The 55,481-nt window shown below is 66.9% G+C and carries 56 protein-coding genes and 3 pseudogenes (1 of these 59 running past the window's edge); 30 read left to right on the top strand and 29 right to left on the bottom strand.

The genetic code is table 11. The annotated features are described in order from the left end of the window. Together LDL49_RS41140 and LDL49_RS41135 are read right to left on the bottom strand one after the other, a co-directional pair. Nucleotides 1-97: the 5' portion of a hypothetical protein gene (locus LDL49_RS41140; RefSeq protein WP_225299974.1), read on the bottom strand. 512 nt of this gene lie to the left of the window's left edge; the window shows 97 of its 609 coding nt (coding positions 1-97); the start codon lies at nt 95-97; its stop codon lies beyond the left edge, outside the window. 185 nt (nt 98-282) lie between these two features. After that, nucleotides 283-837: a TetR/AcrR family transcriptional regulator gene (locus tag LDL49_RS41135; protein ID WP_225299973.1), complete on the bottom strand. Its 555-nt coding sequence runs from the start codon at nt 835-837 to the stop codon at nt 283-285. Nucleotides 838-941: 104 nt separating this feature from the next. On the opposite strand from LDL49_RS41135, the gene LDL49_RS41130 reads away from it, so the two are divergent. After that, nucleotides 942-1,589 (top strand): VC0807 family protein, encoded by a 648-nt coding sequence (locus tag LDL49_RS41130; protein ID WP_225299972.1) that lies wholly within the window; start codon nt 942-944, stop codon nt 1,587-1,589. 285 nt (nt 1,590-1,874) lie between these two features. On the opposite strand, the gene LDL49_RS41125 is transcribed toward LDL49_RS41130, so the two are convergent. Together LDL49_RS41125 and LDL49_RS41120 are read right to left on the bottom strand one after the other, a co-directional pair. Then, complete coding sequence (locus tag LDL49_RS41125; protein ID WP_225299971.1) at nt 1,875-2,849, bottom strand: CPBP family intramembrane glutamic endopeptidase; 975 nt, start codon at nt 2,847-2,849, stop codon at nt 1,875-1,877. 409 nt (nt 2,850-3,258) lie between these two features. Further along, a complete protein-coding gene (locus LDL49_RS41120) occupies nt 3,259-3,513 on the bottom strand; it encodes a GntR family transcriptional regulator (RefSeq protein WP_225299969.1) in 255 nt (84 codons plus the stop codon). 95 nt (nt 3,514-3,608) lie between these two features. Between LDL49_RS41120 and LDL49_RS41115 the strand changes: the two genes are divergently transcribed. The 6 genes from LDL49_RS41115 (at nt 3,609) to LDL49_RS41090 (ending at nt 8,916) form a co-directional block, all read left to right on the top strand. Next, nucleotides 3,609-3,818, top strand: coding sequence for a hypothetical protein (locus LDL49_RS41115; protein WP_225299967.1), 210 nt, complete (start codon nt 3,609-3,611; stop codon nt 3,816-3,818). 421 nt (nt 3,819-4,239) lie between these two features. After that, complete coding sequence (locus tag LDL49_RS41110) at nt 4,240-4,695, top strand: hypothetical protein (protein ID WP_225299966.1); 456 nt, start codon at nt 4,240-4,242, stop codon at nt 4,693-4,695. Nucleotides 4,696-5,787: 1,092 nt separating this feature from the next. Then, entirely contained in the window at nt 5,788-6,201 is a 414-nt protein-coding gene (locus LDL49_RS41105; RefSeq protein ID WP_225299964.1) for a TOBE domain-containing protein, read from the top strand. A 13-nt stretch (nt 6,202-6,214) separates the two neighbouring features. Beyond that, the gene (gene modA, locus LDL49_RS41100) at nt 6,215-7,018 is read left to right on the top strand and encodes a molybdate ABC transporter substrate-binding protein (RefSeq protein ID WP_225299961.1); all 804 of its coding nucleotides are present in this window, start codon (nt 6,215-6,217) and stop codon (nt 7,016-7,018) included. A gap of 6 nt (nt 7,019-7,024) precedes the next feature. Continuing rightward, nucleotides 7,025-7,888: an ABC transporter permease gene (locus tag LDL49_RS41095; protein WP_372470559.1), complete on the top strand. Its 864-nt coding sequence runs from the start codon at nt 7,025-7,027 to the stop codon at nt 7,886-7,888. Continuing rightward, on the top strand, nt 7,885-8,916 hold the full coding sequence (locus LDL49_RS41090; RefSeq protein WP_225299959.1) for an ABC transporter ATP-binding protein: 1,032 nt from the start codon (nt 7,885-7,887) through the stop codon (nt 8,914-8,916). Before LDL49_RS41095 ends, LDL49_RS41090 begins: the two co-directional genes overlap by 4 nt. Nucleotides 8,917-9,210: 294 nt before the next feature. Here the strand turns inward: LDL49_RS41090 and LDL49_RS41085 are convergent, their stop codons facing one another. From LDL49_RS41085 to LDL49_RS41055, 7 genes are all read right to left on the bottom strand, one after another. Continuing rightward, nucleotides 9,211-11,211, bottom strand: coding sequence for a diflavin oxidoreductase (locus LDL49_RS41085; protein ID WP_225299957.1), 2,001 nt, complete (start codon nt 11,209-11,211; stop codon nt 9,211-9,213). 132 nt (nt 11,212-11,343) lie between these two features. Beyond that, nucleotides 11,344-12,624, bottom strand: coding sequence for a Gfo/Idh/MocA family protein (locus LDL49_RS41080; protein WP_225299955.1), 1,281 nt, complete (start codon nt 12,622-12,624; stop codon nt 11,344-11,346). A 68-nt stretch (nt 12,625-12,692) separates the two neighbouring features. After that, a complete protein-coding gene (locus LDL49_RS41075; protein WP_225299953.1) occupies nt 12,693-13,970 on the bottom strand; it encodes an ABC transporter substrate-binding protein in 1,278 nt (425 codons plus the stop codon). 35 nt (nt 13,971-14,005) lie between these two features. Further along, nucleotides 14,006-14,875: a carbohydrate ABC transporter permease gene (locus LDL49_RS41070; protein WP_225299952.1), complete on the bottom strand. Its 870-nt coding sequence runs from the start codon at nt 14,873-14,875 to the stop codon at nt 14,006-14,008. Continuing rightward, on the bottom strand, nt 14,859-15,830 hold the full coding sequence (locus tag LDL49_RS41065; RefSeq protein WP_225299950.1) for a carbohydrate ABC transporter permease: 972 nt from the start codon (nt 15,828-15,830) through the stop codon (nt 14,859-14,861). The genes LDL49_RS41070 and LDL49_RS41065 overlap by 17 nt, the downstream gene beginning before the upstream one ends. Before the next feature lie 355 nt (nt 15,831-16,185). Beyond that, nucleotides 16,186-16,761: a YdeI/OmpD-associated family protein gene (locus tag LDL49_RS58720; protein WP_225299948.1), complete on the bottom strand. Its 576-nt coding sequence runs from the start codon at nt 16,759-16,761 to the stop codon at nt 16,186-16,188. 128 nt (nt 16,762-16,889) lie between these two features. Beyond that, a complete protein-coding gene (locus LDL49_RS41055) occupies nt 16,890-17,516 on the bottom strand; it encodes a TetR/AcrR family transcriptional regulator (protein WP_225299946.1) in 627 nt (208 codons plus the stop codon). A gap of 113 nt (nt 17,517-17,629) precedes the next feature. Between LDL49_RS41055 and LDL49_RS41050 the strand changes: the two genes are divergently transcribed. Both LDL49_RS41050 and LDL49_RS41045 read left to right on the top strand, forming a co-directional pair. Then, a complete protein-coding gene (locus LDL49_RS41050; protein WP_225299944.1) occupies nt 17,630-18,628 on the top strand; it encodes an NADPH:quinone oxidoreductase family protein in 999 nt (332 codons plus the stop codon). 130 nt (nt 18,629-18,758) lie between these two features. Next, nucleotides 18,759-19,451 carry an SDR family NAD(P)-dependent oxidoreductase gene (locus LDL49_RS41045; RefSeq protein WP_308016257.1) on the top strand — a complete coding sequence of 231 codons (693 nt, stop codon included), beginning with the start codon at nt 18,759-18,761 and terminating at the stop codon, nt 19,449-19,451. 27 nt (nt 19,452-19,478) lie between these two features. Here LDL49_RS41045 and LDL49_RS41040 read toward each other — a convergent pair whose 3' ends face one another. Together LDL49_RS41040 and LDL49_RS41035 are read right to left on the bottom strand one after the other, a co-directional pair. Next, on the bottom strand, nt 19,479-19,850 hold the full coding sequence (locus tag LDL49_RS41040) for an MmcQ/YjbR family DNA-binding protein (protein ID WP_225299939.1): 372 nt from the start codon (nt 19,848-19,850) through the stop codon (nt 19,479-19,481). Nucleotides 19,851-20,185: 335 nt separating this feature from the next. Further along, nucleotides 20,186-20,488: a hypothetical protein gene (locus LDL49_RS41035; RefSeq protein ID WP_225299937.1), complete on the bottom strand. Its 303-nt coding sequence runs from the start codon at nt 20,486-20,488 to the stop codon at nt 20,186-20,188. A 223-nt stretch (nt 20,489-20,711) separates the two neighbouring features. On the opposite strand from LDL49_RS41035, the pseudogene LDL49_RS41030 reads away from it, so the two are divergent. Continuing rightward, nucleotides 20,712-21,362: pseudogene (locus LDL49_RS41030) on the top strand (RNA polymerase subunit sigma-70); the annotation flags it as partial. 14 nt (nt 21,363-21,376) lie between these two features. Continuing rightward, complete coding sequence (locus tag LDL49_RS41025; protein WP_225299933.1) at nt 21,377-21,514, top strand: dihydrofolate reductase family protein; 138 nt, start codon at nt 21,377-21,379, stop codon at nt 21,512-21,514. 52 nt (nt 21,515-21,566) lie between these two features. On the opposite strand, the gene LDL49_RS41020 is transcribed toward LDL49_RS41025, so the two are convergent. Further along, entirely contained in the window at nt 21,567-22,250 is a 684-nt protein-coding gene (locus tag LDL49_RS41020) for a carboxymuconolactone decarboxylase family protein (RefSeq protein ID WP_225299930.1), read from the bottom strand. 74 nt (nt 22,251-22,324) lie between these two features. Here LDL49_RS41020 and LDL49_RS41015 point away from each other — a divergent pair, with 74 nt between their 5' ends. After that, nucleotides 22,325-22,966, top strand: coding sequence for a TetR/AcrR family transcriptional regulator (locus LDL49_RS41015; RefSeq protein ID WP_225299929.1), 642 nt, complete (start codon nt 22,325-22,327; stop codon nt 22,964-22,966). 235 nt (nt 22,967-23,201) lie between these two features. Beyond that, nucleotides 23,202-23,609 (top strand): GNAT family N-acetyltransferase, encoded by a 408-nt coding sequence (locus LDL49_RS41010; protein ID WP_225299927.1) that lies wholly within the window; start codon nt 23,202-23,204, stop codon nt 23,607-23,609. A gap of 82 nt (nt 23,610-23,691) precedes the next feature. Here LDL49_RS41010 and LDL49_RS41005 read toward each other — a convergent pair whose 3' ends face one another. Together LDL49_RS41005 and LDL49_RS58715 are read right to left on the bottom strand one after the other, a co-directional pair. Then, nucleotides 23,692-23,916 carry a helix-turn-helix transcriptional regulator gene (locus LDL49_RS41005; protein ID WP_225299925.1) on the bottom strand — a complete coding sequence of 75 codons (225 nt, stop codon included), beginning with the start codon at nt 23,914-23,916 and terminating at the stop codon, nt 23,692-23,694. Between the two features lie 109 nt (nt 23,917-24,025). Next, the gene (locus LDL49_RS58715) at nt 24,026-25,147 is read right to left on the bottom strand and encodes a helix-turn-helix transcriptional regulator (protein WP_225299923.1); all 1,122 of its coding nucleotides are present in this window, start codon (nt 25,145-25,147) and stop codon (nt 24,026-24,028) included. A gap of 135 nt (nt 25,148-25,282) precedes the next feature. Between LDL49_RS58715 and LDL49_RS40995 the strand changes: the two genes are divergently transcribed. From LDL49_RS40995 to LDL49_RS40975, 5 genes are all read left to right on the top strand, one after another. After that, complete coding sequence (locus LDL49_RS40995; RefSeq protein ID WP_225299921.1) at nt 25,283-25,840, top strand: YceI family protein; 558 nt, start codon at nt 25,283-25,285, stop codon at nt 25,838-25,840. A 42-nt stretch (nt 25,841-25,882) separates the two neighbouring features. Beyond that, entirely contained in the window at nt 25,883-26,485 is a 603-nt protein-coding gene (locus tag LDL49_RS40990) for a dihydrofolate reductase family protein (protein ID WP_225299919.1), read from the top strand. A 4-nt stretch (nt 26,486-26,489) separates the two neighbouring features. Continuing rightward, entirely contained in the window at nt 26,490-27,077 is a 588-nt protein-coding gene (locus LDL49_RS40985) for a dihydrofolate reductase family protein (protein ID WP_225299917.1), read from the top strand. 451 nt (nt 27,078-27,528) lie between these two features. After that, nucleotides 27,529-27,705 (top strand): hypothetical protein, encoded by a 177-nt coding sequence (locus tag LDL49_RS40980; RefSeq protein ID WP_225299916.1) that lies wholly within the window; start codon nt 27,529-27,531, stop codon nt 27,703-27,705. 219 nt (nt 27,706-27,924) lie between these two features. Beyond that, on the top strand, nt 27,925-28,365 hold the full coding sequence (locus tag LDL49_RS40975; RefSeq protein ID WP_225299914.1) for a YbaB/EbfC family nucleoid-associated protein: 441 nt from the start codon (nt 27,925-27,927) through the stop codon (nt 28,363-28,365). 16 nt (nt 28,366-28,381) lie between these two features. Here the strand turns inward: LDL49_RS40975 and LDL49_RS40970 are convergent, their stop codons facing one another. From LDL49_RS40970 to LDL49_RS40960, 3 genes are all read right to left on the bottom strand, one after another. Continuing rightward, nucleotides 28,382-29,083 carry a hypothetical protein gene (locus tag LDL49_RS40970; RefSeq protein ID WP_225299913.1) on the bottom strand — a complete coding sequence of 234 codons (702 nt, stop codon included), beginning with the start codon at nt 29,081-29,083 and terminating at the stop codon, nt 28,382-28,384. Continuing rightward, nucleotides 29,067-29,393: a hypothetical protein gene (locus LDL49_RS40965; protein WP_225299911.1), complete on the bottom strand. Its 327-nt coding sequence runs from the start codon at nt 29,391-29,393 to the stop codon at nt 29,067-29,069. The genes LDL49_RS40970 and LDL49_RS40965 overlap by 17 nt, the downstream gene beginning before the upstream one ends. 199 nt (nt 29,394-29,592) lie before the next feature. Next, a complete protein-coding gene (locus tag LDL49_RS40960; RefSeq protein WP_225299909.1) occupies nt 29,593-30,402 on the bottom strand; it encodes a response regulator transcription factor in 810 nt (269 codons plus the stop codon). Between the two features lie 75 nt (nt 30,403-30,477). On the opposite strand from LDL49_RS40960, the gene LDL49_RS40955 reads away from it, so the two are divergent. Then, nucleotides 30,478-32,625: an MMPL family transporter gene (locus LDL49_RS40955; RefSeq protein ID WP_225299907.1), complete on the top strand. Its 2,148-nt coding sequence runs from the start codon at nt 30,478-30,480 to the stop codon at nt 32,623-32,625. A gap of 126 nt (nt 32,626-32,751) precedes the next feature. Here the strand turns inward: LDL49_RS40955 and LDL49_RS40950 are convergent, their stop codons facing one another. Continuing rightward, nucleotides 32,752-33,609 carry an NAD(P)H-binding protein gene (locus tag LDL49_RS40950; RefSeq protein WP_225299905.1) on the bottom strand — a complete coding sequence of 286 codons (858 nt, stop codon included), beginning with the start codon at nt 33,607-33,609 and terminating at the stop codon, nt 32,752-32,754. A gap of 277 nt (nt 33,610-33,886) precedes the next feature. Here LDL49_RS40950 and LDL49_RS40945 point away from each other — a divergent pair, with 277 nt between their 5' ends. The 5 genes and pseudogenes from LDL49_RS40945 (at nt 33,887) to LDL49_RS40925 (ending at nt 39,612) form a co-directional block, all read left to right on the top strand. Beyond that, entirely contained in the window at nt 33,887-34,852 is a 966-nt protein-coding gene (locus LDL49_RS40945; RefSeq protein ID WP_225299903.1) for a VWA domain-containing protein, read from the top strand. Between the two features lie 82 nt (nt 34,853-34,934). After that, nucleotides 34,935-35,345, top strand: a pseudogene (locus tag LDL49_RS40940) (alpha-L-rhamnosidase C-terminal domain-containing protein); the annotation flags it as partial. 152 nt (nt 35,346-35,497) lie between these two features. Beyond that, nucleotides 35,498-36,433, top strand: a complete 936-nt coding sequence (locus tag LDL49_RS40935; protein WP_225299901.1) for a threonine ammonia-lyase — start codon at nt 35,498-35,500, stop codon at nt 36,431-36,433. 75 nt (nt 36,434-36,508) lie between these two features. Then, nucleotides 36,509-36,802: a CU044_2847 family protein gene (locus tag LDL49_RS40930; RefSeq protein ID WP_225299899.1), complete on the top strand. Its 294-nt coding sequence runs from the start codon at nt 36,509-36,511 to the stop codon at nt 36,800-36,802. Beyond that, a complete protein-coding gene (locus LDL49_RS40925) occupies nt 36,799-39,612 on the top strand; it encodes a trypsin-like peptidase domain-containing protein (protein ID WP_225299897.1) in 2,814 nt (937 codons plus the stop codon). Before LDL49_RS40930 ends, LDL49_RS40925 begins: the two co-directional genes overlap by 4 nt. Here LDL49_RS40925 and LDL49_RS40920 read toward each other — a convergent pair. The 3 genes from LDL49_RS40920 to LDL49_RS40910 are packed head-to-tail and all read right to left on the bottom strand — an operon-like array spanning nt 39,566 to nt 41,932. Further along, complete coding sequence (locus tag LDL49_RS40920; RefSeq protein WP_225299895.1) at nt 39,566-40,771, bottom strand: fructose-bisphosphate aldolase; 1,206 nt, start codon at nt 40,769-40,771, stop codon at nt 39,566-39,568. The two genes, LDL49_RS40925 and LDL49_RS40920, sit on opposite strands and share 47 nt — an antisense overlap. Continuing rightward, nucleotides 40,764-41,561 (bottom strand): phytanoyl-CoA dioxygenase family protein, encoded by a 798-nt coding sequence (locus tag LDL49_RS40915; RefSeq protein WP_225299894.1) that lies wholly within the window; start codon nt 41,559-41,561, stop codon nt 40,764-40,766. The genes LDL49_RS40920 and LDL49_RS40915 overlap by 8 nt, the downstream gene beginning before the upstream one ends. 17 nt (nt 41,562-41,578) lie before the next feature. Further along, entirely contained in the window at nt 41,579-41,932 is a 354-nt protein-coding gene (locus LDL49_RS40910) for a TetR-like C-terminal domain-containing protein (RefSeq protein WP_225299891.1), read from the bottom strand. A 475-nt stretch (nt 41,933-42,407) separates the two neighbouring features. Here LDL49_RS40910 and LDL49_RS59420 point away from each other — a divergent pair. The 3 genes and pseudogenes from LDL49_RS59420 to LDL49_RS59415 form a co-directional block, all read left to right on the top strand. Further along, nucleotides 42,408-42,815: pseudogene (locus tag LDL49_RS59420) on the top strand (ATP-binding protein); the annotation flags it as partial. Further along, nucleotides 42,805-43,560: a DinB family protein gene (locus LDL49_RS40900; RefSeq protein WP_225299889.1), complete on the top strand. Its 756-nt coding sequence runs from the start codon at nt 42,805-42,807 to the stop codon at nt 43,558-43,560. The pseudogene LDL49_RS59420 and the gene LDL49_RS40900, both read left to right, overlap by 11 nt. 412 nt (nt 43,561-43,972) lie before the next feature. Then, a complete protein-coding gene (locus LDL49_RS59415; RefSeq protein ID WP_225299888.1) occupies nt 43,973-44,209 on the top strand; it encodes a zinc-ribbon domain-containing protein in 237 nt (78 codons plus the stop codon). Between the two features lie 205 nt (nt 44,210-44,414). Here LDL49_RS59415 and LDL49_RS40890 read toward each other — a convergent pair whose 3' ends face one another. The 6 genes from LDL49_RS40890 to LDL49_RS40865 all read right to left on the bottom strand — a co-directional run bounded on the left by LDL49_RS40890 (nt 44,415) and on the right by LDL49_RS40865 (nt 48,575). After that, the gene (locus tag LDL49_RS40890; protein WP_225299886.1) at nt 44,415-45,257 is read right to left on the bottom strand and encodes a nucleotide exchange factor GrpE; all 843 of its coding nucleotides are present in this window, start codon (nt 45,255-45,257) and stop codon (nt 44,415-44,417) included. A gap of 20 nt (nt 45,258-45,277) precedes the next feature. After that, nucleotides 45,278-45,481 carry a hypothetical protein gene (locus LDL49_RS40885; RefSeq protein WP_225299885.1) on the bottom strand — a complete coding sequence of 68 codons (204 nt, stop codon included), beginning with the start codon at nt 45,479-45,481 and terminating at the stop codon, nt 45,278-45,280. A 38-nt stretch (nt 45,482-45,519) separates the two neighbouring features. Continuing rightward, a complete protein-coding gene (locus LDL49_RS40880) occupies nt 45,520-45,825 on the bottom strand; it encodes a DUF6247 family protein (protein ID WP_225299882.1) in 306 nt (101 codons plus the stop codon). Nucleotides 45,826-46,771: 946 nt separating this feature from the next. Further along, entirely contained in the window at nt 46,772-47,179 is a 408-nt protein-coding gene (locus tag LDL49_RS40875) for a hypothetical protein (protein WP_225299880.1), read from the bottom strand. A gap of 2 nt (nt 47,180-47,181) precedes the next feature. Next, on the bottom strand, nt 47,182-48,315 hold the full coding sequence (locus LDL49_RS40870) for a scabin-related ADP-ribosyltransferase (RefSeq protein WP_372470597.1): 1,134 nt from the start codon (nt 48,313-48,315) through the stop codon (nt 47,182-47,184). A gap of 20 nt (nt 48,316-48,335) precedes the next feature. Further along, nucleotides 48,336-48,575, bottom strand: a complete 240-nt coding sequence (locus LDL49_RS40865; RefSeq protein ID WP_225299877.1) for a hypothetical protein — start codon at nt 48,573-48,575, stop codon at nt 48,336-48,338. Between the two features lie 417 nt (nt 48,576-48,992). On the opposite strand from LDL49_RS40865, the gene LDL49_RS40860 reads away from it, so the two are divergent. From LDL49_RS40860 to LDL49_RS40850, 3 genes are read left to right on the top strand one after another with little or no spacing between them, the layout of a single operon-like run. After that, a complete protein-coding gene (locus LDL49_RS40860) occupies nt 48,993-50,510 on the top strand; it encodes a type I restriction-modification system subunit M (protein WP_225299875.1) in 1,518 nt (505 codons plus the stop codon). 2 nt (nt 50,511-50,512) lie between these two features. After that, a complete protein-coding gene (locus tag LDL49_RS40855) occupies nt 50,513-51,745 on the top strand; it encodes a restriction endonuclease subunit S (RefSeq protein WP_225300207.1) in 1,233 nt (410 codons plus the stop codon). Nucleotides 51,746-51,769: 24 nt separating this feature from the next. Then, nucleotides 51,770-55,213, top strand: coding sequence for a DEAD/DEAH box helicase family protein (locus tag LDL49_RS40850; protein ID WP_225299873.1), 3,444 nt, complete (start codon nt 51,770-51,772; stop codon nt 55,211-55,213). Nucleotides 55,214-55,481 lie beyond the last annotated feature (268 nt).

Here is a 55,481-nt window from a genome sequence, read left to right as displayed (position 1 = left end):
CGGGGCCACGGCTGCCGTCGAGCCCGTCAAGAATGCGGATCACACCGTAGGCGAAGGTGAGCAGTGGGGCGGCGACGAAGGCGATGCGGGGGTTCATCTGGAGGCTCCTTGGCGAGGGGTGCTTACGCCCTTAATCCTGGATTTTCGCTCGCCGAAAGTAATCGCCGAGCGGAGCGATCTCCGCCATCCCCCGCACGAGGGACAGGTATCGCCCCTGTCGGCGAGGTAATGCCGTCCTGGGAGTGCCGGGGCCGCCGCCCCGGTCATCCGCCGAGCGGCAGGTCACTTCCTGAGGCGCAGCAGGCGGTCCACGAGGGTGCGGGCGTGGTCGGGGCCGATGGGGCGGTTGAAGAACATCGCGTGGTAGTAGACCGGCGCGATGATCACTTCCATGAACTCCAGCAGGTCGGGAGAGCCCTCCCCGCGCTTGGCCGCCCGCTCCAGCATGTCCTGCAGTTGGACGGCCCGGTCGACCAGGTAGGTCTGGTGCTCTTGGGTTCGGGTGCTGATCTGCGCGGCGCGTACGTACAGGGGGCCGAGCGGCCCGGCCACGTCCGCCGCCAGCTGGACCGCGTAGGCCTCCAGGTCGCCGCGCAGCGACCCCGTGTCGGGCACCGGCGACTCCTGCGACAGCCGTTCCATCACCACGTCGTCGACCAGTGCCTCCAGCGTCCCCCAGCGGCGGTAGACGGTGGCCTGGTGGACGCCCGAACGCTCGGCGATCTGGGGGATCGACAGGCTGTGCCAGTCCTGTTCTGACAGGAGGTCGAGGACCGCTTCGTGGACCTGCTGGCGGACGCGCGCGCTTCGGCCTCCCGGCCTTCGTGCCTGTTGCATGCCTTCACTTTAACGCGAAGTTCCTTGCGTTAGCCCTCCCCGAGGGCTTATCTTGAAGCGAAATTCTTCGCGATAAGGAGCACCGCTATGGAGAGGACCTGGTCATGAAGGGCGGCTTCGTCAAGACGATCCTGGCCGATGTGGCACCGCCCATCGCCGCGTACTACCTGCTGCGCGCGTTCCACGTGAGCGAGTACACCGCGCTGCTGACCGCCACCGCGGTCGGCCTAGCCCGCACCGCCTACATCGCCCTCCGCGAGCGCAGGCTGGACGGCTTCGCCGCCTTCACCGGCCTGGTCTTCGGCATCGGCCTGGTGCTGGCCTTCTTCACCGGCGACGAGCGGTTCATGCTGGCCATCAAGTCCGTCAGCACGTTCGCGATCGCCGCCGTCCTGATGGCCACCTGCCTGATCGGCAGGCCGGCCGCGTTCGCGCTGGCCATCCGCTTCGGCGCCGAGGACGAGAAGACGGCGGCCCGCTGGCGGGTGCTGTACCAGGCGGACCCGGCCTTCCGGCGCGTCTATCTCGTGATGACCGTGACCTGGGCGCTGGCCCTGCTCGCCGAGTCACTGATCCGCATCCCGCTCATCTACCTGCTCCCCGTAGACGTGATGACCGGACTGTCGACCGTCCTGCTGGTCGGCACGCTCTGCCTGATCGCCGCCTGGAGCGCCTGGTACGGCAAGCGCGGCGAACTCGCCACCCTCGCCGGGACCGCTACGGACTCACCGGACAGCTCTGCCCGCCCTTGATCCCAGGGGTCGGCGCGACATTCCCGACCAACGCCGCCATCATCGACAGCTACCAAGGAGAGAGCGCATGAGCGATTCTGCGTCTACATCGGCGGAGCGGATGCGCGGTCCCCGTACAGCAAGCTGCCCAAGGGCGAGGTGGTCCTCTCAGTGGCTCAGGTGGCCGTCGGCATCGTGGACCACCGGGGGGACGTTCCGTAACCGAAGCGGTGGCCAGGCCAAGACGCACAGCGGGCGCGGGACGGCTTTCCGGTCCCACGCCCGCGCTCTCGCTCTTCTGGTCGTTCAGTTCTGATGAGCGACCTCCGGCGTGGATTCCTCGGCCTTGCGGTAACCGAGGCGGCCGCGGGTCGCGACGAGAATGATGATCGCTACCGTGCTGCTGGCGATCAGGGTGACATGGGACGTCTGCTCCGCGGTGGCGATCGACGGGAACATGTCCGAGTAGGCGAGCGACATGAAGTTGTTGACGCTGACGTGCAGCAGCATGACCAGGGGCAGGCTCTGACCGGTCCGGTTGAACACCCAGGTGACGATCACGCTGAAGACACTGGCGAAGGCGACGAACTCGCCGACCGTCAGCCAGGTGACGTTCGGCCACCCGCCCCACTCACTCAGGAACAGCGGCACGTGCCAGAAGCCCCACAGCGGGCCGAGAATGAGAGTGCCGCCCAGCGGGCCGAACTTGCGCTGCAGGCGGGGCAGGGCGAAGTCCCGCCAACCGGGCTCTTCCGCCAGACCAGTGGTGACCATCTGGAGCAGCAGGCTCGGCAGGTAGGCCACCAGCACGGCGACGGGCGGCATGTGGATGTCTTCGTTGGACACCGCGAGACCGGCGACGATGATGGCGGCGGGAACGCCGACGGCGGTCCCGAGGTACCAGACCCAGCTGACCCGCCACTTCAGCATCCGCCCGACCCACCGACGAAGACCTGCCCGGCCGTCCGCGATCGCGGTCACGATGAACGCGGCGAAGATCGGCCCGAGATAGGCGCCCGGGAGAACACCGGCGAACTGCGTGGTCCCGAGCAGCGAGGGGAATGTGAAATCTAAAACCCCTAGGCCGGTCGCCGAGAGAATGTAGGGCGCCCAGGCGAGCCAGCTCATCAGATTCGCCAGTACGAAGAAACTGAGCAGCGGACGGCGACGGATGAAACCCCTTAGCCCGGTCTGACTCGGATGACGCTCGATGCCCCGCTGGCTGTCGACTGACATTTCATTTTCTCCCGAGAGATGCGCTTGACTGACAGTGATCAGCACATCAGTCAGGGGCTCTCTCGGTCGCTCCCATGTACGCCCCAATGGGGGTATAGCTAGGGGTACCTACGCCGTTCCACGTGGGCATACAGGCGTCCCGGTATAAGCCGTCGCGAGCCCGGCCCAGCGGTTCAGGTCCCTGGATCACCTTCCAGGTCTACGCCCACGTGATCCGCTCGGCGGAAGCTCTTGGAGAGGGCGGGAATGCTCTCGCCTAAACCCGCCTGTTCTTGGACGGTCGATTAGGACCAGGTCGATGCTGAGCACCGCGCGTTGGCGTCCGTCCGAGAAAGTGAATCACTTCTGTCGACGCCTGGGCCTTCTTCGCAGAATGTCTATCGCTGGAGTCGCGGTGATGTTCGGCCTCCTGCGTCGCTGTCGCCACGCTGGGCTGTCGGCTTGGCGCCATGGCCTACGCCTTGGAGGGGCTACTGGTGTCGGGTGGGCTGACGAAGCTACCCATGCCGCGGACGGTATAGATGGCCCCCTCTTCGCGGAGGGCTCTCATCGCCTTGTGGGCGGTCATCCGAGCGATGCCGAACTCCTGCATGAGATCGTTCTCGCTCGGCACGCGTGAGCCGGGGCGGTAGACACCTGCTGCAATGCGTTCGCGGATCACCTGTGCAGCCTGCTGCCATCTTGGCTGATCCTCACGGAACTCGATCACGATGCAACTGTAGAAAACTGTGAACTACCATCGTTTACCGGATGGCACCGTAGACGCCTATAGACAACCATGTGGCGCATGCTTAGTGTTGAGGCATGGCGACACTCGGCTATGACCTTGACGCGCTTCGTGCCACGTTCCCCGGCTGGTCGTTCTTCCGCAGCGACGCCGGCGTGTTCTACGCGACCAGGCGCGGCGTCCAGCTCCGCAACGCCGAGATCGACGCGGGTCTTCAGCAGACGGTGAGCGCCGACGACGTGGTGGCGTTCGTGGCGCTCCTCCACGCCCAGCACCCCCGGCAGTGAAGCGGTGGCCACCTCGATGCCCCTCGCCGATTGCCACGGGGTGCACGTGGCAGCTCCGCACGCTCACGCCAAGCCGGTGGACTGGGAGCCCAGCCGACCACGCGCGCATCGAATACGGGTGCGCCAGTACACGTGCAGCTGCCGGCTTCCGATCTTCGAGCTGTGTACGGCAGGCGGGCTATGGTTCGTCCGGCGAATCTCAGACCGGGCTCCAGCTGGCATCGTGGAAAGCACCTGGGTGTCCGCCCGCGCAGCCGACGATCTTTGGTTGAGGATCCTGAGCGGCCAGGCGCGCTGACTCGGTGCGCTCAACGCGGGTGGAACGCCGCACATCTGCTGAGCAATCTCGGCGCGTTCGGCTGGTCTGGGATGGAAGCGAAGTGGAAGCTGTTTGTCGTACCCGACGGCTACTCTCCGGCCCATGTCAGTCCCCGAGGTCATTCCCATCGTCTACGAGCCCGACTACCACACCGACACAATCGGCCACTGGCACGGCGGGCAGTTCTTCGGCTCTGTCATAGCCGCCTTCCCACAGGGCTACACGCACACTGAAGACTGGCCAGCACACAAACGCTGGTCCGCCGTCCTGCACACCTTCGACGCCGCCGGCCATCACCTCGACACCCGCGTCGAACAAACCGGCACCGACGACGACCACCGAACGGCCGTCGACACCGCACAAGAGCGACTGCAAGAGTGGCTCAGCGCCCTTCCCGGCCTCCGGTTCGGCGACATCGCCATCCGACCTTTCCAGCACACGTGCAACGACATCCTGTACGGCCTCGTCATAGAGACCTTCGAAGGCGAAGAACACGCCGAGTTCTACCCGAACGGCATCGGCTTTTACGAACCCTGGGACGGCTTGTACGACACCTGACCACCCGGTTCGTAGGCAAGGGCGGACGCCTAGTCAGCGGAATCTCGCCTTGCTCAGATGGTGGTACGAGTCGGTGGAGGGTGATCCTCTAAGACGGTCTTGCTGTATCGGCCGCTGTACACCACCTCTGCGGACGAAACCTTGCACTACGCTCAACTCGCCACCTGCACCGATGGCTACCAATCATCAAGGGCCTTCGCGTCCCATGAAAGCCGGATCGTTGGCTTGGTCTGGAGCACAACCGGCTCCTTGTAATCCTCCCGGAACCATAGCTTCAGTCCTTCGTAGCCGGACCGCTCGCGCTCAACGGACAGCCTCCCGAGACGTCGCAGCCGCTTGATATACGTGATCTCCTCCCCGTCCGCAGCGCGGCCTTAGCCAGCGGATGCGGCACCGTCAAGTCCGCTTCCATCGCGGAACGACTTGACGAGCGTCAGCTCGTCGTCGGTCAGCTTGATCTTCACCACATTGCGCCGTCCACCCGGAACACGCCGCCGTCGCTAGGCCAAGCGTTGGGCAACCTCGGAGCGCCCTCTGCCAGGTGCGGCGCTTCGATGACGCCATCACAGCGTTCAAACAGGCCCAAGACATCTTTGAGTCCATCGGAGATAAACACAGCCGCGACATCGTGTAGCCATCCTCGAAGAGGGTCTGCTACGGCACCCCCACGGATAACGTTCTGGCGCCTGCCTTCGGCCTGCGGCCAGCTGAGGAATACGACACGGCGGAATACGTCACGGTACCGGTCCACTGGTAGCGATATCTCTTGCCTGTGAGGCCAACGGAGAACGCGCAGGCGAAGCCTGCGCCCGAGGAGGGCGTCCGAGCGTAGCGAGGCCCTGCAGGGGTCGGGCCGTTGGCCCGACTGGGAAGGACGCCTGAGCCCCCGGAAGCGCGGAGCGCCGACTGCGAAGCCCGTTGTGCGCCGCAGGCGCCCCTGGAAGAACGTCCGGAGCGAAGCGCAGGCCCTTTGTGCCGTGTCGACGGTCCAGCGCCGATCTCGTGGATGCGATGGCAGAGCCGTAAGTGATGCCGCTACTGCAACGGAAGACAGCTATTCAGGCTTGAATGTGCGGAAGGTATCGTGATGGTGTGACGACGTTTCGGATCAGCGAAGCCGCAGCGCTGCTCGGGGTCAGCTCCGACACCGTTCGCCGGTGGGTGGACGCGGGTCGGCTGGGGGCCGAGCGGGATGAGCACGGCCACCGGCGGGTCAACGGCGCCGACCTGGCGGCTTTCGCCCGCTCGCAGATCGAGGAGAGCGACGGCGGTAGCCGGTCCTCGGCGCGTAACCGCTTTCGCGGGATCGTGACCGAGGTGATCCGCGATGCGGTGATGGCGCAGGTGGAGATCGCCGCCGGGCCGTTTCGGGTGGTGTCGCTGATGAGCCGCCAGGCCGCCGACGAGTTGGGCCTGGAGGTGGGGGTGGTGGCGGTCGCCGTGATCAAGTCCACCAACGTCGTCGTGGAGATTCCCGCTCACGAGCGCGTGGCCAGTTTTCTGTGAGGAGCCCTCCTTGGTGTTCAGGCGTCTTTCCCGATGGGCGATCGCCCTGCCCGTCGCGCTCGCGCTCGCGGGCCTGTCCGGTTGCGGATCCGGCCAACCGGCCACCTCCTCCGCAACGTCGGCGTCGGCCTCCGCCGGGGGCGGGGCCAAGGAGGTGACGGTGTTCGCCGCGGCCTCGCTGACCGGGACGTTCACCGAGCTCGGCAAGGCCTTCGAGGCCGCGCACCCGGGTACGACGGTGAAGTTCAACTTCGGCTCCAGCGCGACGCTGGCTCAGCAGATCGTCCAGGGGGCGCCGGCGGACGTGTTCGCCGCGGCGAGCCCGGCCACGATGAAGACGGTGACCGACGCGTCGTCGGCGAGTGCGCCGACCACGTTCGTGCGTAACAAGCTGGAGATCGCCGTGCCGAAGGACAATCCGGCCAAGGTGGATGAGTTGAAGGACCTGGCCGACAGCAAGGTGAAGGTGGCCTTGTGCGCCGAGCAGGTGCCGTGCGGGGCGGCGGCGGTCAAGGCGCTGGACGCGGCCGGGCTGAAGGTCAAGCCTGTGACGCTGGAGCAGGACGTCAAGGCCACGCTGACCAAGGTCGAGTTGGGCGAGGTGGACGCGGCCCTGGTGTACAAGACCGATGTGATCGCCTCGGCGGGCAAGGTGCGGGGGCTCGAGTTCCCCGAGGCGGACAAGGCGATCAACGACTATCCGATCGCCACGCTGGCCAAGGCTCCGGCCGGTGATCTGGCCAAGCAGTTCGTGGATCTGGTGCTGTCGCAGCAGGGCAAGGACGTGCTGACCAAGGCCGGCTTCGAGGCGCCCTGATCGCTCATGAACTCTTCCGTGCCGGAGCAGGTCGATCTGTCGAGCTCACCACGCGGGCCCGGCAGCCGGCCGGCCGCGGGGCGCGAGGTCTCCGGGCGCCTGCCGTGGATGCTGGTCGTGCCCGCCGTCGTGGGTCTGGTCTTCCTCGTGCTGCCGCTGGCCGGGCTGCTGATCCGCGCCCCCTGGCCCACGCTGCTGCAGCGGCTGGCCGAGCCGCAGGTGCTGGAGGCGTTGCGGCTGTCGCTGGTGTGCGCCACCATCGCCACCGCCGTGTGCCTGCTGCTCGGGGTGCCGCTGGCCTGGCTGCTGGCCCGGGTGTCGTTTCCCGGGCGGCGGCTGGTCCGGGCCCTGGTCACCGTCCCGCTGGTGCTGCCGCCGGTGGTCGGCGGTGTGGCGTTGCTGCTCGTACTGGGGCGGCGCGGGCTGGTCGGGCAGTGGCTGGAGGCCACGTTCGGCATCACGCTGCCGTTCACCACCGCCGGGGTGATCATCGCCGAGGCGTTCGTGGCGATGCCCTTCCTGGTGATCAGCGTTGAGGGGGCGTTGCGTGGTGCCGACCGGCGTTTCGAGGAGGCCGCGGCCACGCTGGGCGCCTCGCGGTGGACGGTGTTCCGGCGGGTGACGCTGCCGATGGTCATGCCGGGCGTCGTGGCCGGGGCGGTGTTGTGCTGGGCGCGGGCGTTGGGCGAGTTCGGCGCGACGATCACGTTCGCGGGCAACTTCCCCGGCACCACCCGCACCATGCCGCTGGCGGTCTATCTGGCGCTGGAGACCGAGCCGGAAGCGGCCATCGTGCTCAGCCTCGTTCTGCTGGCCGTCTCGGTGATCATTTTGACCAGCCTGCGTGACCGGTGGGTGAGCGCGCCATGACTCTGCACGCCCGGCTGGTGGTCGCCCGGCCCGCCTTCACCCTCGACCTCACCCTGGAGGTCGCTCCGGGCGAGGTCGTCGCGCTGCTCGGCCCCAACGGCGCGGGCAAGACCACCGCCCTGCGCGCCCTGGCCGGGCTCACTCGCCTGTCCGACGGGCAGATCGTTCTGCGCGGCAGGCCGCTGCACACGCTGCCCGCCGAGGAACGCCCGATCGGCATGGTCTTCCAGGACTACCTGCTCTTCCCACACCTGACGGCGCTGGACAACGTCGCGTTCGGGCCGCGCTGCCACGGGGTGCCCAAGGCCGAGGCCCGCCGTACCGCCGCCGCCCTGCTGGAACGCGTCGGCCTGGCCGATCGCGCCGCCGCCAAGCCACGGCAGCTGTCCGGCGGCCAGGCTCAGCGGGTCGCGCTGGCGCGGGCGCTGGCCATACAGCCCGATCTGCTGCTGCTGGACGAGCCGCTGGCCGCGCTCGACGCCCACACCCGGCTGGAGATCCGCTCCCAGCTGCGCCGTCACCTGGCCGACTTCGACGGCGCGACCGTGCTGGTCACCCACGACCCCCTCGACGCGATGGTGCTGGCCGACCGGCTGGTCGTGATCGAGAACGGCGCCATCGTCCAGCAGGGCAGTCCGGCCGAGGTCGCCCGCCGCCCCCGTACCGACTACGTGGCCCGCCTGGTCGGGCTCAACCTGTATCGCGGCGTGGCCGACGGAGCCCGGGTCAAGGTCGGCGAGCTGTTGCTGCACACCTACGAGCACCTCGACGGGCCCGCGTTCGTCGCCTTCCCGCCCTCCGCCGTCGCCCTCTACCGGACCCGCCCGGACGGCAGTCCGCGCAACCTGTGGCAAGCCCGCATCGAGGGCATCGAACGCCACGGCGACAACGTACGCGTGCACCTCGACGGCCCCGTCACCGCCTTCGCCGACATCACCCCCGCCGCCGTCGCCGACCTCGACCTGACCCTGGGCCAGCAGATCTGGGCCTCGGCCAAGGCCACCGAGACCCACGCCTACCCCGCATGAACCCGCCCGCGCCGGACGAGCGGCATGACTGCAACGCCATCTGCCTCGGCGGGCCCTGCCACGGCCTGCTCACCCACGTCGACCAGGACATCGGCCTCCTGGCCATCCCCGTCCGCGCCACTCGCTGGACGAGCCCGAGCAGAGCGCCGGTTACCGCGTCACCCGCGAGCGGGTGCGCTACTGGGGGCAGCCCGAGCTGTACATCGCCCTGCACTGGGCCGGCTCGCCCTGCTCCTGGGAGTGCTCGGCCCCATAACCGGTCGTCGGCGGCCCGCAAGCGCTCGACGTCCGTAGTCAATACACGTCGCGTACGTAGCGCTTGCTCGCGGCCAGCTGCTTGACGTACGCGGCCGCGTCGTCAGGAGAGAGGCCGCCGTAGCGGGCCGTGATGTCATGCAGGGTCTGGTCGACGTCCTTGGCCATCCGGCCGGCGTCACCGCACACATATACGTGTGCCCCGTCCTGCAGCCAGGCCCAGAGCTGGGCACCGTGCTCGCGCATGCGGTCCTGAACGTAGACCTTGGCGCGCTGGTCGCGGGAGAAGGCCAGGTCGAGGCGGGTCAGCAGCCCGTCGTCGTGCATCTCGGTGAGTTCGTCGCGGTAGTAGAAGTCGGTGGCACGGCGCTGCTCACCGAAGAAGAGCCAGTTACGGCCGTGGTGGCCGAGGGCGCGGCGTTCGTCGAGGAAGCCGAGGAAGGGGGCGACGCCGGTGCCGGGGCCGATCATCACCATCGGGGTGCCCGGGTCCGAGGGCGGGCGGAAGTGGGTGGTGTGCTGGACGTACACCGGTACCTGGGCCCGCTCCGGGTTGTCGGCCAGGTAGGCCGAGCACGCTCCGGTACGCGGGCGGCCGCGCAGATTGTCGAAGCGGACCACCGAGATGGTCAGGCGTATCTCGTCAGGGCTGGTCAGCGGGCTGGAGGAGATGGAGTACAGGCGCGGCTGGAGCCGTTTGAGCACGCCGAGCCATTCCTGGGCGCCGGCGCGTACCGGGAGTTCGGCGATGACGTCGATGGCCTGGCGGCTCCATGTCCACTTGGCCAGCTCGCCCTTGTTGCCTGGACGCAGCAACCGGGACAGATCGCGGTTACGAGTACGTTCGGCGACGAACTTGAGCAGGCCCGGGGTGATCTTGGTGATGTCCAGATGGCGGTGCAGCGCCTCCCCGAGGGGAAGCGAGCCGAGGCCGGTGAGCTCCACGTTGTCGACCGGGCTGAGACCGGTCACCGCCAGCCATTCCATCACCAGATCGGCGCTGTTGACGGGCATGACGCCGAGAGCGTCCCCGGCCTGGTAGGCCAGCTCGCCGCCGGTGTCGAAGGTGAACTGGCGGACCTCTTTGGCCGAGCCGGGCAGACTGAGCAGCCGGTTGCCCGACAGCGTCGCGGTGAAGGGCGCCGCCTTGCGCGGACTGGTGGACGGATCGAGGGGCACGGCCGGCGCGGGCGTGGTCTCAGCGAGCGTGGCGAGCACCTGGTCGAGCCAGCTCAGAGCGCGCTCCTGGTCGTCGGGCTCGCAATCGGCGCGCGGCGCCAGGCGGACCGCGCCGAGCTCCTCCAGACGCCGGTCGAGCTGGCGTCCGTGGCCGCAGAAGTCGTCGTAGCTGGAGTCGCCGAAGGCCAGCACCGCATAGCGCACGCCGTCGAGCCGCGGTGCTCCTGGCTCGGCGAGCGCCTCCCAGAAGGCGGCACCGTTGTCGGGTGCTTCACCGTCGCCGAACGTACTGGAGATGACGAGCAGGTCCGCCTCGGCGGGAAGAGCTGCCGGGGTGCAGTCGGCCATGTCGACGAGCCTGGCCTTGCGGCCCGTGCCGGCCAGGCGGCGAGCGCTCGCGGCGGCGAACTCCTCGGCGTTTCCGGTCTGCGAGGCCCACAGGACGATGAGCTCGCGCACCGGCGTCTCGGGCACGTCGGTGGGTTGCGGAACCAGCGCAGGGGCCGCGATGCGGGAGAAGGCGCCGGCCAGCGCGCCGTTGATCCACAGAGCGTGGCTCGGGTCGATGGGGGCATGGCTCGGCAAGATCGGTACGGCCGTACCGGCGGGCGGCGCATCACTCAGACCGGCCAGGAAACCGGCCAGATACTGGCGTTCGTGACCTGCGAGCACCGGCGGGGTCAGCTCGGCCAGCCCGAACAGCCCGGCCAGCGCCGCGACCGGACCGGGCACCGCCTGCCCGGTCTCCCGCACGGCCGGCTCGGGCGCTCGTGAGGGGACGTCGGCGGGCTGCTCCGTGACCACCCTGGCCAGGGAGACCGCGCACACCTTCAGCTCGGGCTGGAACGAGATCGGATCCACGGCGTCGCTGGTGACGGCGTTGACGCTGAGGTACTCGCCGAACAGGTCGTTCCACAGCCCGCACGGACAGGCCCGTAGGCAGTACGCCGCCTGCGGATGGCCTACCGGCCCGCCCGGGGAACCGGTCGTCGGTCAGGCGTCGGCCAGGCGGGTGCCGTCGTCGGTCAGGTGGACGGCGCGGCCGGTGGCGGCCGAGCGGTTGGCCGCGGCGCCCACAAGTACGCTGCGGATGCCGTCGCGGTAACCCGCCGGACGCCCGAGCGGGTCGTCGCCGGGGCCGCGGAAGACGTCGTCGAGCAGCAGCCGGTCGCCGCCGCCGTGGCCGCCCTCCCCCTGCTCGATCACGATCTCCTCGCGCTCCTGCCAGTGCCGGTGCAGGGTGAGCTTCTCCCATGCGCCGGCCGCGTGCTGCTTGGTGGCGGCGCTCGGGTCGATCGCGGCGTGCGGTGGCGTCCAAGATCGCTCGCAGACCTCCAGCTCGACGCGCCCCTCCGTGCCGTTGAACACCACCCGGTAGCCCTCGTACGGGGCGTGCGCGGTGAGCGAGTAGGTGAGCATGGCCCGGTTGGCGTAGCGGACCAGGACCGACATGTTGTCGTCGATGGTCACGCCCGGTCCGAAGACGTCCTGGTCGCGGATGTAGCCGTCCTCGTGCTCGGCGTCCAGGTAGAGCCGCTTGAGGTGCTCGTCGGTGGAGATGTCGAGGATGAACGGGTCGGTGCCGAGGCCGGACGCGCCCTGGCCGCGGGCGGGGCGTGGGCCTCGGGGCAGGGCCTGGCCGTAGAAGCGCAGGTCGGTCTGGGCGAAGACGAGCTCGGGTGCCGCGGCGAGCCACCAGTTGACCAGGTCGAAGTGGTGGGTGGACTTGTGCACCAGCAGGCCGCCGGAGTTGGCCCGCTCGCGGTGCCAGCGGCGGAAGTAGTCGGCGCCGTGGATGGTGTCCAGCGCCCAGTCGAAGTGGACCGAGGTGACCTCGCCGATCGCGCCTTCGCTGATCAGCTTCTTGACCGCCGAGTTGCGGGGCGAGTAGCGGTAGTTGAAGGTGACCACCAGCTTGCCCGGGTTGCGCTCGGCGGCCGCGGCGATGGCCTCGCAGCCTTCGGCGTCGATGGTGAGCGGCTTCTCCACGATGACGTCGAGGCCCGCGTCGAGGGCGGCGACGACGTAGCGGGCGTGCGTCGCGTCCACCGTGGTGACCACGACCGCGTCGGCCAGCTCCAGCAGCTTGCCGAAATCGTCCGGCTGGAAGCGGGGCACGTCCGCGCCGATGCGCTCGGCGTAGTAGTCCATGCGGGTCCGGTTGGTGTCGCAGAGGCCGGCGATCGTCCCGGTGTCCCGCCAGTCACCCAGCAGGGCGTCGATGTACATCCGGACGCGGTGACCAAGGCCGACGAAGGCGTACCTGGTGCTCAACTTCTCTCCCCGAGTAGCGAAAATGACGGGCCGGAGCCGCTGACAGCCCCGGCCCTGCTGTACCGAGCTCAGCCGGCGATGGCCGCGTTGGCCTCGGTCAGGAACTTCTGTGCGGCGGCGTCCGGTGTCGTCTTGGCGAAGACGACCTCCTCGGTGATGCGCTTGAGGATGTCGTCCACCTGGAGGGCGCCCTTCGGCGGAGCGGCGATCGGGCTCAGCTCGCTCCTGACCTCGTCGATGAAGGCCAGCGTCTTCTGGTCGACGGCCGGCAGCTTGTCCTTGACGGCGGCGAGCACCTTGGCGTTGGTCGGCAGGCCGCGGTCGCTCAGCAGGATCGAGGCCGCGTCCGGGTCGTTGACCATGAAGTCGATGAACTTGGCGGCTTCCGCCGGATGCTCGGACTTGGCGGCGACCGTGTAGAACATCGACGGCTGCAGGAACATACCGCTGGTGGTCGCCTCCTTCACCTTGGGCATGCGCAGCAGGGTCAGCTCCTGACCGGACGCCTTGGTCAGGCCGCCGAGCTGGTTGCTCCACCACATGCCCGTCGCACCGGTGTTGGTGCCCAGCGGTGACTGTTCGACCCCGCCCGCGATCAGCTCGGAGCTCTTCGCCGCGTCAGGCGAGCCCTTGGTCTGGATGAGCTGCTGGTGGATGCCCCACCAGGCCTTCAGCGTGTCGGGCGAGACGCCCAGCTTCTTGCCGTCGTACAGCTTCTCGCCGCGCTGGGCCGCGAAGATCTGCAGCCAGGCGGGGTTGTAGTTGTACTCGGCTCCCGTGATGCCGCCACCGCTCGCGCTGATCTGCTTGGCCAGGTTGATCCAGTCGTCCCAGGTCCAGGACTTGTCGTCGGGCACCTTCTGCTTGGCCTTCTCGATCGTCGCCTTGTTGACGAGCATGGAGAAGGCGTTGACGCCGGAGGGAATGGCGTACTGCTTGCTGTCGATGTTCCCGGCGGCGAGCGCCTGCTGGTCGAGGTCGGTCGTGACCACCTTGCCCGCCAGGTCGGCCAGGGCGCCGCGCCCGGCGTACTCGCCCAGGCCGCGGATCTCGATGCTCATGACGTCGGGGGCGTCGTTCGCCGCCACCTTGGTGGCCAGTTTCTCGTAGTAGTTGTTGAAGTCGGAGAAGTCACCCTCGACGTTGATGGTCGGGTTCTTCTCCTCGAACTTCTTGATCACCTGCTCGGTGAGCTTCTGCCGGGAGTCGCTGCCCCAGTAGGAGAAGCGGAGTTCGACCTTGCCACTGTCCGCCTTGTCGCCGCCGCCACAGGCGCCGACCGACGTCATCACGGTGGCCGCGAGCAGGGCGACCGTCCAAATCTTCGTACGCGAGCTGAAACTCACAGCTCTACCTCCTGGTGAAGAGTTGCGGGGGGGTGTTACTTGAGTCCGGTGGTCGCCATGCCACGGATCAGGTATTTCTGACCGGCCAGGAAGAATCCGAAGATCGGCCCCAGCGACACGATCGACATGGCGAACATCGGCCCCCACGAGGACTCGCCGCTGGAGTCCAGGAACTGGCGCAGCGCCACGGCGACTGTGAGGTTGTCGGAGTTCGTCAGGTACAGGTTCTGGCTGAAGAAGTCGTTCCACGTCCAGATGAAGGTGAAGATGCCGGTCGTCGCGAGCGCCGGGGTGCAGAGCGGAAGGATCACCTGAAGGAAGACCCGCCAGTAACCCGCGCCGTCGATGGAGGCGGCCTCGTCCAGCTCCCTCGGCAGGGTCCGGATGAACTGCACCATCAGGAAGATGAAGAACGCGTCCGTGGCCAGGAACTTGGGCACGATCAGCGGCCAGATCGTGTTGATCCAGTCGAGCTTGGAGAACACGATGTACTGCGGCACGACGGTCACGTGGTGCGGCAGCATGATCGAGCCGAGCATGACCGCGAACCAGAGCTTCTTCAGCGGGAAGTTCAGCCGGGCGAAGGCGTACGCGGCCAGGGAGCAGGCGATCAGGTTGGCCGCGACCGACAGGCCGGTGATGACCGCGGAGTTCCACAGGTAGAACCCGAAGGTGTGCTTGAGCGAGGTCCAGCCGTCGCTGTAGTTCTCCAGCGTGAAGGTGCTCGGCCACAGGCCGGGCTCGCGGAAGATGAGCTCCTCCGGCTTCAGCGAGCTGGACACCATCCAGAGCAGCGGGTACAGCATGACCAGGCCGAAGCCGATCAGCAGGATGTGCTTGAGCAGGCGACTGCCCCGCGGAAGCGGGCGGAACAGCAGCGGGACGGCCTTACTTGGTGTCGCCATAGAAGACCCAATACTTCGACGCGAGGAAGTTGACACCGGTCAGGCCGGCGATGATGAGCAGCAGCACCCAGGCCATCGCTGCCGCGTAGCCCATGTCGTAGCTCTTGAAGCCCTTCAGGTAGAGGTAGAGCGTGTAGAAGAGGGTGGAGTCGACCGGTCCGCCGGTACCGCTGCTGACGATGAACGACTGGGTGAAGGACTGGAACGACTTGATCACTTCGAGTACGAGGTTGAAGAAGATGATCGGCGTCAGCAGGGGCAGCGTGATCGAGCGGAACTGGCGGAGCTTGCCGGCCCCGTCCACCTGGGCCGCCTCGTAGTAGCTCTGCGGAATCTGCCGCAGCCCCGCCAGGAAGATCACCATGGGCGCGCCGAACGTCCACACGTGCAGGAGGATCAGCGTTCCCAGCGCGGTGTTGGGGTCGGAGACCCAGCCCGCGCCCTGGATGCCGAAGACGTCCAGCAAGGCGTTGACCAGGCCGTCGCTACCGAAGAGCTTGCGCCAGAGAATGGCGATCGCCACGCTGCCACCCAGCAGGGAGGGCAGGTAGTAGATCGAACGGTAGAACGACAGACCACGCAGCCCGCGATCGAGCGCCAGGGCCAGCCCGAGCGCGAAGGCCAGCTGCAGCGGCACCGACACGACCACGTAGATCGTGGTCACCTTCAGCGAGGTGAGGAACCGCGTGTCCTCGGTGAACATCTTCGCGTAGTTGTCGAGCCCGATCCACTTGGCCGTTTCCAGCATGTTGAAGTCGGTGAACGACAGGTAGAGCGACGCCAGGATCGGGCCGACCGTGATCACCAACAGGCCGAGGAACCATGGGGCCAGGAAGAGGTAGGCCGTGCGGGCCTCACGCCGTTTGTGGGCGTTCACCGGCTTGGCGCGCCTCGCTCCCGGCGGCTTGGCGTGGGCTCGCCGGGGAGCCGGGGTTACCGCGATCGAATCGGACATAGACGCATGTGTCCCTCATTCCTGGCCGTCCGGCACGGCGGGATTGGATAGCGCTTTCCTATAGGTGCGCCAAAAGTTTCGTCAACCCTTTGCAGGCGTTACGTAGATGTTACCGATATATCGTGATCTAGGTTTTCCCAGTTCACAAGGCCATCCTGACCATCTGCCTCTAGCTAAAATTTTCTACGAACTACAACCGGTTGCACTGCTAGGCCCACCACAACTCCCGGAGCGTGGAGGTGCGGCCCACCCGGTCGTGCAGCGGCCCACTCAGCTCAGGCTCACCCGCAGAGCGACCTCCAGCAGGCGGGTGCCGTTGATCAAGCGCTTGGTGGACAAGCACCTGACAGACACATCAGGGGTGGATCTTCCTCTGCTCGGCCAGCATCGTGACGAACTGCTCGATACGACGTCTCCGGGTTTCGGGCTTCTTGGCGTCCTGCACCCGATACAGCACCGCGTAACGATTGCGGCTGTCCAGCGTTGCGAAGAATTCCTGCGCGGCCGGATTCTGCGCCAGAGCGCGCGCCAGATCTTCGGGGACGGTGGCGGTCCGCTGCCCGTCATATGCCGCATCCCAGCGGCCGTCTTCCTTAGCGCGCTGGATCTCCAGCAGGCCCGAAGGCCTCATTCGACCCTGGTCGATCAGCGCGGTGGCCTTGTCGCGGTTGACCTTCGACCATTTACTTCTCGGCCTGCGGGGAGTGAAGCGCTGCAGCCAGTGGGCATCGTCGAACTTGGCCTTTTGCCCGTCGATCCAGCCGAAGCACAGTGCCACGTCAAGGGCCTCGGCATAGGTCAGCGACTGGCTGCCCGCCGCCTTCTTGTCGAGCTTGAGCCAGATTCCGGACGAGGAGGTATGGCGGTCGGCGAGCCATTCTTCGAATGCCGCGGCCGACGGAAAGGAGAGAGCTTCCACCTCATGACTCACCACAGAAGTCAATCATGATGGCGTTGGAGGGCGCGACTTTTGCCTCCTGCGCGAATTCCCGCGATCACGCGTTTTCTGTTCAACACGATGACTGCTTGTCCACGTGGAGAGCATTGGCCGACGATCCATTAGCTCGCTCGATGTGACGGCGCGGACGTGAGTGTGTCCCAGGCGGCCATCGCGCAGGTGATGACCGTTTCCAGCTCGGCACGGGTGGCGCCGTCGCGGGCTTGCAGGGAGAGGCCCTGCACCACGGTGGTGTAGTAACGGGCGATGGCGTCGAGGCCGGCATGCGGTGCGGTGAGGTCGCCGTCGGCGACGCCCCGGGCGAGCCGGTCTTTGACGGTGGCGAGCTGGTCGTGCCGGAGGCCGGCGAGAAACTCTCGGATCGCGTGGTTTTCCACGGCGCCGGTCGGCGCGGCGAGGATGAGCATGCAGTAGTGCGGGGCGTCGGGGCGGGTGATCTCGTCGGCGGTGGCGCGCAGCATGGCGTGGATCGCGGCGCGGGTGGTCGGTTGTTCGCGCAGCGCGCGCCTGGGCGGCTCGCCTGAGGTCGTGCCGTAGAGGGCCATGACCTTGCGGAACAGATCCTCCTTGCCGCCGAAGCAGGCGTAGATGCTGGCCGAGGCGATCCCCATGGCCTGGGCCAGGTCGTTGAGCGAGGTGCCCTCGTAGCCCCGTTCCCAGAACACCTCCAGCGCCTGGCGCAGGGCGGTGTCCGGGTCGAATGTGCGCGGCCTGCCGCGAGTAGCCATCGGGATGCGTCCCCCTACTTGTTTGTCGTTCGATCAAGTTTACCTTGACCTGCGCCGTACGCGCGTGCCACGATTTGTTGGCCGTTCGATAAATAAAGAGGGAGCCGATCGTCATGAGCATTCCCGCAACCATGCGCGCGCTGCGGCAGACGTCACTGAACGGCCCGCAGGACCTACGCCTGATCACCGACGCGCCGGTACCGAGCCCTGGCCCGGGCGAGGTCCTGATCCGGGTCACCGCCGCCGGCGTCAACTTCGTCGACCTCTCGCAGGCCCGCGGCACGTTCGCAGGCGGCCCGCGGCCGCCGTACCTGGCGGGCATCGAGGGCGCCGGTGAAGTCACCGCCGTCGGTGAGGGGGTGACCGGCCTGGAGCCCGGCGCCCACGTGATCGGCGTCGGCGTCAGAGGCGGCGCCTTCGCCGAGTACATGGTGCTGCCCGCGGCCGGCGCGGTGCCCGTGCCGGCGGGCTGGGCCGACGAGCAGGCGCTGGGCCTGGTCGTGAACTGGCCGACCGCGCTGGCGGCGCTCAAGCCGCTGGGCCGCATCGCCGCAGGTCAGACCGTACTGATCCACGCCGCGGCCGGCGGGACCGGCCAGGCCGCGGTGAAGATGGCCAAACACTACGGCGCGACGGTGATCGCCACGGCCTCGCCAGGCAAGCACGAGGTGGTACGGGCGCATGGCGCCGACCACGTCATCGACTCCCGCGGCACCGACATCGCCGCCGAGGTCCTGCGACTGACCAGCGGCGCGGGCGCCGACCTGGTGCTGGAGTCGGTCGGCGGCGCCACCCTCGACGCCAGCATGGCCGCGACCAAGCGGGTCACCGGCCGGGTCGTCGTCTATGGCGTGGCCGGCGGCGAAGCCGCGATCACCAACTGGGACCTGGTCTACAAACACCAGATCCACCTCATCGGCCTGAACATCGGCACCCTGATCCAGGCCGCACCGCAGATCTTCGGCGAGGTCATGGGAGAGATGTTCGGGCTCCTCGCGGCGGGGGTGCTCGGCCCCGGCCGGCCCACCGTCTACGAGCTGTCCGAAGGGCCGAAGGCACTCGCGGAACTGGAAGCGCGGGCCACCGTGGGCAAGCTGGCGCTGCTGCCCTGAACATCCCGTGACGCCAGGTGGCGGGCACCACCAAAGGCCTGCGCCCGATCACATCGAAACAACAGGAGCAACAGGAGCAACAGGAGCAACAGGAGCAACAGGCATGACCATAAAGGACAAGACGGTCCTGGTGACCGGGGCCAACCGCGGACTCGGGCAGGCGCTGGCAGCCGAAGCCCTGGCCAGAGGCGCCGGACGGGTTTATGCCGGCACCCGCCGGCCGCTGGCCCACCCAGACGACCGGGTGACACCCCTGAGCCTGGACATCACCAGCCCGGCGCAGATCCAGGCGGCTGCCGACCAGGTTGGGTCGCTGGACATGTTGATCAACAACGCCGGCATCGCGCTGCCCGACGACCTGACCGACCCCGCTGTGCTCGAACGCCATCTGGCCGTCAATCTCTTCGGCACCCACACCGTGACCCAGGCCTTCCTGCCTGCTGTGACCCGCGCCCGCGGGGCCATCGTCAACATCCTCTCGGTGAACTCTCTCGCTGCCTTGCCGTTCATCATTCCGGCTTACTCCGTCTCTAAGGCGGCCGCGTTCTCCTTGACTCAGTCGCTTCGCGCTCATGTGGCCGGGCAGGGAGTACGAGTGCACGCGGTCCTACCCGGCCCGGTGGACACCGAGATGATCCGGGGCTTCGACATACCGAAGGCATCCCCGGAATCGGTCGCGCTGGCCATCTTCGACGCGATCGACAACGGAGAGGAGGAGATATTTCCGGATCCCGCCTCAGCGCCCATGGCTGCCCTCTGGCGCGATGGTGCAGCCAAGGTGCTCGAGCGCCAGTTCGCCCAATTGACACCCATCAGCTCGTAAGCGAGGGGACGTCAGTGTTCCGGCGGGCTACCGGTCAAGTGTCAGCTTGTCCCGTTCGGCCTTGGTCAGGCGGGCCACGACCAGCTCGTAGGAGTGATCGATCAGGTCGAGAAGTTCATCGTCGGGCACGGAGCCGTCGAGCGTGATCGTGATCCAGTGCCGCTTGTTGAGGTGATAGCCCGCGGTGATCGCGGCATACCGGCCGCGCAGATCGACGGCGAGGTCCGGGTCGCATTTGAGGCTGATGCTGCCGGGCGGCGGGCCCAGCATGACCAGCGCGAACATCTTGCCGGCGACCTTGAACACCGCCACTTCGTCGCCGAACGGGTAGTCCTCCACCGATCCTGGGTGGGCGCCGCACGCCGCGATCATCTGGTCACGCCGGGAACTGCGCACCATCGCGTACTCACCTGCCCTTCTCTAGCTCCGCGGCCGGTGCCGAGTCCGGCGGTCGGCTGACATCGACCATCCACGACACGCCGAACTTGTCGACGCACAGGCGTCGGTCTCCAGTATTGCGTGGAAGATCCGATCGTCTCCGGTGAGTCCGCGGTGCCGAACTCGGCGAGGGTATGGAAGGCGAGGTTGCCGTCCCGTACTGCCGGCTCACGCGGAACGGCTCGCCCAGCCGTGAAACCGTTGGTGCTGCCCGCCCGACGGGCAGCACCAACGGCGCGCGCCTCGCTGGGTGAAGTCGGCGCCTTACTAAGGCCCGGGATCCTGCTCGTGGATCGTTAGCCGCGGGTGGTCGCCACCGCACCGGCGTACGAGCCGATCAGGGTGCCCTCCTCGCGGGTGAGGTCGCCGGCCAGCCAGTGGCCGAAGTCGCGCTGGAACTCCTTGAAGGAGGCCAGCTCGGGCAGGCCCTCGCCGTCCACGACATGGATGAAGGTGACTCCGTCAGGCAGCCGGAAGGTGCTGTACCGCAGCCCGGCCGGCGCCGCGGTCGCCAGCTCCGCGAAGACGTTCTCGATCAGTCGCTGGTTCTCGTCGGCCGATTCCGGCTTGATCCGGTAGCGGATCACTGCTGTGCTCATCAGGCTCTCCTCGATCAGTTCGCTGTCACTGGTTCTGACAACGTGGACGCCGGCAACTCATCGCCGCGATGATTCGGGGCCTTCGCCGCTGTCAGTACCAGTGACAGCGACTTTCTGGAGGGTCTCTCGTGAGCAGCAAGGATCGGATGACCGTTGACCGGCGCTGGATGCGACGTAGCGTTGTAGCCGGTGCTCCGAGCGCTCGGCCGGAGCCAGCCGAGGAGCCGGTGTGAGCCTGGAGGACGAGTTCGCGCAGCACCGAAGTGAGCTGGTCGCGCACTGCTACCGGATGCTCGGCTCGCTGCACGACGCGGAGGACGTGCTGCAGGAGACGTACCTGCGCGCCTGGAAGGGATTCGCGGAGTTCGAGCGGCGCTCGTCGGTCAAGACGTGGCTCTACCGGATCGCCACTCGGCTCTGCCTGAACGCCTTGCAACACAGCAGTCGCCGCCTGGTGCCCTCAGCGCTGGGTGCTCCCGGCACCGATCCGGACGATCTGGACGCGCCGGCGCTGGAGACGAGCTGGCTCGAGCCGTTCCCGGATCACCTGCTGAGCACTGACCCGGCTGTGGTCGTCGGGACTCGGCAGAGCCTGAGGCTGGCGATGGTCGCCGCGTTGCAGCACCTCCCCCCGCGACAGCGCGCGGTCCTGATTCTCCGCGATGTCCTTGCCTGGCAGGCGTCGGAGGTGGCCGCGCTGCTCGACACGACGACCGCGGCGGTCAACAGCTCGCTCCAGCGCGCACGTACGGAGCTCGCCAAGATCACACCCGCCGAAGACCAGTTCAGCGAACCGGACGAGCCCGGGCGCCGTGCTCTGCTCGACCAGTACGCCAAAGCCTTCGAGCAGGCCAGGTGCTTGCCGCGGGCCTGATCGACGAGGTTCGCATGGACGTCGTACCCGTCGTGTTCGGGTCCGGCAAGCGCTACTTCGGGTCGGTCCACGCGCAGCACCTGTTGGAGGATCCTGACGTGGTGATTCAGGGCAACCGGGTGCTCCACCTGCGCTATCGGGTGCGCCGATGACCTCGGTTCCGGTAGACGGTGCCGTCAGCCCTCCCCATGAGCTACGAACACTTCAGGCCCGGGCGGCGCCGAGTTCGGTGAGCAGGGCGTCGAGCACGTGCATGGCGCGCCATGCCTTGGTCATGCCGAACTGCGCGGAGAACCGCACGACGGCACGGGCCTCCTCTGGGGTGGCGCCGGCGGCGAGGGCGCGCCCCAGGTGGGCGCGGAAGCTCTCCTGGAGGGTCTGGAAGAGCACGTCGACGGTCATCGTGATGAACGCCCGCTCACGGACGGACAGCAGCCGCATGCCGGCGCGCATCCGCGACTGCAGGTCCATGTAGATGCCGAACGGTGCGTCGAGGGCGGCCACGGCCTGCCGCATCGGCTCGGGCATGGGGCTGCCCGTGCCGTTGGCGTTCACCTCGTGGCCCTGGCCGGTGGGGGCGGGCAGGGCGTGCTCCCGTTCCAGGTCGGTCAGGCGGGCGAGCGCCGCCAGGGCGGCGGGATAACCGCTGTCGTAGGCGACGAAGCGCAGCAATTCCCGCAGGTCGTCGGCCGACACGCCGCAGTCTGCCGCCATCGTCACATGCTGGTGGAAGGGCAGGCCGAGGGTCTGCTGGCAGACGTCGGCCGTGAGGCACAGCAGGACCTTCTCGCGCGAGGTCAGCTCCGGGCTCTCGTCCCAGAGCAGGCGGTCGGTGGCTGCGCTCATCTCGGCAAACACCGAGTCCAGTGCCTTCACCTGGTGGTCCATGGACATCCTCCATATATGAACGGTTGTAGCGCTACAACTGTAGCGCTAAGCATGTCCGCCTACAATAGGCCCCCATGGACACGACCCCCTCCGCTCCGGCCGGCCCTTCTGGTGGCAGGCGGGGCCGCAACCCGCGCGGCCAGGGTGAGCGGCTGCGCGAGGACATCGTCGGCGCCGCCCTGCGACTGCTGGACGAACACGGCGACGACCAGGCCCTGTCCATGCGCGCGGTGGCGCGGGAGATCGGCGTCGCGGCGACCTCTGTGTACATTCACTTCGCCGACCGGGACGCGCTCGTCCTGACCGCCCTGGAGAAGTTCCATCGCGACCTCTTGGAGGCCGTCGATCAGGCCGAGACCGGTGCCGCCGATCCGGCGGAGAAGCTGCGAGCCCGCGTACTGCTGCTGGGCAGGTGGGTCCAACGACACCCCGGCCTGTACAAGGTGCTGCACGAGAGCACGCTCAACCAGCGGGCGGCCATGTCGTTCAAGCAGGAGCTGGCCGAGCGCACCACCGCCGCGGTGCAGCGGTGTATCGACGCCGGGCTCGCCCCGGCCGACGACGCCGCGGTGGTCTCACTGGACCTGAGGGCGGCGGTTCACGGGGCCGTGTCGATGCGGGTCAATCAGCCCGACCTGCCATGGCCGCCGCTGGAGGAGCAGGTCGATCGTTTTCTCACCAAGCTCGTGGGCCTCACACCCGCCACTGGAAGGTGATCGGAACGACCGCTGCCGAGGAGAAGGCTGAACAGGAGTTACGGTCGCGACCGGCTATCGTCGTTTCTCGGGGTGGCGCAACGAGCCCCAGCGAGCGGCCGAGCCGGTCGAGCTTGGCGACCGCGATCTGGTCGCCTTCGCGGAGCGACGAGGAGAGCCTGATCAAGTTCGGCGACCGTGCCCGTCACCGAAATTCACTGGCTTACGCCCACATGTGCATGGGATCGTCGCGCAGGTGGAGTCTGACATCAGTTATCGCTGGCGAGCAGATCTGACGGACGCGGAGCTGGCCGCACTGACCGCCTCTCACGACGGTCAGGTGCAACCGGGATGGTGGAACCGTGTCCGCGAGCACAGCCTCGGCTGGGTGAGCGCACATCGTGATGATTCCTCCCTGATCGGCTTCGCCAACCTGGCATGGGACGGAGCCGACCATGCGTTCCTCCTCGACCCCAAGGTACGGCCGGAGTATCAACGCCTGGGGATCGGAACCGAACTCATCCGCCGGGCAACGGCAGCCGCCAGGAACGCCGGCTGCGAATGGCTGCACGTGGACTTCCTGCCGCACCTGCGGGGGTTCTACTTCGACGCATGCGGGTTCAGACCGACCGACGCGGGGCTGATACAGCTCCGGGACGCCTGAGCGCTTCTCCGCAACGGCCGCCCGGCAGATCGGCTGCATGGGCCGCCCCCGCCGCTCGCGCTGAGAAGCCGGCCTGAGGCGTTCAGGATCGGGCCGGGTCGTTCGTCGTGTCCCCCCGGTCGGGCAGGAAGATCTCCTCGATGGTCAGGTCGAAGACGTCGGCGATGGTGAACGCCAGGGGCAGGCTGGGGTCGTACCGCTCGGTCTCGATGGCGTTGATGGCCTGTCGGGAGACTTGGCACCGGTCGGCCAGGTCGGCCTGGCTCCATCGGCACGCTCGCTGCTCGTGGCGCTGCCGCGGCTTCACCCATCGCGATGGCCACCACGGCCACCGCCCAGCCGCGAAGCGCCATGGCTTCACCCGCTCCCGCAGCAGGAGCCCGCACGCCGGATGACCGCGGCCTCCTTCAGAGGCCTCACGTGTGCGCCGCGGCTCCCGACGTCAAGGGGGCGGCATAGTGATCGAGGAACAGCCGGGCGATCAGGTCGCCGCGTGAACCGGTGCCCGACTTGGCGAAGATCGACTTCAGGTGGTCCTGCACGGTGTACGACGACACATGCAGTCGGCCGGCGATCTGCTTGGTGGACAAGCCCTTGGCCACCAGCTCGGTGACCCGGCGCTCGCTGTCGGTGAAGCCGTAGGCGTCGACCATCAGAGGCGCCATCTCGGCGGGGCGAGCTACTTCCAGCATCACCGCGACCTGCGGTTCCGGGCCGTCGTTCAGCAGCGAGCCGCGGACGATCAGCCACCGGCCGGCCCGGGTGCGCGCTCGGGCCTTGGCCGGCCGGAGATCGGTCGGCGCAGGTGCCGCACTCGTTGCCGGGCCGCAGAGGGAACGGGCCTGGCGAGCGACAGCGGAGATCACCAGCGGCAGCCGAGCGCCCGCTCTGTCACCGGTGCCCAGCTCGTCCAGCCAGCCATCCGCTGCCCTGTTGGACATGCGTACGCCGTCATCGGCGTCGAGGATCAGCAGACCGACGTCGTCGTCACCCGCCTGTGCGTCACCGAGCAACAGGCCGCGCCGTAGTCCATCAGTGATCAGGGGGGCGACCGACGAGACGAACTCCACCTCGGCCAGGGAGAAGTACGGGCGCTTCGCCTCCCGGAACACGGTCAGCTGCCCCCATGTCCCCGTGCTGCCGGCGAGCACCACCCGCAACTCATCGGAGAATCCCCCGGGGCGGCGGATCTCCCGCTGGCGCAGGCTACGGTCGAGGTCACCGGCGGTGGCTTCGCTCAGGCTGCCGGCCGGGCGGCCGGCGTGGGCGAGCTGTACCCACGTGTTGAAGTCCGGCTCACGCACCTCGATCTCCACGAGCCGGAGCAGCTCTGCCGCGGGCAGGCCGTTCTCCACGAACTCGGCGGTCGGGAGCATGGTCGCCGGGTCGGTCGTCATCAGGCAGCTGCCTTCGGCGGGCACGGCCCGGCCCAAGGCGTCGCCGACGGCACGCGCGAAGTCCGGCACGGGCAGCCCTCGGTGAACCAGCCTGACGATTTCGTCGCGGACGCGCGCATGCGCCGCCGATGCGTTGACCACGATCGGGAGCCTATGGCGATCGACGGCCTAATCCCAGAAATCTGGGATACAACTCGGCGCCACGATCTCGCATGCTGGTCACACAGATCGGCATCCGCCCGGGCAGGCCGGGCCGCATAAAGGGAGCCCTACGCCATGATCACCGTCGATAGCACCCTCGCCGCCGGCGCCTGGGTCGGCGATCCCGTTCATTCCGACATCTCGTTCAAGGTCCGCCACATGGGCGTCGGCAAGGTCAGAGGGGAGTTCGCGCTCGCCTCGGCGGCGCTGAGCATCGGCGAGGGCGGCGGCCGGGTGACCGCCCTCATCGACCCCGCCTCGGTGCACACCGGCAACGAACAGCGCGACCAGCACATCCGGTCGGCCGATTTCCTGGACGTGGAGAAGTACCCGCAGATCGAGTTCACCTCGACCGAGGTCCGTGGCTTCGACGGCGAGACCTTCATCCTGGTGGGCGAGTTGACCCTGCACGGTGTCACCAGGACCGTCGAGCTGGAGGCCGAGTTCCTCGGCGTCGTCGACGACCCGTCCGGCGCGGAGCGCACCGGGTTCTCGGCGACCACCACCATCAGCCGCGCCGCGTTCGGCCTCGACATCCAGCTCGGCTTCGGCGCCGGCAACGTCGTGGTCGCCGACACCATCGAGATCGCCATCGAGATCGAGTTCACGACCACCGAATCGGACCCGCGATGACTCTCGTTGCACCCCGTTGGACGTACTGAAAGGACCGGAAACGTGAGTAAGACCGTGCTGTACATGTCGATGTCGGTGGACGGGTTCATCGCCGGGCCGAACGTGGCGCCGGGCAACGGGCTCGGTGACAAAGGGCATCGGCTGCATGAGTGGTTTCTGCCGGATGCCGACGCCGGTCACAGGAGAGACCTCGACCACCTGGCGGGCGCGAACCGTGAAGTCACGGACGAGGTCATGGCCACCGGGGCGGTCGTCGTCGGCCGGCGGACGTTCGAGCTCGCCGAGGGCTGGGGCGGCGACCACCACGATGGCGTGCCGATCTTCGTCCTGAGCCGCCGTCGGCCCGATCCCGAGCTGCAATGGCCCGGGGTCACCTATGTGAGCGACGTAACGGACGCGATGAACATGGCCAAGGACGCGGCCGGCGACAAGGACGTACTGGTCCACGGAGCCCGCACCGCCCGGCTGGCCCTCGCCGCCGGCGTCCTCGACGAGCTGCAGATTCACCTGATCCCGGTCCTGATCGGACAGGGTGAACCGCTTTTTGAGGACATGCCGTCCGACCACATCGAGCTCGAACTGCTCCGTGCCGCGGACGGGCCGGGCGTGACGCACCTGCGCTACCGCGTAAGAACGAAGGGCTGAGGCGATGGCAGTCATCCGGCTGTACATGACCATGTCCCTGGACGGTTACGTCACCGGGCCGCAGGACAGCCCGGACACCCCGATGGGAATCGGCGGGTTCCGGCTTTTCAACTGGCTCGACCGGCGCAACGCCCCGGGACCCAGCGGACAGGTGTACGCCGAGGCGCTGGCCACCCGCGCCCTCATCGCCGGCCGCCGCACCTACGAACACGCCGACCGCTGGCAGGGCGACCATCACGACGGCGTCCCGATCTTCGTCCTGACCCACGACGTCCCGGACGACCCGCCGCCGGGCAGCGTCCGCTACGTCACCGACGTCCGCGAGTGCGCCGCACAGGCCCGCGCGGCGGCCGGGGACGGCGAGGTGATGGTGCACGGTGCCGGGGCGGCGCAGGCGCTGCTGCGGGCAGGGCAGCTCGACGAGCTCGAACTACACGTCGTACCGGTCCTTCTCGGACAGGGACGCCGGCTGTTCGACGACCTGCCGGCCGAGCACATCGAACTCGACCCGGTCCGCCGGTTGACCACGCCACAGGTCGAGGAACCCACCCAGCACGTCACGCACCTGCGCTACCGCATCCGCCGCCCGTGACCCGAGGGAACGACGAAGAGCGGCCGGAAGCGCATAGTCCGCCTCGACGAACAGACGCTTCAGATCCTCCGCAACCAGCGAAAGAGGCGGGCAGAGGACAAGCTGAGGGCCGGGGCGAGTATGTGTTCACGACCGGCCGCCATCAGGCACCCGAGTTCAAGGTCATCCCGTGGCGCGACATCGGCTGCTCGGGCTGCATGTGCGGCCAGCACTCGTCCATGTGCTGCCGGGGAGACGGATGCCGTGGCAGGCGCGGGGACGGCCACGACGACGACCGCCAGGGCCACCAGGCCGTCGCAGCCATCGAGCGGCGCTCCCAGCCGCCATCTATCCAGGGGCGGCGTCACTCCACCATCTCTTGAGTGAGGCGAATATCAACCGAAAGTAATTGCAAAACTACTATAAGTGACCACATGGTGTTCTTGTTTGATCCACTTCCCGGAGGAACACCATGCTGCTTTTCCCCCGCCTGCTGTCCGCAGCCGTTCTCGCCACCGCCATCAGCGGGCTCCTCGCCCAGCCGACCGCGGCCTCCGCCCAGCAGATCACTGGGCCTGCGGCCCAGGCGGCGACCCCCATGTGCATCGACGCTCCCAACCGCACCAAGGCGGTAGAGAGACGATCTTGACGACGATTCGGTGACGACAACTGTTTGCCCTGGTTGAGCGCCCTAGCGCGCCTGCTCATGCCTGTGGATTCCTCTCTGGCCGACGCCCTGCTGCGGCTCAACAGCCCGGGCTCCCCCAACCGCCGCTGACGTGGCCCGCGGCGGCACCGTCGGCCGACTGTGCTATTACGATCAATCGGAACGTTCGGCACATATTTCGGCACATATGAGGAAGAACACGTGGACAACCCGCTGGGAAATTTCGCGAACATCAACGTCGAGGCCTTTCTGCGGGATTCCGAGAGACGCGTGGCCGACTTCGCCGCCGCGCAGAAGGAGGTCGCGGCCGCCGTCGGCCAGGCCACGGTCGCCGATGGTCACATCACAGTCCAATGCACCGCGCGGGGCGGCGTGACCAGGCTCGACATCGATCCGAGGGCGAAACGGATGAGCGTCCAGGAGATGTCCGAGGAGATCCTCGCAGCCATCCATGCCGCCGACGCCGACCTGCAGCGGCAGTTGTCCACGATCATGACGGGTTCGTTCGGCGGACTGGACCCCGCCCTGGGCGACCCGGACCCCGCCCTGGCGAAGATGACCGAGGCCCAGCATGCCTTCGACCGGATGATGGGCGACGCGATGGGCGAGCTGGACCGCATGCGCAAGAAGCTCGGCTACTGAGGCGCCGCCGCCGGTGTCAGGCCTCTACGGTGCCGGCCTTCGGCCCTCCCGCCCCGTACTCCGGCTTGAGGCCCTCCGTGAGGGCGTGATCGGTCATCCAGCCGGCCCCCCATTTCACGACAAGACCCAGCACGTGGAGGAGGACGAAGTTTCGCATCGCGATGATCCTTTGCGTGGTGTCGTACGCCCTCGCCTGCGCCTCCACTTGGGCCCATATCCCCCCTCCCGGCCCGAGGAGGAGGGACTTGGCGGCGTGCATCATCGTCAGGGACGCGGAACCGAAGTGATAGTAGATGTACACCGTCCACGTGTTGGCCATCACCCTCATCAGCCACGAAAGGCTTTGGGCGGAGTCGGACGCGCTGGTCGAGGCCATGGCGTACTGGGCCACGTTCTGCCCGTAGAGCTCCCGATCCGGCGACTGCCAGGCGGCCAGGGACACGCTGTCGTGCTGCTCCTGCGCCGTCCTGCCCGCGGCGTACACGCCGTTCCCGACGGCGCTCCAGCCGTCCGCGGCCCTGTGCATCACCTGAGGGTCAGCCGGCACTGACAGCCCGTACCCGAGCAGCACCCGCTCGTAGGTGGGGAGGATGACGGCGGCGAACGCGTACAGGCCGAGGGTGGCGTACTGCATCGGCTTGAGATCGCCGCCATGGTCCCCCGGCTGGAACGGATCGGGGGTGCCGCCCCAGACGGGGATCTTAAATCCGTCGGACATTGTCCTCGTTCCTCTTCTCCGCGGTCTGAATGTTGCCGGCGGCCGAGTACAGCCGGTCTCGGTGGTCGCGCAGGCCTTCGATCGTGCTGGAGACCCTGCGCTCCGCGTAACCGACGATCTCATCGTGTTTGCTGGTCAAGGGAAAACCGAGCACGCCCATGGACCACAGTCCCATGCGCATGTTCTGGGGGAATCCGCTGACCTCGTCCAGGTACGACACCGGAGAGATGCCTTCGGCGTCCTCGGTGAGAGCGTCGCCCAGTGCTCTGATCGCTGGTAGGTGGTGGATGCGCGCTTCGTCGTGGTTCAAGACTTCTCCATGGACCTGACTCATTTGCTTGATCGCAAATACTAATGAGCCGTCGCATGGCGGTGACAGGTGGCTTACCTGTCCGGCCATCCCTGGGCCGCGTGGTCACACGCCACGTCCGATTCGTACAACAACGGAGATCGGCCCGGTATGACGAGCACTCTTCCTGAGACGCGTGTCCACCCCGCCTTCGGCGCGTTCACCCCGCGGACATACGCCCTCTGGACCAGTAGGCCGCCGACAGCGAACAGGCGGGATTCGACGCCCTCGGCGCGTGATCGACCGGCTGGTTTATGACAGCGTGGAACCCCTGACCGCCCTGGCCGCAGCCGCGCACGTCCGAGGTGAAGCTGACAACCACCGCCTCAGATCCACGTCCGGCGGCCCGATCGCCTACGTGAGCGTCGACGCTACGTCGGCGTCCGGTGTTCTCATCGTCGCAGGTGTCGCCGTCAGACAGGGGCGTATCCGGTTCAGCCGCAAAATCGTCCGGCGGGACAGGCAGAGTGGGATGGGCTTCCTCGCGTCTGAAGGGTGTCAGCGCGCGCTCCTTAAGGTTCAGCTCGATCAGTCGGCCCTCGCGGTGTACCTCGCGAGGGCCGTCGTCGATCTCCAGGCCGCCGTAGGAGAGCCGGTCGGCGGGCATGGTGCGGCGTAGGACGACGTGGGTCCGTGCGATCAGCTCCTCCAGGCTGAACGGCTTGGTCAGGTAGTCGTCCCCGCCCGACCGCAGACCGTCGATCTTGTCCTCGGTGCGGCCCATCGCGGTCAGGAAGATGATCGGGAACCGATGTCCCAGCCGCCGCAGCCGCCTACAAGTCTCCAGCCCGGAGCCGTCGGGCAGTCTGATGTCCAGGACGAGCAGGTCCGGCGCGTGTCCGGCCACCCGGGCGACCGCCTCGCTCCCCGATCCCGCGGCCTCCGCTTCGAAGCCCTCGTAACGCATCGCCATGACCACGAGGTCGGCGAGATGGGGGTCGTCATCCACGACCAGGATGCGAGCGCTCACGTGGCCAGTCTGCCGTGGAGTTCTTAATAATTTCTGTCACAGAGGTACTGAAGGACGCGCTGCTGCACTGGGCGTATGACTCATCAAGGTGACCAGTTCACAGCCCGGCTCGGACGGTTCGTGCTACGGCACAAGCTGGTGGTGGTGCTGGTCTGGCTGGCCGTGGCGGTGGCGGGGGTGTTCGCGACCGTCGCTTTGGGCGACCGGCTGACGGAGGACTTCGCCCAGCCCGGGCAACCCGGGTACGAGGCCAACCAGGCCATTCACCGGCTCTACGGAACCGGCGGTGACGATCCGCCCCTTGTCGTCGTCGTCACGTTGCCGACGGGAAGCACAGCGGCCCAACAGCGCGCGGAGATCGGCAGACTGTTCTCGGCCGCCGCCTCGGCCATGGACGTGCGCGTCGTGTCGTACGCCGACACCGCAGACCCGCGATTCGTCGGGGACGGCGGGCGGACCACGTACGGGCTGGTGTTCACCGAACCCACCCGCGGCATGAACGCCAACCTGAGCGAGCCGCTGAAGAAGGCGTTGCAGCCGGCGCTGATGCGGGGCGCGACGCTGCGCGTCACCGGTATGGAGGCCCTGGCCGATGCCGAGGCGAAGGGCCTCGACGTGCTCGCGGAGACGCTCATCGGCGGGCTGGGAGCGCTGATCGTGCTCGGATTCGTGTTCGGCTCGGTGCTTGCGCTGGTGCCCATCCTGGTGGCGGCCGTGTCGATCCCCGTCACCTTCCTGGCGGTATACGGCCTGACCGCCGTGACGGGCGTGCACACGATCGTGCAGTTCATCGTCTCCCTTGTCGGGCTGGGCGTGGCCATCGACTACTCGCTGCTGCTCATCACCCGCTGGCGGGAGGAACGCGCGCTCGGGTACGAGGGCGAGGCGGCCGTCGAGCGTGCCATGGCGACGGCGGGCCGCTCCGTGGTGATCAGCGGAGCCACCGTGGGCATCGGCCTGCTGGCCATGGTGATCATCCCGGTGCCGTTCCTGCGCAGCGTCGGGTACGGCGGCATCCTGGTGCCGCTCGTCAGCGTGCTGACCGTACTGACTCTGCTGCCGGTCCTGCTGGCCAAGGGCGGGCCGCGGCTCGACCGGCGCCGCCGCCTCCCCGCCGGCCCCGGCCGGTGGTCGGCCTGGGCGCGGGGCGTGGTCCGGTTCCGTTGGGCCGGGCTGGCCGCGTCCGTTGCGCTGCTCGCGGCGCTCGGCTTCGCGGCGTTCTCGCTTCAGCTCGGTCAGCCGGTAAGCGGCTCACTGCCCCGTAGCGGCCCTGCCTACGAGGGGCTGTCCGAGCTGCGGCGGGCGGGCATTCCCTCCGGGGTGCTCACCCCGCTCGACGTGATCCTTCCCCACGGCGCCGATCCCGCCGCGGAGGCGGCGCGCCTGGCGGAGCTGCCCGGCGTGCGCACGGCGGTGGCCCCGCGGGGCTGGCGGAGCGGCGGAACGTCTCTGATCACCATCATCCCCTTGGACGAGACGGGCACGGAGGCGGGCCGGGCCACGATCGCCCGGGTCCGCGCGGCCGTGCCCGCGGGTGCCCAGGTCTCGGGCGAGGGTCCGCATAGCCTCGACTTCGTGAGCGCGGTCTACGGCGGCTTCCCCGCCATGCTCGCGCTCATCGCCGTCCTGACGTTCCTCCTGCTCGTACGAGCTTTCCGCTCGCTGCTGCTGGCGGTCAAGGCGATCGTGCTCAACTTGCTCTCCCTCGGCGCCACCATGGGCGCGGTGGTGCTGGTCTGGCAGTACGGCTACGGCTCCGAGCCGATCTGGGGGCTGGCCGGCACAGGCTCTATCGCCGAGTTCATCCCGGTCATGATCTTCGCGTTCCTGTACGGGCTGTCGATGGACTACGAGGTGTTCATCCTGGCCAGGATGCGGGAGGCGTATGACCGGACCGGCTCGACCGACGAGGCGGTCATCGAAGGCCTGGGGCGGACCGGACGGCTGGTCACCAGCGCGGCGCTGATTCTGTTCCTGGCGTTCGGGTCGCTGGCGGCGGCCCCGCAGCCGGAGATCAAGATGTTCGCCACGGGGCTCGGGCTGGGCGTGCTGCTGGATGCGACCGTGATCAGGGCGCTGCTGCTGCCGGCGTTCGTCGCGGTGATGGGTCGATGGAACTGGTGGCTGCCCGGCTGGCTGGCCCTGCTCGTACGGGTGCCCGCCAGTCCAGAGGTTCGTACGCCTGGACCGAGGGCTGAGCCCGATCCCGCGGGCCGAGGTTGACTGGGAGGCTGGTACTCGCCGAGAACGGGCTCGAGGAACTGCACGACTCGGCCCATGCGGAGAGCGAGAAGGTATGGCATGAGCCCCATTCGTGACCGACACTTCATATGCCGTCGACGGGTCATCTCACCGGAAGTCGCGTGCGTGGTCGAGTGCCCACTCATCGAAGGTGATCGCAGAGCGGCCCAGGACTTCCTCGACGGTGAGCGCCGCCGGCGAGTTCCCGGCAGCCGCATCATCGAGGAACTGCAGCACCGCTTCGGCTTCCCCCGTGGGCATGAATTGCGAGAACTGTCGCATCGCGGCATCGCGGGACAACTCCCGCACCGGGATCTCCCTGCCCACGGCGCGGCCGATCGCAGCGACCTGGTCACGCTGAGAGATCCGAGCCGGGCCGGTAAGCAGCCCGCTCACAGCCTGTGTGGCGGCGCCGGTCAGCGCCGCGCAGACGACGGCGGCGACATCCCGCTCGTGAATCGGAGCGGTCAACGCATCCGGCTGGTACAGCGCCACGCTTCCGTTGGCCTGGATCTGGTACGCCCAGCCCAGAGCATTGGTGGCGAGCACGAGCGGACGGACCGGCACCATCAGCACGTCTGAGGCGACAGCGAACGCGGCCTCGACTTCACGATGTTTCTCAGCGATGGCGTTGCCTGCCGAGGAGGGGTGAATCACGCTCCCTGAGGACATCAGCACGATGCGCTCCAACCCGGCGGCACGGGCGGCCTCGATGACACCGTGGACGCCCTGGTGGTTGGCGTAGAGGAACACCTGCCTGGCACCCTCGAACGCTGGGCGAAGACTGGCCGGGTCAGTCAGGTCCGCAGCGAACACCTCGACGCCGTCCGGGAACTGACCGGGCGCCGGACGGCGGGCGGACGCGCAGACGGGGACGCCTTCAGCCAGAAGCCGCTTCATGACGAACTTGCCGACGCTCCCGCGAGCTCCCATGACCAGGGTGGGCTTGCGATGAAGACTTGCCATGACAGGCTCCAATGCACGCAGTGTCTACGCGCCACGGAGACCCTGATCGGCCGACGGGGCGTTCCGACGCAGCACCCCGCTACTGACGAGCATAACTCCGGGCGGGCAAGAGATCCGCGGCGCATTTCGCTTTACCGGCTGCGCACCATGCGCCATGGGTGACCCCGGCAGAGTGCCCAGGTAGCGGGCGCCGACCCATTTGAAGGCATGCGAAGGTGGGAGAAGAAGGAGAACTACACTCGGCCCTCCCCCGACCGATGGGTTATGGGGAGGACGCATGACCTTTCTGGCCGCCGGCTGGCTGTGGTCGTTCGCGGTCCTGGCCGTCGTCGTGGCAGGCTACATCGCCGTCCAGTTCCGGCGGCGCCAGCAGATGGCGCGCTTCACCGACCCGAGGTTGCTCGATCTGGTCGCGCCCGCCCGTCCCGGCTGGCCGCGGCACATCGCGGCGGCCGTGTTCGTCGTGCTGATGGCTATGCTCATCGTGGCCGCGGCGCGCCCGGCCACCTCCGTTCAGGTTCCCCGCGAGCGGGCCACGATCATCGTGGCTATCGACGTGTCCCTGTCGATGATCGCCACCGACATTCCGCCGTCCCGGTTGGCGGCCGCCAAGAGCTCGGCCAAGAGGTTCATCACGAGCCTGCCCGAGCGCTTCAACGTCGCACTGATCTCCTTTGCCCGATCCGCGGCGGTGGTGGTGGCGCCCACCCTCGACCGCACGGCGACCATCCGAGCGATCGACGCACTGAAACCCGCTCCCGGAACCGCCATCAGCGAAGCCGTCTTCTCCGGCCTGGACGCGATCCGCTCCTTCGATCAGCGCTCGGCGAGTGATCCACCGCCGGCGGCCATCGTGCTGCTGTCCGACGGCGACAACACCTCCGGCCGGGTCGTGCCCGATGCGACCCAGGCGGCCGCCGCGGCCAGAGTCCCGGTCTCCACCATCGCCTTCGGCACGCCCGACGGAACCGTCGAGATCGACGGCCGCCGCCTTGAGGTCCCGCCCAACGAGGAAACCTTGCGCACTCTGGCCGAAGGCACCGCCGGACGCGCCTACAACGCCCGGACGGCCGGCTCGCTGGATGAGGTGTACGAGAGCATCGGCACCTCGCTCGGCACCATGACCAAACAGCAGGAGGTGGGCTACCAGGTGCTGCGCTGGGCCCTGCTCCCGGCCTTCGCGCTGGCCGCCCTGGCGCTGCTGACTCCGATCAAGCCGACCTGGGCCCGCCCTTCCCGGTGACAGCAACGGGCCTTCGCTCCCCCTGTCAGCGAGTTCGCTGACTTTTCGCTAACTCCCTCGTGGCCCCCAGGGAAAGGTCAACAATCAGCGCGGTCTGGCCGCCTCGTCCTGGCGCATCGCCGACGGTGACATCACCGTGGAGGTGGTCGTCCCGCCCAACACCACCGCCCATGTGACGCTGCCCGGCGGGCAACCGATCACCGTCGGCTCCGGCACCCACCGCTGGAGTGCCCCGCACACCGACGCCCGTGCCGATTCCGCGCCGCTGACGCTGGACAGCATGTTGGGTGAGGTCGCCGACCGGCCCGGAGCGCTGCGCGTGCTCACCGACGCCATCGTCGGCCATCTGCCCGAACTCGCCGAGCACGTGGAAGCCGGGCTCGGCGCCGCCGCGCATGACATGACCGTTCGCGAGGCGATCGCGCTGATCCCGGGCGGCGAGCACCTGCCCGCCGAAATCGAGGCCGGCTTCGCCCGTCTCAGCGAGGACTGATGGAGGCAGGACTCACGACGTGCCGGTCGCGTGGCCGACCAACTCGTCGTCGACCACGGCGACGACCAGCACGTCGTCATCGCCGCCACGGCCGAACGGGCCGCCCTGCTGCGGGGCCTGGTCGAACGCCTCGGCTGACGCATGATGGGCGCATGCCTTCTCGCTCAGTCACCGCGCCGACCACCGCCGATCACGAACGGGCATGGGAGCACGTCTCCGCCGTGCTCCCACCCACCCCCCTGCTGCCGACCGCGCTGGCCCCCGGCGCGTTCCTGAAGGCCGAGACTCAGCAGCCCACCGGGTCGTTCAAGGTACGCGGAGCGCTGGCCGCCCTGACCGCGCTACCCGGCGACGAGGCGGCCGTCACGGCGAGCGCCGGCAACCACGGCCTGGCGATGGCCTACGCCGCCACGCTGACCGGTACCCCCGTCACCGTCGTCGTCTCCACCAAGGCATCCCCGGCCAAGGTAGCCAAGATGGCGGCCTACCCCATCACCCTGATCCGGTACGGCGACGACTTCGACGCCGCCGAGGCCCACTCCTTCACCCTGCCGGGGTGGTACGTGTCGGCGTACAACGACCCGCATGTGATTGCCGGGCAGGCCACGATCGGCCGCGAACTGGATGCCCAGGCACCCGGGCCGCTCACGGTCGTCGCGCCGGTCGGCGGCGGGGGGCTGGTGGCCGGGCTGGCCCTGTGGGCGGAGGGCCGGGGCGACGTCACCGTGGTGGGCGTCGAGTCGGCGGCGTCTCGGGCGGTCTCGGCCGCCGTGACCTCCGGGCGCATCGAGCCCCAGGTCATCGGTGACACCATCGCCGACGGCATCGCCGGCAACATCGAGGCGGGCTGCGTCACGCCGGACCTGATCCGGGGCCGCGCCGAGTTGACCGCCGTCACTGACGCCGAGATCCACGTCGCGATGCGCTGGTTGTTCACCGAGCACGGACTGGTCGTGGAGGGTGCGGGGGCGTGCGGGGTCGCGGCGGTGCTGGCCGGGAAGGTCGCGGTGAACGGACGGCTCATTGTCGTACTTTCGGGAAGGAATATCGCTATTCCGGCGGCCATTAATATACTGGCCGAAAATTAACCTTCCCATCGCCACCAAAGGTGAATAAGATACGTTGAGAATTTCGCGGGGGCCTTGTTCAGCAGGGAGATCTCGATGTCAGAAATTCTCGTCCAGATAGTGACCGAGGACGGTCGCGAGATCGGCTGGGGCAGCAATTTCGCCGAGCCTTTCAAAGAGCGATCGAAGGACGTCGCGCGCGCGGTCGAGCAGGGCGCGCAGGCCATCGCCGCGGCCGTTGGGGCCATCCCGCAGGTCACCGGCTGGCTCCTCGACGAGCTGGAAGCGACCTTCGGCGTGACGCTGACCGCCGAGGCCGGCGCGATCCTCACCAGAGGCTCGGCGGGGGCGACGTTCGAGGTCACGCTCACGTACCGCAGGGACCGGTGAAGGCCGACCGCAAAGACGCCGTCGGCCGCATCCTGGTGGACGGCAGACCTCGGGGGTGTGGGTTCACGCTCGGGCCCCGGGTGGCGGTGACCGCCAATCACGTCGTGCGCGGACGGGACGGCCAGCCGGTCGACGCCTCGCTGGTCCGGCTGGTGCTGCCGCGCGAGAGCCTCGAAGTGGCGCGCGTCGAGGTGGACCCCGAGCTGGACGTCGCTGTGCTGCACCTGCGCGACGAGGCCGGGCTCTGGTTGCGGCCGGGACCGGCCGAGCTGAACTCCCGCTGGCAGGTCTCCACCCAGCCGCACCCCAACGACCCGTTGCTCGACGGCCGCATCGCGGCGGTGCGGCGGCTGTTCGTCAACGCCAAGGGCTTCCGGCTCGAAGCCCACCAGCTCCTGGTCGACACCGAGGCCGACGACTACGAGGGCTACTCGGGCAGCCCGGTCGAGTCCCCGGCCGGGGTGGTCATCGGCGTGCTGATCGAGCAGGTGCGCTCCCGGTTGCGCTCCTCGGCCAGCGACGCGCGGCGCGCGCTGCCGCTGCTCTACACCGCTCCCATCCAGGACGTCATCGAGCGCTTCGGCCTTGAGACCGGCCGGGAGCCCGAGGAACTGCCGACGGTGTCGTGCCGGATGATCGGCATCCCGGTCGCCTTCGGACTGGACCTGTTCCGAGACCGGGTCCGGGAGCGGGCCCTGATCAGCCAGTACCTCAGCGACCCCGGCACCCGGCTGATCACCATTGTCGGGCGGCGCGGCATTGGCAAGAGCGCGCTGGCCGCCAAGGTACTCGACCTGCTGGCCAACGGCGTCTGGCCGCACGGCGGCGACGACCCGCTGCCGCGTGGCATCGTCTGCCTCAGCACGCGCACCAGCGAGATCACCATCGAACGCATCTTCATGGACTGCGCCTCGGTGCTCGGCGAGGGTGAAGAGGGCCGCCTCCACGCCGTCTGGCGTAACCAGCGGTCGCTGGCCGACCGCATCCACGAGTTGTTCTCCGCGATGTCCGACGGACGTTATGTCATCCTGCTCGACAACATGGAGGACAAGCTCGGCGACGGCGGCGAGCTGGACGACGAGCTGGGTGTCTTCTTCGACATCCTGTTCCGGGCCCGCCGGGCGCCGTGCGTGCTGGTCACCACGCAGATCCCGCTGGCGCTGCCACCGGAGTTGCTGCGCTTCGACGTGCGGGTCAACCTCGTCGAGGGGCTGCCGACCGACGACGCGGTCGAGCTGCTGCGCGACCTCGACCGAAGCGGCGACATCGGGATCAGGGATATTCGGCCGGACCGGCTTGCGCGGGCCGCCGAGCGGGTGCACGGCATTCCGCGCGCCCTGGAGCTTGTGGTGGGCGCGCTGGCGGACGACTACCTGACCCTGCCGACGCTCGACGACCTGCTGGCCACCTTCGCCCAGCGCGGTGACGTGCTCGGCAACCTGGTCCGCGACCAGTACAACCGCCTCGACGACGACGGCCGGGTGGTCATGAACGTACTCTCGGTCTTCGGCCGCCCGGTGCCCGCTCGGGCCATAGCCTGGATACTGCCGGGCCTGGACGTGCCCGCCGCGCTGCGCCAGCTCGCCCGCGCCCAGCTGGTCGGCGTCGACCGCACGACCCGCACTTTCGCCCTGCACCCCATGGACGCCGACCTCATCTACGCCCGCCTCCCGGCGGAGCGGCAGCGCGAGCTCGACGCCAAGGTCGCCTCCTGGTACGCGGCCGAGGCCGTGCCCGAGGCCGAGTGGCGCTCCCTCAATGACGTCACCTTCCAGCGCTACGAGTTCGAGCACCGCGTGAAGGCCGGCGACTTCGACGCGGCGGCCCGGGTGCTGGGCACCTTCGACGAGTTCCTCATCTTCCAGGGCTCGGTCGCGGCGGCGGTCTGGATGCACACGCAGCTCGAAGGCCATCTGACCGACCCCGAGGCGATGGCCATGCACTACCTTGGCCTGGGCATCGCCCGCATCCGGGGCGGCCCGTTCAGCCAGGCGGTGACCCTGCTGGAGCAGGCCTTTGAGGTGGCTACCGAGATCGGCGACCTGCAGCGCCAGCAACGTTCACTGCTCCAGCTCGGCAAGGCTCACCGGCAGCAGCGCCAGGCCCCCAAGGCGGTCACCACGCTGACCCTGGCCATCGCGATCGCCCGCGAGAACGAGGACTGGGTGCACGAGGCGCACGCCCTGCTCGGCCTGTGCCTGACCCACTGCTACGCCGGGGACGCCGCGCTGGCTCGCGCGGTCGCCGACGAGCTGGACGAGCTGGTCGGCCGTCACCCCGACGACCTGCTGCGCGGCCGGGCCGCCGACGCCCGCAGCATCGTCTGCCTGGTCTCGGAGGACTGGCAGGGTGCGATCGACGCCTGCGAGCGGGCGCTGCTCACCTACGAACGCTCCGGTGTCCCGGAGGCGATCGGCTACGTCCGCAGCATCGAGGGGATCGCTCACCTCGGGCTCGGCCTGGTCGACGAGGCCATCCAGATCTTCCTGCTGGGCCGCCACGAGGGCGCGAAGGTCGAGACGATCGAGGTCGAGGGCCTATGCCTGTTCAACTTGACCTGGGCGTACTGGCGTGCCGGGCAGGTGCCGGAGGTGGTGGCGACCGCCGCCGAGGCGGCCGACCTGCTGGAGGAGTGGGGCGGCACGGACGCGCTGGCCGCCCGCGCCCTGGCCGAGGCCGCGAAAGCACTGGCCGAAGGCGACACCGCGGCGACCGCCCACCACCTGCGGCGCACCGCCGAGGCGGCCCGGGGCAACGCCGAGCTCATTCCGCCCGCGTGGTTCGCGGCCGAGGCCGACCGCCTGTCATGACTGCCCGCACCGCCTCCTCGGGGCTGTCCCCGGTGGCGGCGATCATGCCCCATTTCCCCGGCACGGCGGCGATCGGCTCGCCGTACCGCGCCAGGTCCGCCAGGCCGCCCTCGGGGACGAGCACCCGGGTGGCCGCGTAACGCGCGTTGTGACGGAGGGCGTGGGCGCGGGTCAGGGCGGCGGCGGTCGGGGTGGGGTTGAGGTCCTGCACGGCCAGCACGACCCGGCCACCGGCCCGGCCGTCGAGCCGGCCGACGCCGAAGTCCACGCCCATCGTGACCAGCTCGCCGGGCAGCCGGGCCATGACCTCGCCGATCGCGGCGTACTGGGCTCGGGTGAGGCCGGGGTGGCGGTCGGCGTCGACCAGCACGTTGCCGGCGCACGCGGTGCCGCGCATGAGCTGCAACGTCGCGCCCTCGGCGCCCAGGTGGGCGGACGGGGCGGCCAGGTAGTCGAGGTGCGCCTCCAGGACGTGCGGGCCGTTCACCGGGACCGACATGTCGCCGGTCAAGTCGAGGCCGGGCCGGATGCCGTAGCCGCCCGAGCCCTGGGCCGGTTTGAGGCAGCCGCGCGTCACGCCGTGCCGCTCGCGGAGCAGCCGGGCGGCCCGCCGCAGGCCGGCCCGGTCGTGCACGGCGTATCCGGGCAGCACGGGCACCTCCACGCCGTGGTCGCGCAGGACCGGGGCGTGGTCCCGTTCGGTGGCCGCGTCCGCGGTGTCATCCACGTGGGGGTGCAGCAGCGTCTTGTCCGACCAGGTGGCCAGCAGGTCCTGCGGGTTGGCGTCCACCTCCAGGTACGGCAGGCCCGACCGGTCGAGAATCCAGCGCAGAAGCGTGATGGTGGGGTCGTCCAGGGCGTACACGGAAAACCGCGACCAACCGAGCAGCGTCGGCGGACGGGCCGTGAGCAGGTCGTGGGACAGGTGGTAGTGGCGGCGCGGCACCTCCAGACCGCGCGCGCCGTGGAAGGCCAGCGCCTCGCGGAACGCGGCCCCCCGGCCCACCACCAGGTCTCCAGGCCGGGCTAGGTAGACCGAACGGGCCTCGACGTACGCGCCCGGATCGCCCGGCGACTGCGCGTCGCCCCTCAGGTCGGTCGTCGAGTGGATGATCACCTTCGGTCCGTCGCCCGAGGGCGGCCGGATCCAGTCAGGCATCGGGATGAACCCAGTAACTCGTGAGGATCAACCGCCGCCCCGCCTCCAGGGGGGTCGCGTGGTGCAGGCCACGGCCGTCGAACAGCAGCAACGTGCCCGCCCTGCCGGTGCAGACGACCTCCTCGAAGCCGTAGGCGGCGCGCAGGCGGGCCACCTCGTGCGGCCATAACGCGCCGACGTAGAGTACGTCCTCGTCGGCGAAGCCCTCCTCATCTACCCGGAACCAGTCGTGGTGGCGGGCCTCGTGGAGCAGCCGCCAGGCACCCCGGTGGCTGCCCTTCAGGTAGACGGTCGGGGCGTTCTCCGGGCCGACATCCTCCAGGTAGAGCCAGGCCTTCACACGTAGCTTCCACGTGTCGATGTGGTAGCTCGTCTCGAAGGTCGGGATGCTGCCGGTGCGTACTTTCAGCCCGACCGTGCGCCGCACCGGCTCGGCCGTCCGGGACAGGTAGCCACGCACGATGGACGGCACAGTCTCCTCACCGAAGAACGGGGCGAAGGCCTCGATCTCGGCCGCCTTCGGGTAGCGCAGCGCGCCGTCGCCTTCGGGCGACTCGTCGAACTCCGCCGAATCCGGCACCGCCGCGCGCATCCGGGCGATCGTCTCCGCGTCCAGGAAATCAGGAATAATCACCACCCCGTCGCGGCGCAGGGCGGTGACATACCCGGAAACTGAAGAATGGGCGAGAGCGGGGCGAAGTTTCCGAAAATAGCCCACCCGCACCGGAAGGAAACGAAGAACACGCAGCATTCCAAAGAGTTCGCCGAACGCGTACGCCGTGCGCCACATATCCTGAGTGTCGCAGATTACGGCGTTTCGTCGAGGAGAAGCGGCAACCCGACATCGTCCGCGTCGTTCGGCCACCCCGGCGTCTTACCGAGCCACAACACCTCGACCACCAGCGCGGGCCGATCAGCACCCGGCTTGCCCGGCCGGATCAGCCCGGCCTCCACATAGCGGCGCAGCGCCCGGCGGCTGACCCCCGGATCCGGTTCGATCATTAGCTCGCGGAAGGCGGCACGCAGATCGGCGTCCACAAGTACGGCTTGGGCCAGCCCGGTGAACGGCCTCGGCACCGCCACCAGGTCGCCGGGCAACGAGCCGGTGTCCATCTCCTCAGGCGGCGTGGGCTTGCTCGCCTTCACGACCGTGATCACCATCTTCACCTTGCCGCCCCACCGTCGGTAGGACGTTGCAATGCTGGCACCGGAGCACTGTGCCAACAGGGCACTCCCGGGCGCGTCGGTACTCTTCATCGACGCGCGGGGGCGAGCAGTGAAGTTCTCCAACCACCGAACCCTGTCGCCGGACGACCTGGACACCATTGTGACCACGTACCGGCGGTGCATGGCGGCCAGGTTGCACGCGCTCTCACCGATGTACGCAGCCCCGCCCCGGAGGGGCTTTGAGCTGGGCGCGGCCGAGAGACCTCTGACCCTTACCTGCTGATCCGTAGCAAGGTCAAGAGTGTCCACGCCTGTACGCGAGCAGCCGAAGTCCCTGCTTACGGCGCGGTCGGGCGAACGGAAAGCCCACAGTCGTCCAGGGCAGTCCAAGGTCGTTATTAGCAGATGCGTTAGCAAGATCGCCGCATGAAACAGTGCTCGAGCTCACCGCCACCCAAGCCGACGACTTTATGAGCTGATCAGCGAACGCTCCGGCAAATCCATGATCATAACCTCGAACCGGGCACCGGAGGAGTGGTACAAGCTGTTCCCCAACCCCGTCGTCGCCGAATCGCTCCTGGACCGACTGATCAACTCCAGGTACCGGGTCTTCATGGATGGACCCAGCTACCGGCCGAACACGGAAAGAACGGCACGTCGAGACGCGCGAAGGACGACAAGTAGACCGGCCGTCGATCGCCTGACTTCGGCGGGCGCCCCCTTGGTTGCGGGCGATCGGCGCCCCGCGGCTGGCCTATGTTGCCCAAGCGAAGCGGGACGCGAGCGTGAGCACGTTCCACACAGTCGGCCCCGAAACTTGGTTGCCGAAGGTGGCGCGGGCGGGACGGGTGCGGAAGACTGCCTCGATGGCTGCTGAGTACGCCCAGAGTGACCAGTTCCGTGGTGCCCGCATCCACCTGTGCGACCTTGCCGGTCTCGAGATCCGCGATTGCGAGGTCAGCGGTCTGAAGATCGTCGACTGCTATGGGAGCGACGTCTACCTCGGTGGCGACTTCGAGCGTCTCGTCGTCAACGACGTCGACGTGACCGCCTATGTCGAGGCCGAGCTCGACCAGCGGCACCCCACGCGGGTGCTGGCGCGTGACGCCGCGTCCCCCGACGACTATCGGGCTGCTTGGGATGCCATCGAGACGATGTGGGCGGCGACACTCGACCGCGCCAGGCTGTTGCCCGAGGCCAAGCTGCACGAGCAGGTCAACGGCGAGTGGTCGTTGGTCGAGACCCAACGGCACCTGCTACTCGCCGGCGATGCCTGGCTCGGCAATGCCGTGCTGGAGGAGCAAGCGCCGTACCACCCGTTGGGCCTCCCTCACGGCGGGATGCCGCCCGACGCAGCGGCGAAGCTCGGTCTCACCCTCGAAGCCACCCCGACGCTCGACGAGGTGCTCGCGCCGCGGCTCGCCCGCATGGCCACGATGCGGCGTGTCGTCGACGGGCTCACCGAGGCCGAGCTCGATCGGGTATGCGGTCGCAGGCCGGCGGACCCGTATCCCGACCAGGAGTACGTCGTGCGCCGCTGCCTCACGGTGGTGCTGAAGGAAGAGGCCGAGCATCACCGTTATGCGGTGCGCGACCTCGCCGTGCTCGAGGCCGGTGCCTGAACTGGCGCCGACCCGGTCGGAAATGACCTCCAGCCGCATTGCGCGCTACTAAGACGGTCATTTAACGGTCACATCGACCACAAGACCGCGCTAAAGCGCCCAATTCAGCACCTACCCCCCATTCACGAGATCGGTATCCGCCCAAACAGGATCGCTCCTCCGCACTGTTCACTCTCGCAACCGAACTCCCCGCTGCGATCCTCGCCCGGATGCTCGGCGTCCACATTAAGGTCGCCGTCCAGTGGCAAAAGGCGTCTGCCGGGGACTGGGCCGCCTACGCTGCCGAGGTCAGCCAACGGGATCGGACGTGATCGCGGCGTCAGCATTCTCCTGATCGTTCGTTTCCCTCCTGCTGATCAAGAAGAGAGCATGCTCGTGACATCCAGCAAGAGCCCGGCGGGAAACCCGCCGCATGCTCAGTGATCATCCTGTCGCCGCAGAATTCCACCCCACCCGCAATGGCGCGCTGACGCCCGACCAGGTTCCCTACACCTCGAAGGAAAAAGTCTGGTGGCAGTGTTCCGTGGTTCCCGTGCACGCATGGGAGGCGATACCGAGCAACAGGACGAAGAAGAATAACCCAACGGGCTACGGTCCCTGCCGGGGGAACGGGCTGAAGGGCAGAGTCTCGTTCGAACGGAGCTTGTAGGGGCGATTCCCTGAAGTAGGGTAGACGCCTCGTCAAGAGCGCCCCGGCCTGGTCAGGCGGTAGATGCGGACCGGTGACGTGTGATTGTGTGAAGCGGTGTTGCTGTACGGCACTGCTGTATGACACCCCCGCGGCCACGGCTCGGATGAGGTCCTCTTCATCGATTCCACGCCTTCCGGCAGGGCCCGGGGTGCCTACCCTCGCGTTAGTCCGCAGGGGCCGGCTCGACATGGTGATCGTTGTAGGGGAAGAGGTCATCACCGTGATCGACGACGGTGCTGCACCGGTACCGGACAATCTCGATCATCGACGCCGGGCCGAGGTCCTCGTCGTCTCCCCGCTCCTCGTGGTGCGGATTCAGGGCCTCGTCCACGTTGTAGTGCAATCGGCCGTCGACCAGATAGTCGCGGCGGAAGTCAGTTCCCCACTGTGAGTTGCTCCCCCAACCGTGCGAGAGGTCACGGGTAGATCGTGACCGGCGCCAGAAGGTCCAGTACAGGGTGGAGCGATCGGCGACCCCCGCGACCAGATGCCGTGCCCCGGCGGTGACGACCACCCCGGCCCGCATCAGCAGCATCGATCCCATCATGTAACCGGGCCAGCGCTCCTCGACGATCGAGGGCGGCTCGTCGGGATCGTCGACCGGCCGCACCTCGACGACCTCGTGGAAGAACGGATGGAAGCCCCGCCTGCCGATCCGGTCGGCGCCCAGCGCCTCACAGAAGGCGGGATAGATGCCGACCGGTGGGTAAGCCTCGTCCGGGCTCGCTGCCGAATCATCCGGTTGATCCTGGTAGTTCAGGATGAGCAGGTCGAGGATGCGGTTCACGGCATACAACCGCACCAGCGAGCTGTATCCCCTCCTTGGAGGCTTCCCCAGAGGGATCAGGTGACTTTCGGGCTGGCCCGCCTCCCGCACCTCCGCCACGTGCCCCGGATGCTCGTCCAGCCACCGCAGCAGCATGTCGCCCAGCCCGTCGCCCTCGTGGTCAAAGACGCCCTCGTACAGGAAACGCCAGTGGTGACCCGAATAGACATCGTCTTTCATGCGCCCCAGGGTCCAGCTGATCAACCAGCCCAGACCAACTCATAGATGGTGATCAGCTCAGCCTTTTCATCGACGTGGAAGTGGAGCAGGCCATAATCACCGAAGGTGGCCTGCCGGTAGTCCGTACGTCCGGGATACAGCACCTGCGCATCCCACGGCTCCTCCAGCAGATCGGCCGTCCGCTCAACCAGAGCCGTCAGGGCAGCATCGGGAAAGTCCTTCATCCTCGCCAACGCCGAAGCAGACAGAACCGGGCGAAAGCTCACGTACGCCGCGCCCGCGCCAGACGCTCTTCCCAGTCGGGAATCGCCTCCTCAAACGCCACGACCTCGCCTGCGCTCCGGGCCGCCTCCTCAGCACGCTGATCGTACGTGGGATCGGAGAAGGCGATCGAGTTCAGCCACCAAAGGTTGAGGACCTCGGGCAGGCGATGGTATTCACCCGGCTCACGCGCTGCCTCCCACGCCTCGTGATACTGGGCCAGGAACACCGGACGCCACTTCTCCGGCAGCGCCCGAAGAATCGCTTCCGGATCGTATCGAGGATCATGGACAGGCTGCGCGCTCATGCCCCCACGTTACCCGTCGGCTCCCCTCGCGCCCCAGAGTCCGCATCATCTGAGAGATCGCTCCGCTACAGGGGGCAGACGCCTTCTCGATCAGCTCCAGGGATTCATGAGTAGCAAGCTCCTTCAGGTGGTCGCTGGGCGGTGCCGTACTGGTTGCTGTACAGCAGAGCTCACTCCTTGGCGCTGCCAGCGGAAGAGTTGGGCAACTGCACGTAGGTGCCCTTGCCGTGGACGCTGCGGATCAGGCCGCGCTCACGTAGCTCCTTCAGGGGCACGACGAACGGTCATAGTGAGACCACCTGAAAGTGATCATGTACGTTGCCAAGCCGCTGCCGATCCTCTACGAGGTTCGGCCGTGGGCGGCGTGGTACGCGGCGGTGGCGAGGGCTTTGATCTCGTCAGTGTCGGCCTCCAGCAGGAAACCTTCGGCGACCGTGGCGTCGCTGAGCACCAAGCCTTCGCTACACAGGATGCCGACGGCCGTCTTCCCCACCAATAGCGACGTGCCATACCGCTCGGCGCGTTGCGTAGGGAGGCTATAGCTGCAAGGGCAGCAGTGGGCTACATGGCCCGGCAGGTCGCCGCCGCAAAAATGTGACTTCGCACCTGCCGTCCATCGGCCAACCACCGAATCGGGTGACGGGTGGGCAAGCGAAAGGCCCTCCAGGATGATCCCGGAGGGCCTCTCAGCGTGTGTGCGGCCGGAGGTACTCGAAACCCCAACCTTCTGATCCGTAGCCAGTTCGAGATCGTCCACGGAGATCTACCACTGTCGGAAGTGCCTGCTCGGCGGCTTCTTCAGCTTGATCATCTTCCAGGGGCGTACGCCAGTGTCCAGGGGCGTTGTTAGCATCGGCGTTAGCAAGATCCGCGGCTGGTGGCTTCCTCGTGGCGGCGTGTCGGCAAGACACCGACCAAGAGCCGATGACCTGTCCGAAGAGACTCGTCAGTCGTCGAAGCTGGCGATCCATTCATTGATGAACTTCGACGCCTCCTCGGCGGTGACGACATCGCTCCTGAGCGCGGGCCCGAGGCTATCGGCGAGCAGTTCCGGCGATACGGGTTCCCCGGCGACGACCAGGTAGCACGATAGGCCCTCACTCATTTGACGTGACATAGAGGAGACGAACGCATTGCGGCGGTACCTGTTGCAGAGCAACAGCAGGTTCTGCTGTTCCAGCTCTGCTCTCAGCTGTCGCAAGGCGTCTTCGAAGTCGATCGACGAGTGGACCCTGATCGGCGAAGCGCTTGCGCAAGTCAGCCGGAGCTCGTACGTCTCTCCATCGGTCTGTGTTGTCACCTGGCATGGCAGAAGGGATTCGTTCGCCAAGTTGACCAATTCGAGGTTGTACATGCTCACCTCGGCACGTAGTGGGGGTTCGGAATCCAGACGTCGTCAGCGCTCCCGTACTTGCCTGGCTTCCAGGCTCCTCTGATCTGCGATGGATCGATCCGCTTGAACACGACCTCCTGCTCGCCTCTGAGGTGTTTGAAGCCGGGGCCGTACTTTACTTCCATGCCGTTTCCGCGGTCATCGATCTCAAAGATGTATCCCTTGTGTCCGACGGCGAACCCCCTGGCGACGTTCTTGCTCTTCGAGGCGGCGATCAGGCCGTTCTCGCCGGAGAGGTGCTCTTCGATGCTCATATCCGGGTCGCGCGCGGTCATACCGTTCTCGAAGATCCTGTCCAGTGTCCGGCCGTCTCCCCGGAACAGCGGTGGCACCTCCTTCCCCTTGAGTTCGAAACGCTCTCCGTAGTGCGAGAGCTTGGCCGACGGCGTGGGTTTTATCACGCTCTTGGCCGCCTTGCCCAGCGCACCCACGGCCTGTTTGGTTCCGGAGACTGCGCCGCTGGAGCCGGCCGTGGTGATGGCTGCCACGATGTCCGGGATGAGGCGGCCGAATGCTCGCTCGGGATTTGAGGCCCAGGTATCCCAGTCCAGCGCCGACTTGGCGAACTCAGCCGGGTTCTGGATGCCGTAGAGCAGGCCTTGGGCCATGTCATTTACGCTGCGTTGCCAGCCCATGAAGTCGACGACCGCCCGAGTGGGAGAGTAGTCGATCACCATCTTCCCCATGCCGGCCACGCTCTCCACCGTGCCCTTGACCGCCTCCGTCAGCGAGTCGCCGGAGTTCAGGTTCGGGTCGAAGGTGGCCTGGAGCTGCTGGCCGACGCGATCCCAGAAACCTCCTGTCGTGGGCAGAACCGCTCCGGGAGCGAATACAGAGTCGTCGACCGAGATCGGCGGCTTGCCCGCGCCGAACAGCTCCGGCTTGTCCAGCTCCATGCGCTCCAGAAGCAGCAGCCGCTTATTGATCTCAGGCCCCTGGGTTCCAGCCCACGCCGCTACTTGACGGATCGTGTCGGCTGATGCGGTCGATAGCCATCCCCCGCGCAGTATGTTCCATAACTCCTCACCGATGGAGTCCAGCGATGATTCGGTCCGGCGCAGCGCGTCCTTCAGGCTACGGACTCCATCAGGGACCATGCCCTCCAACTGGCCCATGGCTAGCCGGGGCCGTCCGCTGGCGTACGGGCTAACAATGCCCGGAGTTCGTCTACCGCCTCGGCGCACGCCCCGATCAGGGCTTGGCGCTGAGCGGTCAGTTCGTCAGCGAAGCGCTGAGCAGCCGGGCCGGTCCAGACGTTCTGCGCCATGAGCGCGATCGCCTGGTCGAGGCCCGGCATGGCTTGATCGGTGAGTTGCTCGGCTCGGCGTAAGGCCTGTTCCACTTGCTCCCGAGTCATATGTGACTCCTTCGGGTGCGACGATCAAGCTTCGTACCAGGGCGTTAAGGCCATTGGACTGCGCTCCGCCTTCCGCAGCAACCGAATTGCCGGGATTGGTCTGAAGTGTCAGGTGATGCGACACGCCCTCATTAGGAGAGTGCATGTTAAACGGCAGTGAAATGTTGCCTGACCAGGGGCAATATAGGTTATCGATCTGCACTGCTTGCGTGATCGTCTCCCGTATGCCCCCGCTCGCACAGCGAGCAACCCGCGTCATCCGGTGGCAAGCCGACCCAGAGCGCACGCCGCTAAGGCCCGAGCCCGGAAGCGGTGCGGCAGCCCAGAGCTTACGCCCCGCTATCTCGCTTCCCCCTGTCCGCCATCGCTTTGCGCGAGGAGAAGGAACCTGTCGTCCTGTTCCACTAGGCTCCGAGCGTGATTACGGGTGAGCTCAAGAACAAGATTGACCGGCTCTGGGACGCCTTCTGGTCGGGCGGAATCTCAAACCCGCTCGAAGTGATCGAACAGATCACCTACCTGATGTTTCTCCGGCGCATGGAGGACCTGCAGACCACGAAGGAGCGCAAGGCCAACCGCACCGGCAAGCCGATCGAGAACCCGATCTACACGGAGGAGACGAACTTCCTCCGCTGGTCGAAGTTCACCGAAGAGCACCCGGACAAGATGCTTGTCACGGTGCGGGACGGCGTCTTCCCCTGGCTGCGCAGTCTAGGTGGCGATGAGTCCACCTACTCACACCACATGAAGGACGCCCGTTTCACCATCCTCAACTCGAACCTGTTGACCAAGGTCGTCGACATGCTCGACGACATCCCCCTCGGCGAGCAAGACACCAAGGGCGACCTCTACGAGTACATGCTCGGCAAGATCGCCACCGCCGGGCAGAATGGCCAGTTCCGTACGCCCCGGCACATCATCCAGCTCATGGTCGAGATGATGGCTCCCGGACCGAACGACGAGATCTGCGACCCGGCCTGTGGTACGGCCGGCTTCCTTGTCGCGGCCGCCGAGTACGTCGCCCGCGCCCACAGGGACGCGCTGCTCGTTCCTGCCCAGAGGCAGCACTACAACCAGAGCATGTTCCACGGCTTCGACTTCGACAGCACCATGCTCCGCATCGCGAGCATGAACATGCTGCTGCATGAGATCGAGCAGCCGGACATCCGCTATCGTGACTCGCTGGCTGAGAACGTCGCCGACGAGGCTGAGCGCTACTCGATGATCCTCGCGAATCCGCCGTTCGCTGGCAGCCTTGACTACGAGACCACCGCCAAGGATCTGCAGCGGATCGTCAAGACCAAGAAGACCGAGCTGCTCTTCCTCGCACTGTTCCTCCGGCTCCTCAAGCCTGGTGGGCGTGCGGCGGTCATCGTGCCGGAAGGTGTGCTCTTCGGCTCCACCGGGGCACACAAGGAACTCCGTCGCATCTTGATCGACGACCACAAGGTAGACGCCGTGGTCAAGCTGCCCAGTGGCGTCTTTAAGCCGTATGCCGGGGTCTCCACCGCCATCCTGTTCTTCACCAAGACCAACAGCGGCGGCACCGACGACGTCTGGTTCTACGAAGTCACCGCCGACGGGTTCAGCCTCGACGACAAGCGCACCCCGCTGCTGTCCGAGGACAAGCTCGGCGCGACACCGACCGCCCTGCTCGATGAGGCCGATCAGGTCAAGAACAACCTCCCGGACGTCCTCGCCCGTTGGGCTCGCCGCAATGCCAGCGAGCAGCAGCGAGCCCGGACAGAGCAGAGCTTCTGCGTTCCCAAGGCCGACATAGTCGCGAAAGATTATGACCTTAGCCTGGCTCGGTACAAGGAAATCGTGCACGAAGATGTGGAGTATCGCCGCCCTTTGGAGATTCTAGAGGATTTGGAGCAAATCGAAGCGGACATTCAACAGGGAATGTCCCAGCTGAAGGGGCTGCTCTCGTGACGATGGCAAGAAAATGGCAGGTCAAGACACTTTCGGATGTACTCAGCGGTTCCCCAAAAAATGGCCTCTCGCCATCTAATGGAGGAACCGTCCTGGCTAAGGTGTTGACGCTATCTGCCATCACGGGCGATAGGTTTAAAGAGAGCGCATTCAAGGTCGCAACATTTAATTCGAGCCCGCCGCTGAATCAATCGGTAGATAGCCGCGATCTCTTGATTTGTCGAGGAAACGGCAACATCGGGCTCGTGGGTCGCGGTTTCTTCCCGACGCGCGACATGGAAGACACTACCTTTCCTGATACCATGATCGCTGCTCGGCCTGGCGCTGAAATCGAGCCGCGGTTCTTGGAATTCCTCTGGAACAGTGTAATCGTACGACGTCAGATCGAGGCTTTGGCGCGAACGACAAACGGAACATTTAAGATCAATCAGAAAATGTTTGACCAGATCGAAATTCCGGTCCCTCCGATTCCAGAGCAGCGACTGATAGCTGAAGTGCTGGATCAGGCAGACGCTCTGCGTGCCAAGCGCCGGGAGGCGATCGCACTCCTCGATGACCTTACCCGGTCCATCTTCCTCGACATGTTCGGCGATCCAGTCCGAAACGACCGAATGTGGCCGAGAGTACCCTTGCGGCAGCTGATCGACCGAATTGATAGCGGAAATAGCCCACAGTGCCTTGACCGACCAGTCGAGGGAAATGAATGGGGCGTCCTCAAGCTTGGCGCCATTACATCCTGTGAATACCTGCCGTACCAGAACAAAGCCCTTCCGTCGGGGGTGGCGCAGGATCCACAGAACGAAGTGAAGTCGGGCGACCTGCTCTTCTCTCGAAAAAATACTCTCGAACTAGTGGCAGCGTGTGCCCTTGTTCACCAAACACCACCTCAACTCCTTCTCCCCGATCTCATTTTTCGGATAGTAATCAAAAAAAGTGCTCCGCTACTGAAAGTCTATCTCCATCGCCTTCTGATCTATCCAGGCAAGCGGAAAACAGTGCAGGCGCTCGCTAGTGGCAGCGCAAGCTCGATGCCAAACATTTCAAAGGCTCGATTGATGGAGTTGCCTGTCGAACTCCCGCCGACAGCTCTACAGGCCGAGTTCTCTCAGCGGATCGACACTATCGAACGTCTGAAGGCACTCCATACGTCTGAGCTGCACAAGTTGAATGAGTTGTTCGCTTCTGTACAACAGCGCGCGTTCCGTGGAAATTTGTGGAACAATCGAGACATCTGAAGCCTTCCTGGGTGAGGTGTCTCGTTGGGCAACTTCGCGTTCCTCCAGTCTGAGCCAGAGTGGGCCGACCTGTACGACGGTGCGACACGCGCGGAGCGGCTCGCAGTCGCCGACCCGCGCGTCTCGTGCTTTTACGCCCGCCGGACCCTGGAACTGGCAGTCACCTGGCTTTATAAGGCCGACGAGACGCTCAAGCTGCCGTATCGTGACGACCTTTCGGCGTTGATTACCGAGCCGACTATGGTGAAATTGGTCGGCCCGGCGATCCGTACGAAGATGGACCTTATCCGGCGCCAGGGCAACACTGCCGTACACAAGCACGGGCCGGTGGCCACCGCGGACTCCGTCCGGATCGTGGGTGAGCTGTTTCATGTCATGTACTGGATCGCCCGGCAGTATGCCCGGAATCAGGACGCGTTACCCGCCGCCGGGCTGGCCTTCGATCAGGCGTTGATTCCCAAGCCTGTGCCCGCCGACGTCCGGCAGAAGAAGCAGGCCGAGATTCAGGCGATGGCCGAGGAGTTCGGCAAGCAGCAGGCCGAGCTCGCCAAGGAGCGCCGCAAGAGCCAGGACTTGGACGCCGAGCTGGCTCAGCTGCGCGCCGAGATCAAGGCGGCGAAGGCCGTGAACGCTAAGGTCCCGGACACTCACGACTATAACGAGGCCGAGACCCGGGACCTCCTTATCGACTTGCTGCTGCACGAGGCAGGTTGGCCGCTCGACAAGCCGGAGGACCGAGAATTCCCGGTCACAGGGATGCCCACTCCCAGCGGGAAGGGCAAGGTCGACTATGTCCTGTGGGATGACAACGGCAAGCCACTGGGACTGGTCGAGGCCAAGCGCACCACCAGCGACGCCACAGCGGGCCAGCACCAGGCCAAAGCGTACGCCGGCTGCCTGGAGCAGAAGTACGGTCAGCGGCCGGTGATCTTCTACACCAATGGCTACGAGACCTACATCTGGGACGATCTAAACTATCCGCCGCGCAAGATCCTGGGTTTCTACACCAAAGACGAACTTCGCACCCTGATCCACCGGCCGAGCAGTCGTCGTCCGCTGGGCACTGAAACGGTCAACGAGGAGATCGCTGGCCGCCACTACCAGAGCCGGGCGATCCGCCGTATCGACGACGCCTTCGAAAAGGATCACTTGCGTCAGGCCCTCCTGGTAATGGCGACCGGTTCGGGCAAGACCCGGACCGTGATCGCCCTCGTCGACCAGCTAATCCGGGCCGGCTGGGTGAAGCGGGTGCTGTTCCTGGCCGACCGGCAGGCACTGGTCACCCAGGCCACCAACGCGTTCAAACAGCACCTGCCCGGGGTGCCGACAGTGAATCTGCTGAACGACAAGAACACCGATGGCCGGGTCTACGTCTCGACATACCCGACCATGATGGGGCTCATCAACGAGACCAGTAACGGCCTGCGCAGGTTCGGACCTGGCTACTTCGATCTCGTCGTTATCGACGAGGCGCACAGGTCGGTGTACCAGAAGTACGGCATGCTCTTCGACTATTTTGACTCGCTGCTGGTTGGACTCACCGCTACCCCGCGAGAGGAGATCGACCGCAACACCTATCGGCTGTTCAACCTCGAAGACGGGGTGCCCACCGACGTATACGGCTTGGATGAGGCTGTGTCGGAGGGGTATCTCGTCGCTCCGCGTGGGGTGGACGTGCCGCTGAAGTTCCTGCGCAAGGGCATCAAATACGACGACCTGTCGGAAGAGGAGAAGGAGGCGTGGGACGCGGCCGACTGGGATGAGAACGACGATGTCCCCAGCGAGATCAGTGCCGACGAGTTGAACAAGTTCCTCTTCAACAAGGACACCATCGACAAGACCCTTGAGACGCTGATGACCTACGGCGCAAAGGTGGAAGGTGGGGACCGGCTCGGCAAGACGATTATCTTCGCCCGGAACAACAACCACGCCGAGTTCATCGTCCAGCGTTTCGACACGCTGTTCCCCGAATATCGCGGCGAGTTCGCGCAGGTCATCACGCACAAGAAGGTTCTCGCCCAGGACCTCATCGACAAGTTCTCTGACAAGAACAAGGCCCCGCACATCGCGATCTCCGTTGACATGCTCGACACCGGGATCGACATCCCCGAGGTCGTCAACCTGGTCTTCGCCAAGATGGTGCGGTCCAAGACGAAGTTCTGGCAGATGATCGGACGTGGCACCCGGATTTGCCCCGACCTCTTCGGTCCGAACCAGGACAAGAGCGGCTTCCTCGTCTTCGACCTATGCCAGAACTTCGAGTTCTTCAACCAGGACCTGGCTCCCGCCGAAGGCAGGCTTCAGCCCTCTCTCAGTGAACGGCTGTTCAAGCATCGAATGGACCTGCTGCTCAACCTGGACCAGCAGAACCTCAACCTGACACCCCCTGCAGAGAAGACGCACGCCGAGACGAAGACCGTGGCCGATCTGCGCTGGAGTCTGGCCGAGCGGCTGCAGATCGAGGTAGCGAACATGAACCCGGCCAACGTCGAGGTTCGCCGTCACCTGCGCGAGGTCGAGACCTATAGGGAGTCGGCCCACTGGCAGAAGATCACCCTGGAGAAGCACACAGAGATCACCCAAGCGCTCGCGTCGCTTCCCACGGAGTTCCGTGAGGACGAGAACAGCCAAGAGGCTAAGCGCTTCGACCTTCTGGCACTGCGGCTCCAACTGGCCCAGGTGGAGGCCGATGCGAGCTATCTGCGACTCTGCACCCAGGTTCAGGAGATCGCCTCGGCGCTGCTCGATCCCACCACACTGACCATCCCCGCCGTCCGGCAGCAGCAGGAACTCCTTGAGGACCTCACCACCGACTCGTGGTGGGAGGACGTCACCCTGCCCATGCTGGAGTCGATGCGGCGACGTCTGCGTGGGCTGGCAAAGCTCATCCCCAAGGTGAAACGTGGCATCGTGTACACCGACTTCCAAGACGAACTCGGTGAACTGGGTATGACCGAGATCAAGGGTGTCGTGCTGGGCACGGACAAGTCGCGGTTCGAGTCCAAGGTGCGCACTTACCTGCGCAGCCACGAGAACGAGCTGGCGGTGCAGAAGCTTCGCCGCAACCAGCAGATCACTACCGTCGACCTTGAAGAGCTGGAGCAGATCTTTATCGTGAACGGCTTCGGCACCGAGGCCGATATCGAGCAGGCCAAGACTGAGCACGACGGCCTAGGTGTGTTCCTCCGCTCGCTCACAGGCCTGGACCGCGAGGCCGCCTCCAGGGCGTTCGACCAGTTCCAGGCTGGCCAGAACCTCACCGCCAGCCAACTCCACTTCCTCCGCCTCCTGATCGACTACCTGGCCAAGAACGGCATTATGGAGGTCGAAGCCCTTTACGAGTCGCCGTTTACCGCCCTCGCTCCTCGCGGACCCGAGGACCTGTTTTCCGAAGCTAGCGTCGACGCCATCGTCTTGGTCTTGCAAGGCGTACGTGCGACAGCCACACCGGAAGAACATGCCGCGTGACGCTGGTGATCCTCACGGATCATGCTCTTGCTTAATAATCCAGGAAACAACAAGACCGTGAACTGGATCAGATGACAAGACAGGAAAGCGCGATTCAGCGCCGCAGGTCACAAGCTCCTCTAGATGACAGTGCACTGGCCCGCCACGTCATCCGGTGGCAAGTGGACCCGGAGCGCAGGGCCGCCAGGCCCGAGCACCGGAAGCCGCGCGGCAGTCGATCGCCCTAGCCGCTTCGAAGAGTACCGAAGTGAGCGATCGTCACGGTGTC

This window comes from Nonomuraea aurantiaca, assembly GCF_020215705.1.
Taxonomy (GTDB): Bacteria; Actinomycetota; Actinomycetes; order Streptosporangiales; family Streptosporangiaceae; genus Nonomuraea; species Nonomuraea aurantiaca.
Note: the sequence above shows the minus strand (reverse complement) of the source record. Positions and strands in the feature narration are given on the sequence as shown.

What these genes read in the sequence shown, in the direction of transcription:
- LDL49_RS40870 (WP_372470597.1), bottom strand. Translation starts at nt 48,315, where the DNA reads ATGGTCCCTGATGGAGTCCGTAGCCTGAAGGACGCGCTGCGCCGGACC.
- LDL49_RS40880 (WP_225299882.1), bottom strand. Translation starts at nt 45,825, where the DNA reads ATGAGCGCGCAGCCTGTCCATGATCCTCGATACGATCCGGAAGCGATT.
- LDL49_RS41070 (WP_225299952.1), bottom strand. Translation starts at nt 14,875, where the DNA reads ATGGCGACACCAAGTAAGGCCGTCCCGCTGCTGTTCCGCCCGCTTCCG.
- LDL49_RS41040 (WP_225299939.1), bottom strand. Translation starts at nt 19,850, where the DNA reads ATGGTGCGCAGTTCCCGGCGTGACCAGATGATCGCGGCGTGCGGCGCC.
- LDL49_RS41135 (WP_225299973.1), bottom strand. Translation starts at nt 837, where the DNA reads ATGCAACAGGCACGAAGGCCGGGAGGCCGAAGCGCGCGCGTCCGCCAG.
- LDL49_RS40885 (WP_225299885.1), bottom strand. Translation starts at nt 45,481, where the DNA reads ATGAAGGACTTTCCCGATGCTGCCCTGACGGCTCTGGTTGAGCGGACG.
- LDL49_RS41015 (WP_225299929.1), top strand. Translation starts at nt 22,325, where the DNA reads ATGGACACGACCCCCTCCGCTCCGGCCGGCCCTTCTGGTGGCAGGCGG.
- LDL49_RS40985 (WP_225299917.1), top strand. Translation starts at nt 26,490, where the DNA reads ATGGCAGTCATCCGGCTGTACATGACCATGTCCCTGGACGGTTACGTC.
- LDL49_RS41035 (WP_225299937.1), bottom strand. Translation starts at nt 20,488, where the DNA reads ATGAGCACAGCAGTGATCCGCTACCGGATCAAGCCGGAATCGGCCGAC.
- LDL49_RS40915 (WP_225299894.1), bottom strand. Translation starts at nt 41,561, where the DNA reads ATGTGGCGCACGGCGTACGCGTTCGGCGAACTCTTTGGAATGCTGCGT.
- LDL49_RS41050 (WP_225299944.1), top strand. Translation starts at nt 17,630, where the DNA reads ATGAGCATTCCCGCAACCATGCGCGCGCTGCGGCAGACGTCACTGAAC.
- LDL49_RS41065 (WP_225299950.1), bottom strand. Translation starts at nt 15,830, where the DNA reads ATGTCCGATTCGATCGCGGTAACCCCGGCTCCCCGGCGAGCCCACGCC.
- LDL49_RS40980 (WP_225299916.1), top strand. Translation starts at nt 27,529, where the DNA reads ATGCTGCTTTTCCCCCGCCTGCTGTCCGCAGCCGTTCTCGCCACCGCC.
- LDL49_RS40930 (WP_225299899.1), top strand. Translation starts at nt 36,509, where the DNA reads ATGTCAGAAATTCTCGTCCAGATAGTGACCGAGGACGGTCGCGAGATC.
- LDL49_RS40855 (WP_225300207.1), top strand. Translation starts at nt 50,513, where the DNA reads ATGGCAAGAAAATGGCAGGTCAAGACACTTTCGGATGTACTCAGCGGT.
- LDL49_RS40995 (WP_225299921.1), top strand. Translation starts at nt 25,283, where the DNA reads ATGATCACCGTCGATAGCACCCTCGCCGCCGGCGCCTGGGTCGGCGAT.
- LDL49_RS41095 (WP_372470559.1), top strand. Translation starts at nt 7,025, where the DNA reads ATGAACTCTTCCGTGCCGGAGCAGGTCGATCTGTCGAGCTCACCACGC.
- LDL49_RS40900 (WP_225299889.1), top strand. Translation starts at nt 42,805, where the DNA reads ATGGCTGCTGAGTACGCCCAGAGTGACCAGTTCCGTGGTGCCCGCATC.
- LDL49_RS40950 (WP_225299905.1), bottom strand. Translation starts at nt 33,609, where the DNA reads ATGGCAAGTCTTCATCGCAAGCCCACCCTGGTCATGGGAGCTCGCGGG.
- LDL49_RS41090 (WP_225299959.1), top strand. Translation starts at nt 7,885, where the DNA reads ATGACTCTGCACGCCCGGCTGGTGGTCGCCCGGCCCGCCTTCACCCTC.
- LDL49_RS40955 (WP_225299907.1), top strand. Translation starts at nt 30,478, where the DNA reads ATGACTCATCAAGGTGACCAGTTCACAGCCCGGCTCGGACGGTTCGTG.
- LDL49_RS41110 (WP_225299966.1), top strand. Translation starts at nt 4,240, where the DNA reads ATGTCAGTCCCCGAGGTCATTCCCATCGTCTACGAGCCCGACTACCAC.
- LDL49_RS41115 (WP_225299967.1), top strand. Translation starts at nt 3,609, where the DNA reads ATGGCGACACTCGGCTATGACCTTGACGCGCTTCGTGCCACGTTCCCC.
- LDL49_RS40910 (WP_225299891.1), bottom strand. Translation starts at nt 41,932, where the DNA reads ATGGTGATCACGGTCGTGAAGGCGAGCAAGCCCACGCCGCCTGAGGAG.
- LDL49_RS40865 (WP_225299877.1), bottom strand. Translation starts at nt 48,575, where the DNA reads ATGACTCGGGAGCAAGTGGAACAGGCCTTACGCCGAGCCGAGCAACTC.
- LDL49_RS40875 (WP_225299880.1), bottom strand. Translation starts at nt 47,179, where the DNA reads ATGTACAACCTCGAATTGGTCAACTTGGCGAACGAATCCCTTCTGCCA.
- LDL49_RS59415 (WP_225299888.1), top strand. Translation starts at nt 43,973, where the DNA reads ATGCTCAGTGATCATCCTGTCGCCGCAGAATTCCACCCCACCCGCAAT.
- LDL49_RS40890 (WP_225299886.1), bottom strand. Translation starts at nt 45,257, where the DNA reads ATGAAAGACGATGTCTATTCGGGTCACCACTGGCGTTTCCTGTACGAG.
- LDL49_RS40935 (WP_225299901.1), top strand. Translation starts at nt 35,498, where the DNA reads ATGCCTTCTCGCTCAGTCACCGCGCCGACCACCGCCGATCACGAACGG.
- LDL49_RS41025 (WP_225299933.1), top strand. Translation starts at nt 21,377, where the DNA reads ATGGACGTCGTACCCGTCGTGTTCGGGTCCGGCAAGCGCTACTTCGGG.
- LDL49_RS40945 (WP_225299903.1), top strand. Translation starts at nt 33,887, where the DNA reads ATGACCTTTCTGGCCGCCGGCTGGCTGTGGTCGTTCGCGGTCCTGGCC.
- LDL49_RS41020 (WP_225299930.1), bottom strand. Translation starts at nt 22,250, where the DNA reads ATGGACCACCAGGTGAAGGCACTGGACTCGGTGTTTGCCGAGATGAGC.
- LDL49_RS41055 (WP_225299946.1), bottom strand. Translation starts at nt 17,516, where the DNA reads ATGGCTACTCGCGGCAGGCCGCGCACATTCGACCCGGACACCGCCCTG.
- LDL49_RS40920 (WP_225299895.1), bottom strand. Translation starts at nt 40,771, where the DNA reads ATGCCTGACTGGATCCGGCCGCCCTCGGGCGACGGACCGAAGGTGATC.
- LDL49_RS41130 (WP_225299972.1), top strand. Translation starts at nt 942, where the DNA reads ATGAAGGGCGGCTTCGTCAAGACGATCCTGGCCGATGTGGCACCGCCC.
- LDL49_RS40970 (WP_225299913.1), bottom strand. Translation starts at nt 29,083, where the DNA reads ATGTCCGACGGATTTAAGATCCCCGTCTGGGGCGGCACCCCCGATCCG.